Origin of the sequence: Micromonospora sp. WMMD712 (assembly GCF_029581295.1) — a bacterium.
GTDB classification, from domain to species: Bacteria; Actinomycetota; Actinomycetes; order Mycobacteriales; family Micromonosporaceae; genus Micromonospora; species Micromonospora carbonacea.
The window spans coordinates 2,895,001-2,951,769 of the sequence record NZ_CP120743.1 but is presented as its reverse complement, the minus strand read 5'-3'; the positions used below and the strand labels follow the sequence as shown (position 1 = coordinate 2,951,769).

General features: G+C 72.1%; 53 protein-coding genes and 2 tRNA genes (1 of these 55 only partly in view). 41 read left to right on the top strand and 14 right to left on the bottom strand.

Going from position 1 to position 56,769, the window contains the following annotated elements; genetic code table 11:
- The 12 genes from O7633_RS12410 to O7633_RS12355 form a co-directional block, all read left to right on the top strand.
- A protein-coding gene (locus O7633_RS12410; protein ID WP_282327934.1) for a tryptophan 2,3-dioxygenase family protein crosses the window boundary here: on the top strand, positions 1-953 show its 3' portion. The gene continues 13 nt to the left of window position 1, outside the view; 953 of the gene's 966 nt are visible here — the last part of the coding sequence; its start codon lies off the left edge, out of view; the stop codon is at positions 951-953.
- 14 nt (positions 954-967) lie between these two features.
- Positions 968-2,248: a kynureninase gene (gene kynU / locus O7633_RS12405; protein WP_178066150.1), complete on the top strand. Its 1,281-nt coding sequence runs from the start codon at positions 968-970 to the stop codon at positions 2,246-2,248.
- Positions 2,245-3,582, top strand: a complete 1,338-nt coding sequence (locus O7633_RS12400; RefSeq protein ID WP_282327933.1) for an NAD(P)/FAD-dependent oxidoreductase — start codon at positions 2,245-2,247, stop codon at positions 3,580-3,582. The genes kynU and O7633_RS12400 overlap by 4 nt, the downstream gene beginning before the upstream one ends.
- A gap of 23 nt (positions 3,583-3,605) precedes the next feature.
- Entirely contained in the window at positions 3,606-5,087 is a 1,482-nt protein-coding gene (locus O7633_RS12395; protein WP_282328539.1) for a 2-hydroxymuconic semialdehyde dehydrogenase, read from the top strand.
- Entirely contained in the window at positions 5,084-5,878 is a 795-nt protein-coding gene (locus O7633_RS12390; protein WP_282327932.1) for a fumarylacetoacetate hydrolase family protein, read from the top strand. The genes O7633_RS12395 and O7633_RS12390 overlap by 4 nt, the downstream gene beginning before the upstream one ends.
- Positions 5,875-6,648 carry a fumarylacetoacetate hydrolase family protein gene (locus O7633_RS12385; RefSeq protein ID WP_282327931.1) on the top strand — a complete coding sequence of 258 codons (774 nt, stop codon included), beginning with the start codon at positions 5,875-5,877 and terminating at the stop codon, positions 6,646-6,648. The genes O7633_RS12390 and O7633_RS12385 overlap by 4 nt, the downstream gene beginning before the upstream one ends.
- 145 nt (positions 6,649-6,793) lie before the next feature.
- Positions 6,794-7,222: a RidA family protein gene (locus tag O7633_RS12380; RefSeq protein WP_282327930.1), complete on the top strand. Its 429-nt coding sequence runs from the start codon at positions 6,794-6,796 to the stop codon at positions 7,220-7,222.
- A 56-nt stretch (positions 7,223-7,278) separates the two neighbouring features.
- Positions 7,279-7,803 carry a 3-hydroxyanthranilate 3,4-dioxygenase gene (locus O7633_RS12375; RefSeq protein WP_282327929.1) on the top strand — a complete coding sequence of 175 codons (525 nt, stop codon included), beginning with the start codon at positions 7,279-7,281 and terminating at the stop codon, positions 7,801-7,803.
- Positions 7,803-8,921, top strand: coding sequence for an amidohydrolase family protein (locus O7633_RS12370; RefSeq protein ID WP_282327928.1), 1,119 nt, complete (start codon positions 7,803-7,805; stop codon positions 8,919-8,921). The genes O7633_RS12375 and O7633_RS12370 overlap by 1 nt, the downstream gene beginning before the upstream one ends.
- Positions 8,922-8,975: 54 nt before the next feature.
- Entirely contained in the window at positions 8,976-10,439 is a 1,464-nt protein-coding gene (locus tag O7633_RS12365) for an amidase (RefSeq protein WP_282327927.1), read from the top strand.
- Between the two features lie 73 nt (positions 10,440-10,512).
- Positions 10,513-10,797 carry a hypothetical protein gene (locus O7633_RS12360; protein ID WP_278136229.1) on the top strand — a complete coding sequence of 95 codons (285 nt, stop codon included), beginning with the start codon at positions 10,513-10,515 and terminating at the stop codon, positions 10,795-10,797.
- Positions 10,784-11,191 (top strand): DUF5130 family protein, encoded by a 408-nt coding sequence (locus tag O7633_RS12355; protein ID WP_043966300.1) that lies wholly within the window; start codon positions 10,784-10,786, stop codon positions 11,189-11,191. Before O7633_RS12360 ends, O7633_RS12355 begins: the two co-directional genes overlap by 14 nt.
- A 195-nt stretch (positions 11,192-11,386) precedes the next feature.
- Here O7633_RS12355 and O7633_RS12350 read toward each other — a convergent pair whose 3' ends face one another.
- Both O7633_RS12350 and pepN read right to left on the bottom strand, forming a co-directional pair.
- A complete protein-coding gene (locus tag O7633_RS12350; protein WP_178066144.1) occupies positions 11,387-11,950 on the bottom strand; it encodes a Uma2 family endonuclease in 564 nt (187 codons plus the stop codon).
- A 90-nt stretch (positions 11,951-12,040) separates the two neighbouring features.
- On the bottom strand, positions 12,041-14,596 hold the full coding sequence (gene pepN, locus O7633_RS12345) for an aminopeptidase N (protein ID WP_282327926.1): 2,556 nt from the start codon (positions 14,594-14,596) through the stop codon (positions 12,041-12,043).
- Between the two features lie 222 nt (positions 14,597-14,818).
- Here pepN and O7633_RS12340 point away from each other — a divergent pair, with 222 nt between their 5' ends.
- From O7633_RS12340 to O7633_RS12330, 3 genes are all read left to right on the top strand, one after another.
- Positions 14,819-15,442: a disulfide bond formation protein DsbA gene (locus tag O7633_RS12340; protein WP_282327925.1), complete on the top strand. Its 624-nt coding sequence runs from the start codon at positions 14,819-14,821 to the stop codon at positions 15,440-15,442.
- Positions 15,443-15,606: 164 nt separating this feature from the next.
- Positions 15,607-16,806: a DUF1015 family protein gene (locus O7633_RS12335; RefSeq protein ID WP_074477617.1), complete on the top strand. Its 1,200-nt coding sequence runs from the start codon at positions 15,607-15,609 to the stop codon at positions 16,804-16,806.
- 79 nt (positions 16,807-16,885) lie between these two features.
- Complete coding sequence (locus O7633_RS12330) at positions 16,886-17,353, top strand: ribose-5-phosphate isomerase (RefSeq protein WP_282327924.1); 468 nt, start codon at positions 16,886-16,888, stop codon at positions 17,351-17,353.
- A 33-nt stretch (positions 17,354-17,386) separates the two neighbouring features.
- Here the strand turns inward: O7633_RS12330 and O7633_RS12325 are convergent, their stop codons facing one another.
- Positions 17,387-17,710 (bottom strand): hypothetical protein, encoded by a 324-nt coding sequence (locus tag O7633_RS12325; RefSeq protein WP_278128836.1) that lies wholly within the window; start codon positions 17,708-17,710, stop codon positions 17,387-17,389.
- A gap of 169 nt (positions 17,711-17,879) precedes the next feature.
- A complete protein-coding gene (locus O7633_RS12320) occupies positions 17,880-19,112 on the bottom strand; it encodes a GNAT family N-acetyltransferase (RefSeq protein WP_282327923.1) in 1,233 nt (410 codons plus the stop codon).
- Positions 19,113-19,221: 109 nt separating this feature from the next.
- Here O7633_RS12320 and O7633_RS12315 point away from each other — a divergent pair, with 109 nt between their 5' ends.
- Both O7633_RS12315 and O7633_RS12310 read left to right on the top strand, forming a co-directional pair.
- A complete protein-coding gene (locus tag O7633_RS12315) occupies positions 19,222-19,776 on the top strand; it encodes a hypothetical protein (RefSeq protein ID WP_074477624.1) in 555 nt (184 codons plus the stop codon).
- 277 nt (positions 19,777-20,053) lie between these two features.
- Entirely contained in the window at positions 20,054-21,934 is a 1,881-nt protein-coding gene (locus tag O7633_RS12310; protein WP_282327922.1) for a propionyl-CoA synthetase, read from the top strand.
- A gap of 94 nt (positions 21,935-22,028) precedes the next feature.
- Here O7633_RS12310 and O7633_RS12305 read toward each other — a convergent pair whose 3' ends face one another.
- From O7633_RS12305 to O7633_RS12295, 3 genes are all read right to left on the bottom strand, one after another.
- The gene (locus O7633_RS12305; RefSeq protein ID WP_282327921.1) at positions 22,029-24,758 is read right to left on the bottom strand and encodes an Hsp70 family protein; all 2,730 of its coding nucleotides are present in this window, start codon (positions 24,756-24,758) and stop codon (positions 22,029-22,031) included.
- 89 nt (positions 24,759-24,847) lie between these two features.
- Positions 24,848-25,612, bottom strand: coding sequence for a pirin-like bicupin family protein (locus O7633_RS12300; protein ID WP_282327920.1), 765 nt, complete (start codon positions 25,610-25,612; stop codon positions 24,848-24,850).
- A 43-nt stretch (positions 25,613-25,655) separates the two neighbouring features.
- Complete coding sequence (locus O7633_RS12295; RefSeq protein ID WP_074477631.1) at positions 25,656-26,219, bottom strand: YceI family protein; 564 nt, start codon at positions 26,217-26,219, stop codon at positions 25,656-25,658.
- 110 nt (positions 26,220-26,329) lie between these two features.
- On the opposite strand from O7633_RS12295, the gene O7633_RS12290 reads away from it, so the two are divergent.
- The 5 genes from O7633_RS12290 (at position 26,330) to O7633_RS12270 (ending at position 31,121) form a co-directional block, all read left to right on the top strand.
- The gene (locus O7633_RS12290) at positions 26,330-26,800 is read left to right on the top strand and encodes a MarR family winged helix-turn-helix transcriptional regulator (RefSeq protein ID WP_282327919.1); all 471 of its coding nucleotides are present in this window, start codon (positions 26,330-26,332) and stop codon (positions 26,798-26,800) included.
- Positions 26,801-27,046: 246 nt separating this feature from the next.
- The gene (locus tag O7633_RS12285; RefSeq protein ID WP_278128826.1) at positions 27,047-27,796 is read left to right on the top strand and encodes a cellulose binding domain-containing protein; all 750 of its coding nucleotides are present in this window, start codon (positions 27,047-27,049) and stop codon (positions 27,794-27,796) included.
- 272 nt (positions 27,797-28,068) lie between these two features.
- A complete protein-coding gene (locus O7633_RS12280) occupies positions 28,069-29,508 on the top strand; it encodes an RICIN domain-containing protein (RefSeq protein ID WP_282327918.1) in 1,440 nt (479 codons plus the stop codon).
- 46 nt (positions 29,509-29,554) lie between these two features.
- On the top strand, positions 29,555-30,196 hold the full coding sequence (locus O7633_RS12275; protein WP_282327917.1) for a hypothetical protein: 642 nt from the start codon (positions 29,555-29,557) through the stop codon (positions 30,194-30,196).
- A 103-nt stretch (positions 30,197-30,299) separates the two neighbouring features.
- Positions 30,300-31,121 carry a helix-turn-helix transcriptional regulator gene (locus tag O7633_RS12270; protein WP_282327916.1) on the top strand — a complete coding sequence of 274 codons (822 nt, stop codon included), beginning with the start codon at positions 30,300-30,302 and terminating at the stop codon, positions 31,119-31,121.
- A 44-nt stretch (positions 31,122-31,165) separates the two neighbouring features.
- Here the strand turns inward: O7633_RS12270 and O7633_RS12265 are convergent, their stop codons facing one another.
- Positions 31,166-32,806, bottom strand: a complete 1,641-nt coding sequence (locus tag O7633_RS12265; protein ID WP_282327915.1) for a glycosyltransferase family 4 protein — start codon at positions 32,804-32,806, stop codon at positions 31,166-31,168.
- A 49-nt stretch (positions 32,807-32,855) separates the two neighbouring features.
- Between O7633_RS12265 and O7633_RS12260 the strand changes: the two genes are divergently transcribed.
- Both O7633_RS12260 and O7633_RS12255 read left to right on the top strand, forming a co-directional pair.
- Positions 32,856-35,372, top strand: a complete 2,517-nt coding sequence (locus tag O7633_RS12260; RefSeq protein WP_282327913.1) for a CHAT domain-containing protein — start codon at positions 32,856-32,858, stop codon at positions 35,370-35,372.
- Positions 35,373-35,502: 130 nt separating this feature from the next.
- Positions 35,503-36,132 carry a hypothetical protein gene (locus O7633_RS12255; RefSeq protein WP_282327912.1) on the top strand — a complete coding sequence of 210 codons (630 nt, stop codon included), beginning with the start codon at positions 35,503-35,505 and terminating at the stop codon, positions 36,130-36,132.
- 340 nt (positions 36,133-36,472) lie between these two features.
- On the opposite strand, the gene O7633_RS12250 is transcribed toward O7633_RS12255, so the two are convergent.
- Positions 36,473-36,757, bottom strand: coding sequence for a hypothetical protein (locus tag O7633_RS12250; protein WP_282327911.1), 285 nt, complete (start codon positions 36,755-36,757; stop codon positions 36,473-36,475).
- A 543-nt stretch (positions 36,758-37,300) separates the two neighbouring features.
- On the opposite strand from O7633_RS12250, the gene O7633_RS12245 reads away from it, so the two are divergent.
- A complete protein-coding gene (locus tag O7633_RS12245; protein ID WP_282327910.1) occupies positions 37,301-39,577 on the top strand; it encodes a hypothetical protein in 2,277 nt (758 codons plus the stop codon).
- Between the two features lie 56 nt (positions 39,578-39,633).
- Here the strand turns inward: O7633_RS12245 and O7633_RS12240 are convergent, their stop codons facing one another.
- Both O7633_RS12240 and O7633_RS12235 read right to left on the bottom strand, forming a co-directional pair.
- The gene (locus tag O7633_RS12240) at positions 39,634-40,104 is read right to left on the bottom strand and encodes an NUDIX hydrolase (protein WP_282327909.1); all 471 of its coding nucleotides are present in this window, start codon (positions 40,102-40,104) and stop codon (positions 39,634-39,636) included.
- A gap of 24 nt (positions 40,105-40,128) precedes the next feature.
- Positions 40,129-41,352 carry a helix-turn-helix domain-containing protein gene (locus O7633_RS12235; protein WP_282327908.1) on the bottom strand — a complete coding sequence of 408 codons (1,224 nt, stop codon included), beginning with the start codon at positions 41,350-41,352 and terminating at the stop codon, positions 40,129-40,131.
- A 389-nt stretch (positions 41,353-41,741) separates the two neighbouring features.
- Between O7633_RS12235 and O7633_RS12230 the strand changes: the two genes are divergently transcribed.
- From O7633_RS12230 to O7633_RS12215, 4 genes are all read left to right on the top strand, one after another.
- Positions 41,742-42,002, top strand: a complete 261-nt coding sequence (locus tag O7633_RS12230; protein WP_282327907.1) for a hypothetical protein — start codon at positions 41,742-41,744, stop codon at positions 42,000-42,002.
- Positions 41,995-42,237: a hypothetical protein gene (locus O7633_RS12225; protein WP_282327906.1), complete on the top strand. Its 243-nt coding sequence runs from the start codon at positions 41,995-41,997 to the stop codon at positions 42,235-42,237. The genes O7633_RS12230 and O7633_RS12225 overlap by 8 nt, the downstream gene beginning before the upstream one ends.
- Positions 42,234-42,509 (top strand): hypothetical protein, encoded by a 276-nt coding sequence (locus O7633_RS12220; RefSeq protein WP_282327905.1) that lies wholly within the window; start codon positions 42,234-42,236, stop codon positions 42,507-42,509. The genes O7633_RS12225 and O7633_RS12220 overlap by 4 nt, the downstream gene beginning before the upstream one ends.
- A gap of 76 nt (positions 42,510-42,585) precedes the next feature.
- Positions 42,586-43,311 (top strand): GntR family transcriptional regulator, encoded by a 726-nt coding sequence (locus O7633_RS12215; protein WP_282327904.1) that lies wholly within the window; start codon positions 42,586-42,588, stop codon positions 43,309-43,311.
- On the opposite strand, the gene O7633_RS12210 is transcribed toward O7633_RS12215, so the two are convergent.
- Positions 43,296-44,066: an XRE family transcriptional regulator gene (locus O7633_RS12210; protein ID WP_282327903.1), complete on the bottom strand. Its 771-nt coding sequence runs from the start codon at positions 44,064-44,066 to the stop codon at positions 43,296-43,298. The genes O7633_RS12215 and O7633_RS12210 overlap by 16 nt on opposite strands.
- 181 nt (positions 44,067-44,247) lie before the next feature.
- Between O7633_RS12210 and O7633_RS12205 the strand changes: the two genes are divergently transcribed.
- From O7633_RS12205 to O7633_RS12180, 6 genes are all read left to right on the top strand, one after another.
- On the top strand, positions 44,248-44,676 hold the full coding sequence (locus O7633_RS12205; RefSeq protein ID WP_282327902.1) for a hypothetical protein: 429 nt from the start codon (positions 44,248-44,250) through the stop codon (positions 44,674-44,676).
- 430 nt (positions 44,677-45,106) lie between these two features.
- Complete coding sequence (locus O7633_RS12200; RefSeq protein ID WP_282327901.1) at positions 45,107-46,489, top strand: FtsK/SpoIIIE domain-containing protein; 1,383 nt, start codon at positions 45,107-45,109, stop codon at positions 46,487-46,489.
- Positions 46,486-47,109, top strand: a complete 624-nt coding sequence (locus O7633_RS12195) for a DUF2637 domain-containing protein (RefSeq protein ID WP_282327900.1) — start codon at positions 46,486-46,488, stop codon at positions 47,107-47,109. Before O7633_RS12200 ends, O7633_RS12195 begins: the two co-directional genes overlap by 4 nt.
- Positions 47,106-48,896 (top strand): replication initiator, encoded by a 1,791-nt coding sequence (locus O7633_RS12190; RefSeq protein ID WP_282327899.1) that lies wholly within the window; start codon positions 47,106-47,108, stop codon positions 48,894-48,896. The genes O7633_RS12195 and O7633_RS12190 overlap by 4 nt, the downstream gene beginning before the upstream one ends.
- A 21-nt stretch (positions 48,897-48,917) precedes the next feature.
- A complete protein-coding gene (locus O7633_RS12185; RefSeq protein WP_018831717.1) occupies positions 48,918-49,136 on the top strand; it encodes a helix-turn-helix domain-containing protein in 219 nt (72 codons plus the stop codon).
- 35 nt (positions 49,137-49,171) lie between these two features.
- Positions 49,172-50,431, top strand: coding sequence for a site-specific integrase (locus O7633_RS12180; RefSeq protein ID WP_282327898.1), 1,260 nt, complete (start codon positions 49,172-49,174; stop codon positions 50,429-50,431).
- 53 nt (positions 50,432-50,484) lie between these two features.
- On the opposite strand, the gene O7633_RS12175 is transcribed toward O7633_RS12180, so the two are convergent.
- Positions 50,485-50,558, bottom strand: a tRNA-Gly gene (locus tag O7633_RS12175).
- A 211-nt stretch (positions 50,559-50,769) separates the two neighbouring features.
- Here O7633_RS12175 and O7633_RS12170 point away from each other — a divergent pair.
- The 6 genes from O7633_RS12170 to O7633_RS12145 all read left to right on the top strand — a co-directional run bounded on the left by O7633_RS12170 (position 50,770) and on the right by O7633_RS12145 (position 56,221).
- Positions 50,770-50,843: transfer RNA gene (locus O7633_RS12170), tRNA-Pro, on the top strand.
- Between the two features lie 144 nt (positions 50,844-50,987).
- Entirely contained in the window at positions 50,988-52,340 is a 1,353-nt protein-coding gene (gene tig, locus O7633_RS12165) for a trigger factor (RefSeq protein WP_282327897.1), read from the top strand.
- 171 nt (positions 52,341-52,511) lie between these two features.
- The gene (locus O7633_RS12160; protein WP_074477688.1) at positions 52,512-53,153 is read left to right on the top strand and encodes an ATP-dependent Clp protease proteolytic subunit; all 642 of its coding nucleotides are present in this window, start codon (positions 52,512-52,514) and stop codon (positions 53,151-53,153) included.
- Positions 53,154-53,167: 14 nt separating this feature from the next.
- Positions 53,168-53,830, top strand: coding sequence for an ATP-dependent Clp protease proteolytic subunit (locus tag O7633_RS12155; protein ID WP_074477690.1), 663 nt, complete (start codon positions 53,168-53,170; stop codon positions 53,828-53,830).
- Between the two features lie 209 nt (positions 53,831-54,039).
- Positions 54,040-55,335: an ATP-dependent Clp protease ATP-binding subunit ClpX gene (gene clpX / locus O7633_RS12150; protein ID WP_043966350.1), complete on the top strand. Its 1,296-nt coding sequence runs from the start codon at positions 54,040-54,042 to the stop codon at positions 55,333-55,335.
- 88 nt (positions 55,336-55,423) lie between these two features.
- On the top strand, positions 55,424-56,221 hold the full coding sequence (locus O7633_RS12145) for a carbon-nitrogen hydrolase family protein (RefSeq protein ID WP_282327895.1): 798 nt from the start codon (positions 55,424-55,426) through the stop codon (positions 56,219-56,221).
- A 17-nt stretch (positions 56,222-56,238) separates the two neighbouring features.
- Here O7633_RS12145 and O7633_RS12140 read toward each other — a convergent pair whose 3' ends face one another.
- The gene (locus tag O7633_RS12140; protein ID WP_074477694.1) at positions 56,239-56,466 is read right to left on the bottom strand and encodes a hypothetical protein; all 228 of its coding nucleotides are present in this window, start codon (positions 56,464-56,466) and stop codon (positions 56,239-56,241) included.
- Positions 56,467-56,769: the final 303 nt, after the last annotated feature.

The window sequence follows — 56,769 nt, the reverse complement described above, 5'->3', positions numbered from 1 at the left end:
ACCTGCGGGTGCCCGCACCGGCCACGGTGGTCCGTCCGGCGACCCCGCGGCAGCGGGCGGCCCGGGCGGCCCGTAACGGCGGCGAACCGACCCTGGACTTCGCCGACCGGGTGCCCTACGACGCGTACGTGCACGCCAGCACCCTGCACCGGTTGCAGCAGCCGCTGAGCGACGACCCGGGCGAGATGTCCTTCCTGATGGTCAGTCAGATCATGGAGCTCTACTTCGGGCTGACCCGTCACGAGCTGCGCGAGGCCCAGCGCTGCCTGCGCGCCGACCGGGTGCGCGCCGCCCTGGCCCCGCTGCGTCGCGCGGCGCTGCACCTGGAGGGCCTCAACGCGGCCTGGAAGGGGCTGCGCTGGATGACCCCGGCCGACTTCAACCGGTTTCGCAACCTGCTCGGCGAGGGCTCCGGCTTCCAGTCGGCGATGTACCGGCACCTGGAGTTCACGCTGGGCCTGCGCGACGCGGCCCTGATCCGGCCGTTCCGTCGGCAGGCCGAGGTGCACGCCGAGCTGCGCGCCACGCTCGCCGCCCCGAGCCTGTGGGACGACGTGGTCGCCCTGCTGGCCCGCCGCGGCTTCGCCGTGCCGGCGGAGGTGCTGGGGCGCGACGTCGCCGAGGAGCACCGGCCGCACCCGGCGGTGGAGGCCGCGTGGGTGGCGATCTACGACGACGAGGAAGCAGCCGACGAGGTGGCGACCGGCGGCGGGGAGGCGGCCGGCGAGGGGAGCGGCGCGGGCGGGCCGGGCGACGAGCTGCGGCTGCTCGGCGAGGCGCTGGCCGAGGTGGCCGAGCAGTTCGGCGACTGGCGGTGGAACCACGTCAAGGCGGTGCAGCGCACCATGGGCGCGAAGGTCGGCAGCGGCGGCTCCGCCGGGCTGGCCTGGTTGCAGCGCAGCATGGCCCGGGTGGTCTTCCCCGAGCTGTGGTCGGCCCGGACGGCGATGTGAGCGGGAAGGACACGATGACCGTCGCGGAGAGCGGGGCGCACCGCCTCGACAAGGCCGACCCCGGGCACCGGCACCTGTTCCACGTGCCGCCGGCCGACGGCGGGCGCTACCCGGAGGCCGCGTACCTGGCCGGCAACTCGCTGGGCCTGCAACCCCGGGCCACCCGCGCCGAGCTGCTGGCCGACCTGGACGCGTGGGGCCGGCTCGGCGTCGAGGGGCACCTGGAGGCCGACCGGCCCTGGCTGCCGTACCACGAGCTGTTGACCGGGCCCGTCGCGCGACTGGTCGGCGCGCGGCCCACGGAGGCCGTGGTGATGAACTCCCTCACCGTCAACCTGCACCTGCTGATGGTCAGCTTCTACCGGCCGGCGGGGCGGCGCACCCGGATCGTGATCGAGGACTCCGCCTTCCCGTCGGACAGCTACGCGGTGCGCAGCCAGGCCCGCTTCCACGGCCTCGACCCCGACGCCGCCGTGCTGCGGCTGCGCCCGCGCCCCGGCGAGGACGCCCTGCGCACCGCCGACGTGACCGACCTGCTCGCCGCCGAGGGCGACACGATCGCGCTGGTGCTGCTCGGCGGGGTCAACTACCTCACCGGCGAGCTGCTGGACATCCCGGCGATCACCGCCGCCGGGCGGGCCGCCGGCGCGGTCGTCGGCTGGGACCTCGCGCACGCGGCGGGCAACGTGCCGCTCGCGCTGCACGACTGGGGCGTCGACTTCGCCGCCTGGTGCTCCTACAAGTACCTCAACTCCGGCCCGGGCGCGCTGGCCGGCGTCTTCGTCCACGAGCGGCACCTCGGTCGGGCCGACCTGCCCCGCTTCGAGGGCTGGTGGAGCACCGAGGCGGCCACCCGGTTCGAGATGGCCCCCACCTCCCGGCCCCCGGCGACCGTGGAGGCGTGGCAGGTGTCCAACCCGCCGATCCTCGCCATGGGCCCGGTGCGCACCTCGCTGGAGCTGTTCGACTCGGTCGGCATGCCGGCGCTGCGGGAGCGCAGCGTGCGGCTCACCGGCTACCTGGAGCGGCTGCTCGACGACGTCACCGCGACCCGCCCGCTGACCGTGGTGACGCCGCGCGACCCGGCCCGCCGGGGCTGTCAGCTCTCGGTGCGCGTCGGCGCGGGCAGCGCGGGCGAGCTGACCAAGCGGCTGCGCCACGAGCACGGGGTGATCGCCGACGCCCGGGAGCCGGACGTCGTCCGGTTCGCCCCGGTGCCGCTCTACTCGACGTACCACGACTGCTGGCGGGTCGCCGACGCGCTGGCCGCGACGGTCGCGGAGGTGACCCCATGAACCCCGAACGGGACGAGATCGCCGTCGTCGGGGCCGGGCTGGCCGGCTGCCTGCTGGCCTGCTTCCTGGCCCGGCGCGGCTACCGGGTGGCGCTCTACGAGCGGCGGCCGGACCCGCGCGCCGGCCGCGTCGAGCGGGGCCGCTCGATCAACCTGGCGCTGTCCGAGCGCGGGCTCGACGCGCTGCGCCGGATCGGGCTGGCCGAGCAGGTGCTGGCCGACGCGCTGCCGATGCGCGGGCGCATGATCCACCCCGTGACGTGGGAGCCGGCGTTCCAGTCCTACAGCGCCGCCGGGGACCGGGCGATCAACTCGATCAGCCGGGGCGCGCTCAACAACGCCCTGCTCACCGCCGCCACCGCGCTGCCCGGGGTGCGGGCCGCCTTCGACCACCGGCTCGTCGGCCTCGACCCGGCCACCGGCGAGATGACCTTCGAGACCCCGCAGGGCAAGACCACGGCCGCCGCGCCGGTCGTCCTCGGCGCCGACGGGGCCGGCTCCGCCGTGCGCGGGCAACTCCTCGCGTACGGGGTGCTCCAGGAGAGCCTCGACTTCCTCGACTACGGCTACAAGGAGCTGACCCTCCCCCCGCTGGGCGGGGAGTTCGCCCTCGACCCGGCGGCCCTGCACATCTGGCCGCGCGGCACGTCGATGATGATCGCCCTGCCCAACCCCGACCGCTCGTTCACCTGCACGCTGTTCTGGCCCACCCACGGCACGGCGAGCTTCGCCTCGCTGACCAGCCCGGCGGCGATCGAACGGCACTTCGCCACCCACTACCCGGACCTGCTGCCGCTGGCCCCCAACCTGGTCGACGACTACCAGCACAACCCGGTCGGGGTGCTCGGCACCGTCCGCTGCACCCCGTGGCAGGCGGGCGGGCGGGTCGGGCTGCTCGGCGACGCCGCGCACGCCATCGTCCCGTTCTACGGCCAGGGCGCGAACTGCGCGTTCGAGGACGTGGTGGCGCTGGACCGCTGCCTCGACGAGTGCGCCGACGACTGGGCGGCGGCGCTGCCGCTGTTCCAGGCGCGGCGGCAGGACGACGCCGAGGCGATCGCCCGGATGGCCCTGGCCAACTTCGTGGAGATGCGCGACAAGGTCGCCTCCCCGGTCTTCCGGGCCCGCCGCCGCCTCGACCACGCGCTGGAACGGGCCCTGCCCGGGAGGTACGTCTCCCAGTACGAGCTGGTGTCCTTCTCCACCACCCCGTACGCGCGGGTGCGGCGGCGGGTGCGCCGCCAGCAGACGGCGCTCGGGGCGGTGGCCGCCGGCACGGCGGCGCTGCTGGCCGGCGCGGTCGGCGCGGCGTGGAGCAGGGGGCGGCAGCGGTGAGCGTGACCTGGGATCCGGGCCTGATGGCCGGGCGGGCGGCCGGCGGGCCGCCGCTGCTGCGGCACTTCGTCGGCGGGGAGTTCGTCGCCGCGGGCCGGCGGTTCACCAAGCACAGCCCCGTCACCGGGGAGCCGGTCTTCGAGGTGGTCGAGGCCGACCGGTCGACGGTCGACGACGCGGTGGCCGCCGCCCGGGCGGCGCTGCGCGGGCCGTGGGGCCGGACGGGGGAGCGGGACCGCGCCGAGGTGCTGCGCCGCGTCGCCGACGAGCTGGAACGCCGCTTCGCCGACCTGGTCACCGCCGAGGTCGCCGACACCGGCAAGTCCATCAGCCAGGCCCGCACGCTGGACGTGCCCCGGGCCGCGGCCAACTTCCGGGCGTTCGCCGAGATCGTGGCGACCGCACCGACGGAGTCGTTCACCACCGTCACCCCCACCGGCGGGCGGGCGTTGAACTACGCCGTGCGCAAGCCCGTCGGCGTCGTCGCCGTGATCGTGCCGTGGAACCTGCCGCTGCTGCTGCTCACCTGGAAGGTCGCCCCGGCGCTGGCCTGCGGCAACGCCGTGGTGGTCAAGCCCAGCGAGGAGACCCCCGCCTCGGCGACCCTGCTCGCCGAGGCGCTGGCCGCCGCCGGGGTGCCCGACGGGGTGTTCAACCTGGTGCACGGCTTCGGCCCCGACTCGGCCGGCGAGTTCCTCACCCGCCACCCCGGCGTCGACGCGATCACGTTCACCGGCGAGTCCGCCACCGGCGGGGCGATCATGCGGGCCGCCGCCGACGGGGTGAAGGCCGTCTCGTTCGAGCTGGGCGGCAAGAACGCCGGCCTGGTCTTCGCCGACGCCGACCTCGACGCCGCCGTCGCCGGGTCGGTGCGGTCCAGCTTCACCAACGGCGGCCAGGTGTGCCTGTGCACCGAGCGGATCTACGTGCAGCGGCCCGTCTTCGACGAGTTCGTCGGGCGGCTGGCGAAGGCGGCCGACGCGCTCGCGTACGGGTGGCCCGCCGACGAGGCCACCGTCAACATGCCGCTGATCTCCCACCAGCACCGGGACAAGGTGCTCGGCTACCACGACCTCGCCCGCGCCGAGGGGGCCGAGTTCCGGGCCGGCGGCGGCACGCCCGCCTTCGGCGACGCCCGCGACGGTGGCGCGTACGTGCGGCCCACCGTGCTCACCGGCCTCGGCCCCGACGCCCGCACCAACCGCGAGGAGATCTTCGGCCCGGTGGTGCACGTCGCCCCGTTCGACGCCGAGGAGGAGGCGTACGCGCTGGCCAACGGCACCGAGTACGGCCTCGCGGCGACCGTGTGGACCCGGGACGTGGGCCGGGCGCACCGGGCCGGGGCCCGGCTCGACGCCGGCATCGTCTGGGTCAACACCTGGTTCCTGCGGGACCTGCGCACCCCGTTCGGCGGGGTGAAGGCGTCCGGCATCGGCCGCGAGGGCGGCGTGCACTCCCTCGACTTCTACTCCGAACTCACCAACGTCTGCGTGGACCTCACATGACCGTCGACATCGAAGCCGCCGCCCGGGAGCTGACCGAGGCCCGGTCCAGCGGCGAACCCTGCCCGCCGCTGCGCGGCCGGCTGCTGCCCGAGGGGGACGTCGCGTCGGCGTACCTCGTGCAGCAGCGCCAGGCGCGGGCCTGGCACGGCCGGGGCGAACGCCGGGTCGGTGCGAAGATCGGCCTGACCTCCCGGGCCGTGCAGGACAGCCTCGGCGTGTACGAGCCCGACTTCGGGGTGCTGACCGACGCGATGGCCGTCGCCGACGGCGACGAGGTGCCGATCGGGCGGCTGCTCCAGCCCCGGGTGGAGGCGGAGATCGCCTTCGTGCTCGGCGCGGACCTCACCGTCGGGCGGCCCACCACCGTCGACCTGCTGCGGGCCGTCGACCACGTGCTGCCGGCCATCGAGATCGTCGACTCGCGGGTCGCCGGCTGGGACATCTCCATCGTCGACACCGTCGCCGACAACGCCTCCAGCGGGCTGTTCGTGCTCGGCACCGCGCCGCGCCGGCTCGCCGACGTGGACCTGCGGCTGTGCGGGATGGTGCTGGAGCACGCGGGGGAGCCCGTCTCGGTCGGCGCGGGCGCGGCGTGCCTCGGCAACCCGCTGCACGCCCTCGGCTGGCTCGCCGGCACCCTCGCCCGCGCCGGCGACCCGCTGCGCGCCGGCGACGTGGTGCTCTCCGGGGCACTCGGGCCGATGGTGCCGGTGACGCCCGGCGCGGCGTACGAGGCGCGGATCTCCGGGCTCGGCTCGGTGCGGACCTGCTTCAGCGAGGAGAAGTCATGATCGGGGTGGACACCGCCGGCATCGCCGCGAGGCTGGGCGAGGCGGCCGACACGGCCACCGCCATCGGCCAGCTCGCCGCCGAGACCGGCCTCGACGTCGACGGCGCGTACGCGGTGCAGACCGCCCTCGTGCAGCGCCGGCTCGACCGGGGCGAACGCCTCGTCGGGCTGAAGATGGGGCTGACCAGCCGCGCGAAGATGGCCCAGGTCGGCGTCGACGAGGTGATCTGGGGGCGGCTCACCGACGTGATGCGGGTGCCCGACGGCGGCACGGTCGACGTGGCCGACTTCATCCACCCCCGGGTCGAGCCGGAGGTGGCGTTCCTGCTGGACCGGGTGCCCGAGCCGGGCGAGCCCGTCGGGTCGTTCGCCGACGCGGTGCGCGCCGTGGCCCCGGCGATCGAGCTGATCGACTCCCGGTACGCGAACTTCGCCTTCTCCCTGCCGGACGTGATCGCCGACAACACCTCGGCGGGGGCGTTCGTGATCGGGCCGTGGTCGCCGGTGCCCGAGGGGCTGGACAACCTCGGCGTGCTGCTGGAGGTCGACGGGCGCATCGCGCAGGTCGGCTCGACCGCGGCGATCCTCGGCGACCCGCGCCGGGCCCTGGACGAGGGGCTGCGCCTCGCCGGCCGGCACGGGGTGCGGCTGCGCTCCGGCTGGGTGTTCCTCGCCGGGGCCGCCACGGCCGCCGTGCCGCTGCGGCCGGGCGCGCACGTGCGGGCCGTCGTGGAGAAGCTCGGCGTCGCGTCGCTGCGGGCCGCGTCGTGATCGCGGTGGTGGTGGAGGTGGGGGGTGCCGGGCAGCCCGACCCGCTCCGGGCGGTCAGGCTTGATCCCTCCGCGGGTCGGGCTGCCCGGCACCCCTTCGTGGTCAGGGTCGTCGCGGGCGTCGCGGTGCGGGGAGGTGGTTCCTGGTGAGTGGGTCAGGGCGGGTCGTCGCGGGGAAGGCCGTGCCGCGGGGGGCGTTTCCGCACGTCAAGGTGGCGGGTGGGTTCGTCTTCGTCTCCGGTACGTCGTCGCGGCGGCCCGACAACACGTTCGCCGGGGTCGCCGTGGACGAGTTCGGCACCACCGACCTGGACATCCGGGAGCAGACCCGGGCGGTCGTCGGCAACCTGCGGGACCTGCTGCGCTCGGTCGGCGCGGACCTGGCCGACCTGGTGCAGGTCACCTCCTACCTGGTCAACATGAACGACTTCGGGGGCTACAACGAGGTGTGGGCCGAGTTCTTCGACGCGGACGGGCCGACCCGGACCACGGTGGCCGTGCACCAGCTTCCGCACCCGCACCTGCTGATCGAGATGCAGGCCGTGGCACTTCTTCCGCCGGACGGTCGGTCGTGAGTCCGGAAGGTCGGCCGTGAGTTCGGAAGGTCAGTCGTGACTTCGGGAGGTCAGTCGTGAGTGAGATCGTCGAGCCGTTCAGCTTCCCCTGCTGGATCGCCGAGAACCAGCACCTGCTGAAGCCGCCCGTGGGCAACAAGGAGATGTTCCCCGGCGGCGACGACTTCATCGTGATGGTCGTGGGCGGGCCCAACCAGCGCACCGACTTCCACGTCGACCCGTACGAGGAGTTCTTCTACCAGGTCAAGGGCAACATGCACGTCAACCTGATGACGCCCGAGGGGCCGCGTACGGTGCACGTGCGTGAGGGGCAGATGTGGATGCTGCCGCGCGACACCCCGCACTCGCCGCAGCGCCCCGAGCCCGGCTCGATCGGCGTGGTCGTCGAGCGGGTCCGCGAGGAGGGCACGCTGGAGAAGTTCCAGTGGTACTGCCCGCAGTGCGGGGCGAAGGTGCACGAGGTCGAGTTGCAGGTCCGCGACATCGCCGCCGACCTGCCCCCGGTGTTCGGCGCGTTCTACGCCGACGAGGCCGCCCGCACCTGCGGCGAGTGCGGCGCGCTGCACCCGGGCAAGGGCTGATGACAGCCGGCCCCGTGGCGCGGCAGCCTGCGGCGGAGCGGCCCGTCGTGGACGTGCACACGCACGTCGTACCGAAGGGGTGGCCGGACCTCGGCGCGGCGTGCGGCGGGTCCGGCTGGCCCTGGCTGCGGGTCGACTCCGAGCGGGCCGCCATGATCATGGTGGGGGAGACGGAGTTCCGGCCGGTCGGGGCGGAGTGCTGGGACGCGCCGACCCGGCTGGCCGACATGGCCGCCGACGGGGTCGACGTGCAGGTGGTGTCGCCGACGCCGGTCTTCTTCGGCTACGACCGGCCCGCCGGCCAGGCGGCGAAGGTCGCCCGGATCTTCAACGACCTGACCCTGGAGGTCACGGCCGGCGGCGGCGACCGGCTCGTGCCGTTCTGCCAGGTGCCGTTGCAGGACCCGGACGCGGCCTGCGCCGAGCTGGACCGCTGCCTCGCGGCCGGGCACGTCGGGGTGGAGATCGGCAACCACGTCGGCGACCGCGACCTCGACGACGCGGGCGTGGTCACCTTCCTCCAGCACTGCGCGCACGTCGGCGCGCCCGTCTTCGTGCACCCGTGGGACATGCCGGACGGTCCCCGGCTCGACCGGTGGATGGCCCGCTGGTTGACCGGGATGCCCGCCGAGACGCACCTGTCGGTGCTGGCGATGATCCTCGGCGGGGTGTTCGACCGGGTGCCGGAGACGCTGCGGATCTGCTTCGCCCACGGCGGCGGCAGCTTCCCGTTCTGGCTGGGCCGCGCCGACAACGCCTGGCACCGCCGGGGCGACCTGGTCCGGGGCGCGTCGGCCGCCCCGCCCAGCGCGTACGTCGACCGGTTCTGCGTCGACTCGGTGGTGTTCGCCCCGGCGGCGCTGCGGCTGCTCGTCGACACGATGGGGGAGGACCGGGTGCTGGTCGGCAGCGACTACCCGTACCCGCTGGGGGAGCGGCCGGCGGGGCGGGTGGTCCGCGAGGCCGACTTCCTCACCGTCGGGCAGCGCGCCAAGCTCCTCTCCACCAACGCCCTGCGCTTCCTCGGCCTCGAACGGCGGTTCGCCATCCAGGAGCTGCTGTCGATCGACCGCGACTGGACGGGCCTGCTGGAGGACGACAAGACGCCGCGGTCCTGACCTGCTCGGTCGTGTCGGGCGGCGGGGCGGGGCGGGGTCGGGCAGGATGACGGGGTGGCCGAGCTGCACGACCTGACCGCCCTGGAGCAGGGCGCCGCGATCGCGCGCGGCGAGTGCTCCAGCGCGGACCTGGTCGAGCACCACCTGGCCCGGGTCGACGCGCTCGGCGACACCGTCGGCGCGTTCGTCACCGTCACCGGCGAGGCGGCCCGCCAGGCGGCGCGGGCGGCCGACGCCGCCCCGGCGCAGGGGCGCGGCCCGCTGCACGGCGTGCCCACCGCGATCAAGGACCTGACGCTCACCGCCGGGGTGCGCACCACGTTCGGCTCGGCGGCCTTCGCCGACCTGGTGCCCCCGGTCGACGCCGACGTCGTCCGGCTGATCCGCGCCGCCGGGCTGGTCAGCCTCGGCAAGACCACCACCAGCGAGCTGGGCTGCTCGCTCTACTCCGAGGGCCTGGTCGCGCCGCCGGCCCGCAACCCGTGGGACCTGGCCTACACGGCCGGCGGGTCCTCCGGCGGCGCGGCGGCGGCCGTCGCGGCCGGGCTGGTCCCCGTCGCCCAGGGCTCCGACGGCGGCGGCTCGCTGCGCATCCCCGCCTCGCTGTGCGGCCTCGTCGGCCACAAGCCGAGCCGGGGCACGGTCCCCGGCGGGCCGGTGGGCTTCGGCGCGTTCGGGCTGCCGATCAACGGGCCGCTGGGGCGCACCGTCGCCGACGTCGCCGCGCTGCTCGACGTCATGGCGGTGCCGGTGCCCGGCGAGCCCTACCTGCCGCCGCCCGCGCCCGACGGCGGCTACCTCGGCGCGGCCCGCGGCGCCGCGCCCGGCCGGCTGCGGGTCGGCCGGTTCACCGCCCCGATGCTCGCCGACGAGCCCGTCCACCCCGACTGCGTGGCCGCCGTCGACACCGCCGCCGCGCTGCTCGCCGAGGCCGGGCACGAGGTGGTGGACGTCCCCGCGCCGTTCGGCCCCGAGGTGTGGCCGCTGTTCGAGATCGTGTGGTATGTCCTGGCGCTCGCCCCCGTCCCGCCCGAGCGGGAGAGCCGCCTGCTGCCGCTGACCCGGCTCCTGCGTTCCCGTGGCGCGGAGATCTCCGCCGGCACCCTGACGAGCACCCTCGGTGAGCTCCAGGCGCAGGCGCGGCGGGCCGCCCACCGCACCGCCGGCTGCGACCTGCTGCTCTGCCCGACCCTCGCAGCGCCGCAGGCCGAGGTGGGCTGGTTCACCGCCGACGGCGACCCCGAGCGCGACTTCGACAGGCAACGGCGGTTCTCGCCGTACTGCGCCGTGTTCAACGTCACGGGGCAACCGTCCGTGTCGCTGCCGCTGGGGCGCACGGCCGGGGGGCTGCCCGTCGGGGTTCTGCTCACCGGCCGCTACGGCGCCGACGCGACCCTGATCGGCGTCGCCGCGCAGCTTGAGCACGCCAGTGGCGGGTGGGATCGCCACCCCGCAGTCTGGCGGGCCGTGGGCTCCGCTAACGTGAATACGAGCGGAGTCGGCGAGCCGATGTCATGATCGTCCAACCGACCCGGAAGTTCCTGGTCTCTCTTTCCGCCTGGGGGCGTTGGGATTGTCTGTTACCGAGACGTTGCTGGTCTTCGTCGGCATCCCGGCGGCCGTGGTGCTGGTGATCACCGCGCTGGCGTTCGCCGGCGGCCGTTCCTCCGGTGGCGGTGCCAAGCGCTACCGGCCGGGTCGACCCTTCGACTTCACTCCGGTCTGGTTCCTGGGCCGTCCGGAGCAGCTGGCCGACTCGGCCGGCACCGCGCTGGCGGCGGGCGCGCAGGCGCCGGCGCTGACCAGCCACAAGCTTGACCGGGCCGGCGTCGAGGCGCCGGCCGGTGGAACCGGAGGCGCAAGTGACCGTTGGTGAGAAGCAGGCCGAGGCGGGCACCCCGCCCGAGGTGCTGGACGGGCCGTTCTCGACCCGCCAGCTGCTGCGCATCGACGAGGCGCTCCGCCTGGCCGACCAGGGGACCGGGCTGGTCTTCTCGGTCTACGTCGGCGGGCTCGACGAGCCGATCCGCGCGCACGCCCAGCGGCTGCACCGCCAGCTCGCCGACCCCGACCGGTCGGTGCTGATCGCGGTGTCGCCCAACCAGCGCCAGCTGGAGATCGTCACCGGGCGGCAGGCCCGCAAGCGCATCCCCGACACCTACGCGAAGCTCGCCGCGCTCTCCATGGTGGCGGCCTTCGGCGGCGGCGACCTGGCCGGCGGCATCATCAGCGGCCTCGACCAGCTCGCCAGCCACGCCGGCCGGGCGTAAGGAAGGGCCCCTTCCTAACGCATACGGTCGAGAAGGGCACCCTTCTCACCAGCCGCACGGCGAGCACCACCGCACGGCGAGCAGCAGCCCACGACGGGCAGCACCGCACACGACGGCGACGCCCGGTCCGCGACAGCGGTCCGGGCGTCCGTGCGTTCCGCGGGGCGTGCTGGTTCGGCGGGCCGGGCGGTGCCGTCAGCGGGGCCAGCGCCCCGGGTCGAGCGTCATCGGCCAGGGCTCGGCGACCTGCACGGGGTCGTCGGGGCCCACGGTGCCGAGCAGGCGGTAGTGGTCGTCCTTGGCCAGCTCGTAGCGGTACACGACCGGCCCGAAGTCGCCCCGCTCCACCCGCCAGTAGGCCGGGATGCCGGCCTCGGCGTAGAGGGCCGGCTTCGTGAACCGGTCGTGCCGGCGGCTGCTGGGTGACTCGACCTCGACGACGAGCGCCACATCCACGGGCTCGGCCCACATCCGTTCCCGCGGAGCGGTCGGCCGCAGCACCGTGACGTCGGGGATCAGGTTACCGCCCGGCACCCGCACACCGATCTCGCGGATGACCCGCCAGCCCGGCGCCGCGGCCTGGCGCAGCGCCATCCGGATGTCGTCGGCCAGCTCGTGGTGGTCCGGTCCGGCCGGTGGGGTCACGTGCAGGCTCCCGTCGATGATCTCGTAGCGGTTTCCGTTCTCGGGCAGGTCGCGCAGGTCCTCCTCGCGCCAGCCGCGCCCCGGCGGCTGCCATCCGTACGTCGGCTGTGCCATCGCGTCCACCTCCTCACGCCACACTAAACGCCCCGGGGCCGGCGGTGGACTCGCGTCCACCGCCGGCCCCGGGCCGCGTACCACGTGGGGTCAGGCGCTGCGGGCGTCGCGCTCCCGGGCCTTCAGGGCGCGCACGACGGCGTCGCGGCCCTCGGCCACCAGCCGCCGCAGCGACGCCGGCTTGTCGCCGGCGGCGGCCAGCCACGCGTCCGTGGCGGCCACCGTGTCCTCGGAGACCTGCTGCGTCGGGTACGCGAGCTGCACGAACTCCTGCGCCGGCTCGCTGTCGCGCTGCGCCCAGACCTGGTCCACCACCTCGAAGTACCGCTCCCGGTACGGCGCGACCAGCTCCGCCTGCACGGCCGGGGCGAAGCCCTGCAACAGCGCCCGGTTGCGCCAGTTCGGCAGCGCGTCGGGGCCGGTGAGCTGCGCCCAGACCGCCGCCTTGTTCTCCGGCGTCGGCACCAGCGCGTGCGCGTACGCGGCCTCCCGCTCGCCGCTGGCGGTGCGGTCGCCGGCCAGCTCCGCCTCGATCTCGGCCGGCCCGCCGACGCCCTTGCTGATCAGCGACTGGAGGATCACCCAGCGCAGCTCGGTGTCGATGGCCAGGCCGGGGGGCACGTCCACCCCGCCCAGCCAGCCCCGGACGGTGGCCAGGTCCTCCGCCGAGCGGGACGCCTGCACGTAGGTGCGCGCCCAGGCGAGCTGGAGCCCGCTGCCCGGCTCGGCGGTGGCCAGCGTCGCCTTGGCGGCCCGGGCCAGCTCCGCCCAGCCGGTCGGGGCCCACGCCGGGTCGGCGTACAGGTTGAGGGTGGTGACCACGGACTGCCGCAGGGTGGCGGTGACCAGGTTGATGTCGGTCTCGGCGGGCAACCCGGCCAGCACCAGCGCCAGGTAGTCGCGGGCCGACAGCTCCGCGTCGCGGACCATGTCCCACGCCGCCATCCAGCACAGGGCCCGCGACAGCGACGACTCGAACCCGGCGATGTGCTGCACCACCGTGGCCATCGACCGCTCGTCCAGGCGCAGCTTCGCGTACGTCAGGTCGTCGTCGTTGAGCAGCAGCACGTCGGCGGCCCGCACCCCGGCCAGGTCGGTCAGCTCGGTCGACTCGCCGGTCACGTCGACCTCGATCCGGTCGCGGCGCACCAGCCGGCCGTCGGTCAGGTCGTACAGGCCCACGCCGATGCGGTGCGTGCGCAGCGTCGGGTGCCCCGACGGGGCCTCCTGCCGCACCACGACCCGCTCGTAGCTGCCGTCCGCGCCGATCGTCACCTCGGGACGCAGCGTGTTGACCTGCGCGGTCTCCAGCCACTGGGCGGCGAACTTGCGCAGCTCCCGGCCGGAGGCCGCCTCCAGCTCCGACAGCAGGTCGTCGAAGGTGGCGTTGCCCCAGGCGTGCTTGCCGAAGTAGGCGCGCAGCCCGGCCAGGAACGGCTCCTCGCCGACGTACGCGACGAGCTGCTTGAGCACGCTCGCGCCCTTGGCGTACGTGATGCCGTCGAAGTTGACCTCGACGGCCTCCAGGTCCGGCATCTCGCAGTAGACCGGGTGGGTGGAGGAGAGCTGGTCCTGCCGGTAGCCCCAGTTCTTGCGGATCGACAGGAACGTCGTCCACGCGTCGGTGAAGCGGGTGGCGTGGGCGTTGCACCAGTGGCTGGCCCACTCGGCGAACGACTCGTTGAGCCACAGGTCGTTCCACCAGCGCATGGTGACCAGGTCACCGAACCACATGTGCGCCAGCTCGTGCAGGATCGTGTTGGCCCGCTGCTCGTACTCGAAGTCGGTGACCTGCGAGCGGAAGATGTAGTGCGACTCGGCGTGCGTGACGCAGCCGAAGTTCTCCATCGCCCCGGCGTTGAAGTCGGGCACCCAGAGCTGGTCGTACTTGGGCAGCGGGTAGCGCACCCCGAACTGCTCGTGGAAGAAGTCGAAGCCCTGCTTGGTGATCAGGAAAAGGTCGTCGGCGTCGAGGTGCTGCGCCATCGACGCCCGGCAGTAGACCCCCAGGTCGATGCCGTCGTGGCTGTCGCGCACCTCGTGGTACGGGCCGGCGCAGAGCGCGGTGATGTAGGTGCTCATCCGGGCCGACTCCGCGAAGTGGACCGCCTTGAGCCCCTCGCCGGCCGGCTCCTCGCGGGCCACCGGCATGTTGGACACCACCCGCCAGTGCTCCGGGACGGTGGCGTGCCAGGTGTAGACGCTCTTGAGGTCGGGCTGGTCGAAGCAGGCGAACACCTTCTGCGCGTCGGCCGTCTCGAACTGGCTGTAGAGGTAGGTCTCCCCGTCGACCGGGTCGACCGTGCGGTGCAGCCCCTGCCCGCTGTTGGAGTACGCGAAGTCGGCGTCCACCACGAGGGTGTTCTCGGCGGCCAGGCCGGGCAGCGCCAGCCCCTTCTCCGCCGACCAGCCCGACAGGTCGAGCGGGGCGCCGTTGAGGGTGGCCGACCGGAGCGACTCGGCGGCGGCCTCGATGAAGGTGGCCGCACCCGGCTCGGCGCAACGGAACCGGACCTCGGTCACCGACCGGAAGGTGCGTCCGTCGGCCGCCTGCACGGCGGTCGACAGGTCCAGACTGATGTCGTACCCGGTCACCTCAAGCAGGCGGGCCCGCTCGGTGGCCTCCACCTGGGTCAGGTTGCGCACTCCCGGCACTGTTCGTCTCCATCCCACTCTCGCCGTGCGCCGCCGCGGCGCCAGCCCACCGCTCGCTCGTGGCGACCGGTTCCGATCCGAGTCTTCCATGCGAGGGCACCTCGCGGTGGTCGAGCTCACGCTCTCATTCCGCTACCGGTCGATGCGCCGTGGGGTGAGGATCGAGGGACGAGGCGCCGGCTTTCGGCCCTCCCGTCGCGAAGGGAACCTCACGTGACCGAGCGTGTCGCCGTCGACATGTGGTTCGACCCCATCTGCCCCTGGGCGTGGGTGACCTCCCGCTGGCTGCTGGAGGTGGAACAGGTCCGCGACGTGGACATCCGTTTCCACGTGATGAGCCTGTCGGTGCTCAACGAGGGCCGGGAGGTGCCCGAGCAGTACCAGGAGCTCATGAAGGCCGGTTGGGGCCCGGTGCGGGTGTGCGTCGCGGTGCAGCAGCAGCACGGCCCCGACGCCGTCCGCGCCCTCTACACGGCGCTGGGCACCCGCATCCACCTCGGCAAGGAGGAGCTGGGCCGCGACCTGTACGTGGCCGCGCTCGCCGACGCCGGGCTGGGCCCGGAGCTGGCCGCCGCCGCCGACTCCACCGACCACGACGAGGCGCTGCGGGCCAGCCACGAGGCGGGCATGCGGCCGGTCGGCCAGGACGTCGGCACCCCGGTGATCCACGCGCCGGGTCCCGACGGCTCCCCGGTGGCGTTCTTCGGCCCGGTGGTCACCCCGCGCCCGAAGGGGGAGGCCGCCGGCCGGCTCTGGGACGGCGTCCTGCTGGTCGCCGGCACGCCCGGCTTCTACGAGCTGAAGCGCTCCCGCGAGGTCGGCCCGAGCTTCGAGTAAGGAAGGGCCCCTTCTTAACGCCTGCGGTAGAGAAGGGTTCCCCTCTCACCCCCGCCCGGGGCGCGCGCCGGCCGGCGCGCGCCCCGGGCGGGGCCCCGCTCAGTTGGTGGACTCGGGTGGGGTGCGGCCGGTGGCGTAACCCCACGGCGGTAGCGTCAGCGGACATGACGGTCGTGCATCCGATCGCCCGGGCCTGGATCACCACTGGCGGCACCGGCGCGCAGAACTACGACGAGTTCGCCGACGACGCGGAGATCACCGCGATCATCGAGGCGAACCCGCACAGTGCCCTCGGCATCGAGATGCCCCACCGGGCCCCGGAGAGCCTGGGCAGGTCGTTCCTCGACGCGCTGCCCGACGCGGTGACCCGGCTCGCCGAGGCGAAGGCCGACGGCAGCTACACCCCGGCCGAGCAGGTCGTCGTCCTCTACCGGATCAGCGCGCCGGGCGAGGAGACCGCGTACGGGCTGTTCGCCATGGTCGACACCGACCAGATCTCCACCAGCGCCGACGAGCCCGGCCTGGTCATCCGCAACGAGGACGTCTTCATCGCCAAGGTCCGGGAGCGGGTCGCGCTCGCCGAGGCGCTCGGGCACCTGCTCTCGCCCGTGCTCCTGCTCCAGACCGGCCGGGGCGACGAGCTGCACGCCGCGCTCGCGGCGGCGACCGAGACGGCCGGCGCGCCCGCCGCGACCGACACCGACCAGGCCGGCCGCACGCACGCCGTGTGGCTGCTCGGCCCCGGCCCGGAGCAGGACGCGCTGACCGCGCTCGCCGGCGGCGGCGAGCTGGTGGTCGCCGACGGCAACCACCGCAGCCTCGCCGCCCAGACCGGCGGCCTGCCCCGCTTCCTGGCCGTGGTGACCACCCCCGCGTCGGTCGCCATCCAGCCCTACAACCGGCTCGTCAGCGAGCTGACCGTCACCCCGGCCGAGCTGCTCGACCGGCTCCGCGCCGCCGGGGCCGAGGTCGAGCCGCTCGACGGCCCGGTCGAGGTCCCGACGGCCGGCGGCACCGTCGCGCTCCGGCTCCCCGACCAGGGGTACGCGGTGCGCCTGCCGCACGTCGACGGCGGCCGGCTGGAGAACCTCGACCACGCCCTGGTCGAGCGGGTGCTGCTGCGCGACGCGCTCGGCCTCGACCCCGGCGACAAGCGGATCACGTACGTCGGCGGCGACTACCCGGCGAGCTGGCTGACCGGCGAGGTCGAGGCGGGCCGGGCCGAGCTGGCCGTGCTGATCGCCCCGGTGACCGTCGACGACTTCGTCGCGGTGAACCTGGCCCGGGAGAAGATGCCGCGCAAGAGCACCTGGTTCACCCCGAAGGCCCGCGGCGGCCTCGTGGTGGCCGAGCTGCCCCGCTGACCTGGGATTCTGTGACGCAACCGGCTCCGCGCCGCCGCCCGCTCGTCGGCGCGTGAGCCGGCCTGACAGACTGCGCGGTATGCGCGTCTATCTGGGATCCGACCATGCCGGTTTCGAGCTGAAGGTGCACCTGGCCAGCCACCTCGCCAAGCAGGGGTACGAGGTGGTCGACGTCGGGCCGCACGTCTTCGACCCGGACGACGACTACCCGGCGTTCTGCCTGCACACGGGCACCCGGGTGGTCGCCGACCCGGGCAGTCTCGGGGTCGTCATCGGCGGTTCGGGCAACGGCGAGCAGATCGCCGCCAACAAGGTCGCCGGCGTCCGGGCGGCGCTGGCCTGGAACATCGACACGGCCCAGCTCGGCCGGGAGCACAACGACGCGAACCTCGTGGCCGTCGGCGCCCGCCAGCACACCCTGGACGAGGCGACCGCCATCGTCGAGGCGTTCCTCACCACGTCGTTCTCCGGCAACCCCCGGCACGCCCGGCGGATCGAGCAGGTCGCCGCGTACGAGCAGAGCCGCGAGCTGCCCGAGCTGCCCTGACCCGGCGCGAGGACCCGCCCCGCCCCGCGCAGCTCAGCGGCCGGAGCGGGGCAGGTCCTCGCGGGGCACCCAGTTGCGCCGGACGACGACCACCCGTTGCTCCGCCTCGGCCAGGTCCGCCTCGGTCGGTCGGGCGGCGTCCCGGGCCCGCATCGCCGCCCGGGGCCCCACCTGCGAGGAGCCGGGGCCGACCAGGCCGCGCAGGCCCCGGTCGCCGCCGTCCCGGTCGTCGCCGCCGGGGGCGGGCCGCCGGCGCGGCGGGTCGGCCGCCACGTCCTGCGTCCCCGCCGTGGCCGCGAGGGCCTCGCCGTCGGTGTGGTGCCTCGACCGGCGTCGCCGTCGCTCCGCGTCACCCATCCGTCGACCGTACCGCCCGGGACCGCCCCCGCGCCCCCGGCGAGGCCGGTCGATCGGCCCGCCGCCCCGGCCGGACCAACCGGATCGGCCCGCCGCCCCCGGCCGGATCAACCGGATCGGCCCGCCGCCCCGGCCGGGCCGGCCGGGCCGGCCCGACGCGACCCGGGTGTCAGAAGACGCCCATCCCCGACGGTGCCCGGTGCCAGGAGAAGGCCGGGCCGGCGGCGGCGAGGGCGCCGGGGCGCAGCTCGGCGACCCGTCCGGCGTCGGCGAGCGTGGTGATCCCCACCCCGCCCAGGTACAGCTCGCCGAGCGCCCGCACGTCGCAGGCCAGGTCGGCCGGCGCGTCGGCGGGCGCGCAGCGGGCCCCGTCCGGGCCCCCGGTCAGCCGCCAGCGCCCCGAGTTCTCCGGCAGCAGCTCGTCGGTCACCTCGACCACCACGTCGACGGCGGCGGCGTACCGGCGGGCGGTGAGGGCGGCGGGCACGTCCACCACCCGCACCCACAGCGCGTCGGACACCCGGGGCTCCAGCCGCCGCGGCTCGTTGACCAGGCGCAGCAGCGGATCGTCCACCGGCCCCCGGTAGGACAGCCGGCGGGTCAGGTCGAGCGAGAGCAGCAGCCGCCACAGCGCCAGGCGGGCCGTCGCGTTCTCGGCCACCACCTCGTCGACGACGGTCACCCCGCACGCGCCGGCGGCGTCCTGGCTGAGCCGGGAGCGCCACAGCGCGTACCCGTCGACCTCGCCGTCCGGGGCCTCGTGCAGCAGCACCCGCCGCTCCGTCGCTCCGTCGCGCTGGTCGGCCGGGTCGCCGAGCACGTACCGCCACCACCGGTCGTCCCGGTCGGACCAGCCGGGGCGGTCGGCGCGCTGCCGGTCGTACACCCGGGCCAGCTCGGCCTGCCGCGCGGCCGGGCGGTCCAGGCACAGCCGGCCCTCGGCGGCGGTCGGGGCGGGCAGCCGCAGCTCGGTGGTGGCGCACTCGACGGCGAGCTGCTGGGCGGCGAGGCCGTAGCCGAAGCGGGGGTAGATCCGGCCCTCGCTGGCCCACAGCACGGCCACCGGCTCCCGGCCGGCGTCGCGGACCTCGCGCAGCTGCCGGCGCATGAGCCGGGTGAGCAGACCGCGGCGGCGGTGGGTGGGCAGCACCGCGACCATGGTCACGTGGGCGGCGGGGACGACCGCCCCCGGCACGGTCAGTTCCCGGGTGTACGCCCCGGCGGACGCGACGAGGTCCGCGCCGTCGAAGACCAGCAGGCTGCGCTGCGGCTCCCAGATGCTTCGCTCGGCCTCGCGCGTCTCGGCGGGGAGGGTGGTGTGGAACGCGATCTCGAACAGGCGGGCCAAGTCGTCGAAGCCGCCGGCCCGGCCGACGGTGATCGGTAGCGCAGTATCGGTCATCGCCCGTGTCTATCCCACGGCGCACGCCCGGGCGAGCGGGTTTGCCGGCTGGTTACCCTCGGAGATGACGGACCGGCGACGCCGGCATCGGTCAGGGGGAGGACACGAGATGGCAGACCAGACACAGCCGTGGGCGGAGCGCACGGTCGAGGTGCCGCCGCAGCCGGGTGTCGGGGTGCCGCCGCAGCCCGACGCCTTCCGCCGGGGCGTGGCGTCCGTCGGCCAGCGCCGCCCGCCGCGCACGGAGCAGTTCCCGACCGTCGAGCACGGGGGCCACGGCGGTCACGACGGGCAGTGGTCCGACGTGTCGGCGCCCCGCCGGCCGCTGAGCTGGCACCTCAACCAGCTCCGGGTCGGCGGCGAGTGGAGCGCCGCGGGCGCCCTGTTCGCCTTCGTCTGCTGGGGCATCTGGGCCATCTCCGGGCGGGGCAACCTGGGCGCGCCGGTGCTCACCTTCCTGCTGAGCCTGCTGGTCGCCGCGGGCCTGTTCGGGCTGTCCCGGCTGCTCGGCCGGGTGGTCCTGGAACGCCAGCTCGGCCGGGTCCGGCGCAGCGCGCGCGGCGCCCACCTGGTGACGGCCGTCTTCCTGGTCGGCCTGGGGGTCGCCTACCTCCAGCAGACCGAGTGGGTGGTCTCCGCCTGGAACTGGGTCACCGGCAACTGAGCCCGCCGCGCCCGGGCGGTCGGCGGGAGGCCGGACCGCCCGGGCGTCGCCGTCGCGGCCCGCGCGACGCGGGCCGTTCCTCACCAGGCCGACGCCGCTTACCCGCCCGGCGGGCCTTCATCCGCCCCGGCGGGACCGGGCTGCGCGGACCGGCCGGCCGTCCGGCCCGGGCCCGGCGACCGGGCGCAGCGCCGTTCGGCGACCCGGGGGGTACGTCCGGCGCAGCGGAGCCGGCCGGCCGTCGTCCCCACCCGCCGCCCCCGGCGATCATGGCCGGATGGGCGCGTATCGAGCAGCGTACGAGCGGAGCATCGCCGACCCGACCGGATTCTGGCGGGACGCGGCGGCGGAGATCGACTGGCACCGGCCCCCGCAGCGGATCCTCGACGACACCCGGGCCCCGTTGTACCGCTGGTTTCCCGACGGCGAGCTGAACACCTGCCACAACGCCCTCGACCGGCACGTGGCGGCGGGGCGGGGCGACCAGCCGGCGCTGATCCACGACAGCCCGGTCACCGGCGTCACCCGCACCTACACGTACGCCGAGCTGCGCGACGCGACCGCGCGGTTCGCCGGGGCGCTGCGTCGGCTCGGGGTCGGCCGGGGCGACCGGGTGCTGCTCTACCTGGCGATGGTCCCGGAGGCGGTGGTCGCGATGCTGGCCTGCGCCCGGATCGGCGCGGTGCACTCGGTGGTGTTCGGCGGCTTCGCCGCGCACGAGCTGGCCGTCCGTATCGACGACGCCCGGCCGAAGGTGGTCGTGGCCACCTCGTGCGGCATCGAGGTGGACCGGATCGTGCCCTACCACCCGATCCTCGACGCGGCCCTCGCCGAGGCGGAGCACGCCCCGCAGCGGTGCGTGATCGTGCAGCGCCCGCAGCATCCCGCGCCGCTGACCCCCGGCCGCGACGTCACCTGGGACGACGCCCTCGACGGCGCGGAGCCCGCCGACTGCGTCCCCGTCGCCGCCACCGACCCGCTCTACGTGCTCTACACCTCCGGCACGACGGGCCGGCCCAAGGGCGTCGTGCGCGACAACGGCGGGCACGCGGTGGCGCTGCGCTGGTCGATGGCCAACGTCTTCGACATCGGGCCGGACGACGTCTTCTGGGCCGCCTCCGACGTCGGCTGGGTGGTCGGCCACTCCTACATCGTGTACGGCCCGCTGCTCACCGGGGCGACCACGGTGCTCTACGAGGGCAAGCCCGTCGGCACGCCCGACGCGGGGGCGTTCTGGCGGGTCGTCTCGCAGCACCGGGTGGCCGCCCTGTTCACCGCGCCGACGGCGATCCGGGCGATCCGCCGCCAGGACCCGGACGGCACCCGCATCGGCCGCTACGACCTGACCAGCCTGCGGACGCTGTTCCTGGCCGGCGAGCGGCTCGACCCGGACACGTTCGCCTGGGCCGGGGCGCGGCTGGGCGTGCCGGTGGTGGACAACTGGTGGCAGACGGAGACGGGCTGGCCGGTGGCGGCGAACCCGCGCGGGCTCGAACCGCTGCCGATCAAGGCCGGCTCGCCCTCGGTGCCGGTCCCCGGCTACGACGTGCGGGTGGTCGACTCGCGGGGTGAACAGGTGCCGGCGGGCGTCGACGGCTCGATCGTGCTCAGGCTGCCGCTGCCGCCGGGCTGCCTGCCGACCCTCTGGGGCGACGACGAGCGGTACGTCCGGTCCTACCTGAGCACCTTCGACGGCTACTACCTGACCGGCGACGGCGGCCGGTTCGACGCCGACGGCTACCTGTACGTGATGGGCCGCACCGACGACGTGATCAACGTGGCCGGGCACCGGCTCTCCACCGGGGCGATGGAGGAGGTGCTGGCCGGGCACCCGGCGGTCGCCGAGTGCGCCGTGATCGGCGTCGCCGACGCCCTGAAGGGCCAGGTGCCCAGCGGGTACGTCGTGCTGAAGGCCGGCGTCGACGTCGACCCGGAGGCCCTCGCCGCCGAGCTGGTGGCCCTGGTGCGGCAGCGGATCGGCCCGGTCGCCGCGTTCCGCCGGGTGACCGTCGTGCCGGCGCTGCCGAAGACCCGCTCCGGCAAGATCCTGCGCCGCACCATGCGTGGGCTGGTGGAGGGGCGCGACGAGCCGGTCCCGGCCACCATCGACGACCCGGCCACGCTCACCGTCTTCCGGGACCTGGCCAGCGCCGACTGACGGCCGACCCGACTGACGGCCGACCGACGGCCGCCCGGCTCCGCCCGCTCCGCACCGGCGGGCGGGGCCGGGCGGCGATCCACCGCTGCCGCCGTCAGGGCGTCGGGGCGAAGCGGTACAGCACGAAGTCCTTCGCCGCGCCGCACAGCAGCACGCTGGTGTTCCACGAGCAGGACTCGCTGCGCACGTCCTCGGCCAGGCCCAGTTCGACGGGGCCGGTGCCGTCGACGGCCAGCCCGGCGAGGCTGCGGTCGGCCTCGCCGCCGCTGAGCGGGTCGGCGAAGATCAGCACGTTGCCCGCGTCCAGCCGCACGGCCACCCCGCCCCGGTCGCGCAGCACCGCGCGGCCCGCCGGGTCGAACAGCGTGGACGTCGCCTCGGGGAACTGCCGCCGCACGATCAGGTGCGCGCCCACCGGCACCAGCTCCCGGGCCCCCGGCGTCGCCCAGCGCTTCGCCCTCTCGCCCTCCGCGACGGCGACCACCTCGGCGCGGTCCGCGTCGCCGGCCGGGGCCTCCAACAGGCACGCCCGGTGCTTGCCGCAGGCCACCAGCGCCGCCACCCGACGCCCGTCGTCGGCGGCGCTGTGCAGCACCGTCGGCTCGGCCACCCGGGTCAGGTCGTACCCGAGCAGCCGGTACCCGCCGACCCCGGCGTCGTCGACCACGTACAACCGGTCGTCCCGCGCGACCATCTGGTCGTCGAGGTCGGCGACGGCGGGCCAGCTGCGCAGCACCGTGCCCTCGGCCAGGTCGATCAGCCGGGCCGAGCGGTCCGCGCCGACCTGCACGAGCCGGTCGGCCCGGCCCCGCCACGGGTCGCGGGGCGTCCCGTCGGCGTACGCCGGCCCGCCGGCCGCCTCGGCGGTCTCGACGGGCAGCACGGCGCTGCGGGCGTTGCCCGACGAGTCGCGCGGGTTGTCCTCGGCCCAGACCTGGTTCCCGTCGCGCATCCGCAGCCCGACGAGCCGGTTCCCGGCGCTGTCGACCAGCACCGCCACGTCCCGCCCGAAGATCACCCGGTCGTCGTCGCCGATGCTGCGGCTCCACCGCTGCTCGCCGGAGGCGGCGTCGCGCACCACCAGCTCGCGGGGCGCGTCGACGCCGAGCGGGTCGGAGAGGGCCGCCACCGCCCCGGGCACGGCGACGAGCGCCTCCCACCGCTGCGCCGCCTGCGTGGTCTGCTTGCGCCACCGGGTCCGGCCGGTCCCCGCGTCGACCGCCACGATCTCCAGCCGGTCGTCCGGCAGCGGGTACGCCGCGTAGCCGGCGTCGCCGAGCAGCGCGGTGAGGGTCTCGGTCGGCCGGTCCTCGCCGGCCGGGACGCGCTCGACCTCGGCCAGGTTCTGGAACTCCAGCCCCGGATAGCGGTCCCGGGTGAACCACAGCGCGGCGCCGACGCCCACCCCGGCGAGGGCGAGCACCGCCGCCGCCGTGATCCACAGCGCGCGCCGCCGCCGGGCGGCCGACGGCGACCCGGGGGCGGCGGGTGACCCGGGCGCGGTCGGCGACCCGGGCCCGGGCGGTGGCGTGCCGGGCGGGCCCCACACGGTGACCGGCGCGCCGGCGGGCACGGTCGGCTGCGGAGTGGGGGTGCCTGGCGGCGGAGCGGGGGCGGGCACGGTCGGCGGTGGAACGGAGGCGGCCGGTGGCGGTGCGGGGGCGCCCGGCGGAGCGGGGGCCAAGCGGGGGGCCGGCAGGTCCGTCAGCGCCCCCTCGGCCACCGGCAGTTCCGGCTGCTCCAGCACGGTCGGCGCGACGCCCAGCTCGGCGTGCAGCATGCGGGCCACCAGCGGCATCCGGGTCGGGCCGCCCACCAGGAACAGGCCGGCGAGCCGGTCGGGGGTGAGGCCGGCGGCGGCGATCACCCGCCGGGTCTCGGCGACCGCGCGGGCCAGCAGCGGGGCGGCGACGCCTTCGACGTCCTCGCGGGTCAGCTCGACCACCGCCGGCAGGCCCGGCACGACCACCGGCGCGACCGTGGCCCGGGACAGCATCTCCCGCGCCTCGCGGACGCCCTCCCACAACTGGTGCCGGTCGCGCCACTGCGGCGCGTCGGCCGGCGCGGTGAGCCGCTGCCACACCTGCGGGTCGGTCGCGGACACCCGCTCGCCCAGCCGGGCCACCAGGGCCGCGTCCAGGTCCAGCCCGCCCAGGTCGGGCACGCCCCCGGTGGCGGTCACGGTGAAGCCCGAGTCGCCCCACGGGTCGGCGCCCTCGTTGCGCAGCACCGCCACGTCGAGGGTGCCGCCGCCGAGGTCGAACACGGCGATCGAGCCGCCGACGGGCACCGGCCGGCGCAGCACCTGGGCGTAGTAGCGGGCGGCGGCGACGGGCTCGCGCAGCAGCCGGGTGCCGGGCGGGGTGGGGCCGGACAGGGTGTGCTCGGCGGCCTGCGGCCAGCCGGCCCGCAGCAACGCGTCGGCGAGGACCTGGCGGCGGGCGTCGTCCCAGGACGCCGGGCAGGTGAGCACCGCCGGGGGCAGGAAGCCGACCGCGGCGACGGCCGCCTGCCCCACCGCGTGCAGGACCGCGGCGAGCAGGTCGGCGGGGGCGTACCCGCGGTCGCCCAGCGGCACGGTCGGGGCGTCGATGCGGCGCTTCGGGTTCGGCTCGTAGCGCCCCGGGTCGGCCTGAGCCAGCCGCCGGGCGTCCCGGCCGACGTGCAGCCGGCCGTCGGCGTCGGCGTACACCCCGGAGGGGACGACCGGCTGCCCGTCGACCAGCAGCGGCCGGGTCCGCCCGTCCGGCCAGCGCAGCACGGCCACGGTGTTGGACGTGCCGAGGTCGACGCCGAGGGCGAACCCCTCGTGCTGGCCTGCCATCTGCCGTCACCTCCGCCGGGACGAGCCGCTGTCCGGCCCCGCATCGTACGCAGGGCCGGACAGCGGTCCCTCGCCACCGCCGGACGGGCTCAGCCGGCGACGGTGGCGTGCATCTCCCAGACCAGGATCTCGGCCGGCGCGGTGGCGGTGACCCGCTGCCCGCCGGTGGCGGTGAAGCGGACCGCGTCGGCGGTGCCGAGCGCGCCGGACCCTTCGAGGGTCACCGCGCCCCGGGGCACGAACAGGTGCAGGTACGGCGCCTCGGGAAGCTGCACGCTCTGGCCGGGCTGGAGCCGGGCCGCGTACAGGGCGGCGTACCGGTTGCGGATCCGGATGGCCGCGGCGTCGGCGTGCCGATCCATCCCCGACGCGACCGGGACGAGTCCACCGGTGAGCAGCTCGTCGTCGATCTCCAGCTGCTCGTAGCCGGGGGTGACGCCGGGCTCGTCGGGCACCACCCACATCTGCACGAAGTGCACCGGCTCGGTGTGCCGCTCGCCGCCGAGCCGCCACGAGTCGTTCTTCTCCGAGTGCAGGATGCCGGTGCCGGCGCTCATCCGCTGCGCCAGCCCGGGGTAGATCACCCCGGAGTGGCCGGTGGAGTCCTGGTGCACCAGCGAGCCCGCAAGGACCCAGGTGACGATCTCCATGTCCCGGTGCGGGTGCGTCTCGAAGCCGGTGCCCGCCCGGACCACGTCGTCGTTGTTCACCAGCAGCAGCCCGTGGTGGGTGTTGTCGGCCGACCAGTGGTTGCCGAACGAGAACGAGTGCTTGGAGTCGAGCCAGGCGATGTCGGTCCGGTACCGGTCGTCGGCCCGGCGGACGTCCACCCGGGGGGTCGGCGTGGCGCTCATGGGAGCTCCTCTCGAAGGCCGCTGGTGGGGAGGGGGAGCGGGGTCAGGCGTTCTTGATCGCGGAGACCTCGAACTCCAGGGTGATCTTCTCGCTGACGAGGACGCCGCCGGTCTCCAGCGCCGCGTTCCAGGTCACGCCGTAGTCCTTGCGGTTGATCGTCACCGCGCCCTCGAAGCCGAGGCGCAGGTTGCCGAACGGGTCGCTGGCCGCGCCCTCGTAGGTGAAGGGGATCGTCACGGAGTTGGTGACGCCCTTGACGGTCAGGTCGCCGGTGAGGTCGAAGGTGTCCTCGCCGGTCTGCCGGAACGCCGTGGAGACGAAGGTGATCTCCGGGTAGGTCTCCATCGCCAGGAAGTCGTTGCTGCGCAGGTGCGCGTCGCGCTGGGCGTTGCGGGTGTCGATGCTCGTGGCCTGGATGGTCACCCGCACGTCGGTGCGGGCGGGGTCGGCCGCGTCGAAGGCGACGGAGCCCTCGAACTCGTTGAACGCGCCGCGCACCTTGGTCACCATCGCGTGCCGGGCGACGAAGCCGATGCGGGTGTGGCTCGGGTCGATGGTGTAGGTGCCGGTCAGCTGGGCCAGGTCGGTGCGGGTGGCGGTGCTCATCTCGATCTCCTCCGGAGTCTCATGATGTGTCATGTACGTTCCCCTCAACCTGCATGACGTGTCATTCATTCCATCCATGACGTGTCATGCATCACTGGTACGCTGGGCCCATGGCCGGCACCCGATGGCTCGACGACGACCAGCAGCGCGCCTGGCGGGCGTACCTGCGCATGCAGGCCGAGGTGGCCGCGCGGCTGGGGCGGCAGTTGCAGGCCGACGCCGGCCTCTCCCTCGCCGACTACGGCGTGCTGGCCCAGCTCGCCGAGGCCCCCGACGGGCGGCTGCGCCCGTTCGCGCTGCAACGCGACCTCCAGTGGGAGCAGAGCCGCCTGTCGCATCACCTGGGCCGCATGCAGCGGCGAGGGTTGGTCGACCGCGAGGAGTGCCCCCAGGACGCCCGGGGCGCGTTCGTGGTGCTCACCGCCGCCGGCCGCGCGGCCATCGAGGCCGCCGCGCCCGCCCACGTCGACACCGTCCGGCGGCTCGTCTTCGACCGGCTGGACCCCGACGAGGTACGCGCCCTGGAGCGGATCGCCACCCGCGTCGTCGACGGCCTCGACGCCGGGCCCCGGCTGCCCTGACGGCCGCGCCGGAGGCTGCCCTGACGGCTGTCCGTGGCCGACCGGAACGGCTTATTGCATCGACATTCATCGAATGGAAGGCTGTCGCTGGGTCGCGCGCCCGGGAGCCGGCGCGAAGCCCCGAACCAGCCTGGGAAGGTGCGCGGGGTGGCAGGGCCATCCGGCGCCGGGCCGCCCTCCCGGCGACCGCTGCCGACCGCTGCCCGCCTGCCGGTCGGCGCGTCCCCGCGATCCAAGGAGGTACGGATGTTCCGGATGCCCGGCGTGGTGCTCGCCGCCGCGACCCTGACCCTGGCCACCTGGGCCGGCGCGGCCGGTGCCGCCGCCGCGCCCCCCGCCGCGATGCAGACCCCGGCGCCGCCGATCCCCACCCCGACCGTGGCGTGCCCGCCGGCGCTGCCGATCTGGGGCCAGGTGACGGCGACCACCGCGACGAGCCTGACCATCACCTACGGGATGCTGCTCACCCCGCCCTGCGGCTACGACCCGCCGATGCAGGTGCACCTCTTCACCAGCCGCTCCGACGCGGAGCAGTGGCGCAACCCCGCCGCCCAGGCCCTCACCGGGCCCGAGCGCAACGGGACGGTGACCGTCGGCGGGCTGACCCCGAACACCGACTACTGGTTCCGGTTCAGCGAGCCCGACGGCAAGAGGGACCCGTACGTCATCGGCGGGCCGGCCCGCACCACCGACCAGTCGGTGTGCACCGCGACCGCCACCGTCGACAACCGGTGGACCGGCGGCTTCGTCGCCACGGTCACCGTGCGCGCCACCGGCAGCGCGCCGGTCCAGGGCTGGCGGGTGTCCTGGCGGTGGCCCGGCGACGAGCGCATCTCGGCGGCCTGGAACGGCGTGGTGGAGACCACCGGCAGCGACGTCGTCGTCGGCAACGCGTCGTACAACGGGACGCTGGCGCCCGGTGGCTGGACGACGTTCGGGATGATGGTGTGGTCCAGCGGAGCGGCCGGCGTCCCCGCACTGACCTGTAGCCGGTAGTCGCCGGCCGGTCGGCTGCGCCGGCCTCGCCGGGGCGCGAGGTCGCCGGGGGCGGGGGCCGGGGGCGGGGGTCGTGCTCGATCCGGGAAACAGTGGCATCGTCCCGAGCGGGAGCCCACTCTTTCCCGGATCGGGCACGACCTCGCCCGCGCCGCCCCGGCCGCCGGGCGGTCCGTCCGGCGACCCGCGTCCCACAGTCCGGTTACCAGGCTGTTGCGCATGGGTGACCATCGATGGGTTAATGGTCGTCCCGGCCCAGAAGGGACGATCGGATGAGAAGCAACGGACGGCGCCTCCTGTCTCTCGGGGTGGCGCTCATCGTGACTCTGGCGACGACGCTCGGGCCGGGCACGGGTGCCCAGGCGGCACCGGTGACCGTCACCAACGGCACGCAGTTCACCGACACCAGCGGCGCGGTGGTGCACGCCCACGGCGGCGGTGTCCTCAAGGTCGGCGACTATTACTACTGGTTCGGCGAGAACCGCAACCCCGACAACACCTTCCGGGCGGTCTCCGTCTACCGCTCCACCGACCTGCGCACCTGGGAGTTCCGCAACAACGTGCTGACCCAGTCGTCGGCCGGCGAGTTGCAGCGCGCCAACATCGAGCGACCGAAGGTCATCTACAACGCCGGCACCGGCCGGTACGTGATGTGGATGCACAAGGAGAACGGGTCCGACTACAACGAGGCGCGGGCCGCCGTGGCCTCGTCGGCGACCGTGGACGGCAACTACACCTACCACGGCAGCTTCCGGCCGCTCGGCCAGCACATGTCCCGGGACATCACGCTCTACAACGACAACGGCACCGCGTACATGATCTCGGCCGCCAACGAGAACCGCGACCTGCACATATACCGGCTCACCTCGGACTACCTCAACGTCGCCAGCCTGGTGGGCAACTTCTGGGCCGGCGCGACCCGCGAGGCGCCCGCCATGTTCAAGCGGGGCGGCACGTACTTCCTGCTGACCTCCGGAGCGACGGGCTGGAGCCCGAACCAGGCGAAGTACGCCACCGCGCCGAGCATCTCCGGGCCGTGGAGCGGCTGGACCGACGTGGGCAACAGCAACACCTTCAGCTCCCAGCCGGCCTACGTGCTGCCCATCCAGGGCACCTCCACCACCAGCTACCTGTACCTGGGCGACCGCTGGGCGGGAGCGTGGGGCGGCCCCGTCGGCGACTCGCAGTACGTCTGGCTGCCGATCGCCTTCCCGTCCAGCACCAGCATGAGCCTGACCTGGTACCCGTCCGTCACCATCGACACGGCCACCGGGACGGTCACCGGCAACTCGCCCGCCTACTACCGCGTCACCGCCCGGCACAGCGGCAAGGTGATGGACGTGGTGGGCTACTCCACGGCCAACAACGCCGAGATCAGGCAGTACACCTGGAACGGCGGCGGCAACCAGAAGTGGGAGTTCCAGGACGCCGGCGGCGGCTACGTCCGCGTCGTCAACGTCAACAGCGGCAAGTGCCTCGACGTCGCCAACGCCTCCACCGCCGACGGGGCCAACATCATCCAGTACACCTGCGGCAGCGGCGCCAACCAGCAGTGGCAGTGGGTCGCGACCGGCGACTACTTCCAACTCCGGGCCCGGCACAGCGGCAAGTGCCTCGACGTGGTCAACGCCGGCACCGGCGACAGCGCCGACATCCAGCAGTACGCCTGCAACGGCGGCACCAACCAGCAGTGGTCGCGTACCGCGTCCTGACGACGACCCGGTGGCCGGGAACGCCCTGGTCTGTCAGCATCGGCGGATGCCAGTGCGGGAACGGCCGGCCCGGCTGCTCGCCGCCTCCGGGGTGAGCCTCGTCGTCGAGTCCTCGGTGCTGTCCCCCGACCTGCTGCGCGCGCTGCTCGCGGGTGGCAGCCGCGTACTGGCCGTGCACGGGTCATGCCGCCGGGGCTGGATCCCGGCGTGTTGCACCGTCTCCTCCTGGCCTGATGCGACAGGAAACCCGTTCCGGAACGGGCGCCGATCGATCGATTCTGATGGCAGCGAGCTGGCCTCCCTGCCAGCCCTGGAACACCGAGGAGAATCCAGGATGTCGAAGAGCAACCTGGCGGTTCGCCGCCGTCTCGCACGGGTCGCCGCGATCGTCGGTGCCGCCGGCGCCCTCGTGGCGGTGACGAGCATGCCCGCGGCGGCGGCGGGACCGTACATCAGCTCCAACTCCGGCGGCGCCAACATCCGCAGCTGCGCCAACACCGGTTGCTCGTCCAACGGCTACTACGGCAACGGTACGGGCGTCACGATGGTCTGCTGGGTCGATTCCCAGTGGGTCTACCCGCCGAACTCCAACTACGCGTCCAACCGCTGGTTCCGGGTCAACAGCCCGACGAGCGGCTACGTCCACTCGTCGCTGATCGCGAACCAGGTATCGACCCCCGCTTGCTGACCCTGGCGGTGGTCCGGCGGCTCCCGCCAGTCGCTGGACCACCGTCGAACAGAGGCTCACATTGATACAGTTACGACGTGTCCTGCGAAGGCGACGCTGCGCGATGACCGCGGTGCGTGACGACGGATGCGAGTCACTGACCAGCCGTCCGGAGCGGCTGGGGGAGTGCCTCCGCCGGTTCCGGGAGCACGCCGGGCTGTCCCTGTCCGGGCTGGCCCGGAAGGTCAACTACAGCCGGGGCTATCTGAGCAAGGTGGAGACGGGTCGAGCGCCGGGCAATGTCCAGCTGGCGCAGCGCTGCGACGAGGCGCTGGGGACAGGCGGTGTGCTGGCCAGACTGGCGCAGGCGCGCGATGCGCGGCCGTCCCGGGGGGCCGCATCCGCTGACCGGACGTGGGACACGTCGACGGGATGGCAGCGGCAGCCCCGCCCCGACGAGCCCACCACCGACCACCGGCCCGACGCACCGCTGACCCGGGGCGAGCTGCCGATCCCCTCGGCGACCGCCGTGGCGTTCATGCTCGCGCTCGACGAGGCCCACAACGCCCTGCGCGCGGTGGCCCGCGCCGACCTGCCACCGTCGGCACGCCACGACGCGGCCAACGAGACGCTCCACAACGCCCGGGTGTACGCGATCCGCGAACGCCTGCTGGTGCTGGGTGCGGCACCCCTGGTGGCCGCGGCCGAAGTCGCGTTCCTGCGGCTCATCGCGATCCGCGACGCGATCCGGGCCGGCGCGCGCCTCGACGGTGTCGACTACCACCGGGTCTACCACCCCTTCGCCGAGGGGCTCTGGGCCTTCCGGATGGCCTTGCGGGCCGACCTGGGACAGTCGCCGTTGACCCCGGAAGAGCTCGGCCGGGCGGACTGGTCCGATCGTGAACGGTGCCGCGACTGTGGCGAGCGCTACCGACCCTCCGCGTGACCGGGCTCGATGCTCTCGACGGCTCGCTCGGCCGGCGGTGGCGGTCAGGCGAGCGTACCCAGGACGGAGGCCGCGGCCTTCGCGCTGGTGACCCGCGCCGCCATGGTCCGCCGGATCCGCTCGGCGAGGGCGAAGGCACCTGCCGGGTCCCGCAGGATGCGAGCCGTCTCGAAGGCCCAGCGGCGGGTGTCGGTCGACTCGTCGTCCTCGACCGGCAGCACCGTCAACGCCGCGTCCTGCGGTGTCAGCGTTTCGTGGAGCAGCCTGCCCAGCCCGCTCCTCGCACTGACCAGCAACGGGGTGCCGGCGACGATGGCCTCGCGTCCGACGAGACCGAATGCCTCGGCGCGGGAGGGCATGAGCGCGAGGCACGCCCGGCGCAGGTCGGCCCGGAGATCGTCCGCACTGGTGGAGTAGGCCCGGGGGGTGACCTGCAGGCTGCGTCGGCCCGCCCACTGCAGGACCAACTCCCGCACCCGACCATGCTCGTTCGGCGGCACGCCCCGCAGCACCAGTTCCGGCTCGGTGCCGCCGAGACTGAGCAGCTCCACGGCCGCTCCCACCGCCCGTGCCGCCAGATCCAGCCCCTTCACCGACCAGTCGTCAAGCCGGCCCGACAGCATCACCTGACGTTGCTGCCACAGCGGCGGGACGCGGGGGGTCTCGTCGTCGAGATCGAAGCCCGGATCGATCCGCCCCGGAGCGGGGGCGTCGGGGTAGCCGGAAAGGTCGCGGCTGAGGAGATCGTGCAGCAGGGGACCCACGCCGAACGCACGGGTCGCGGTGCGGGCCAGCTCGATGTCCTCCTTCCAGCGTCGCTCGGCGATGGCGCCGCTGTCCGGCCGGTCACCGCGTTGCCATTCGATGTGATCCGACCAGGTGTGCACGATGTGTGCCCTGGCCGCCGCCGGGAAGTGGTCCTCGACCTGGACCCGGGCGTGCCCGCCGGTGATCCGGCCGTGTCCGATCACCAGGTCCGGTGCCCAGCCGCCGGCCAGCCGCGGACGCCGGGCCAGCGCGTCCCGCAGCCCGCCGGTGGTCGCCGCGGGCGCCGCCACCAGGGTGACCCCGACCTCGCGGGCGTGTGCGACCTCCTCCGGGGACGGTTCGAGGACGACGCAGACGACGTCCGCGCCTGCTCGGGCGAGCGCCGCGCAGAGCGACCGGTTGAACGTGCTCAGACCGCCCTTCGCGGAGAACCAGTCGGTATCCAGGGCCAGCACCCGGGGCGGTGGGCCGGCGAGCCGGCCGGTCGCCGGCGTCGGCGCGACGTCCCACCGGTCGCCGTGCCAGGTCAGCGGCCCGGCGGCGAGGCCGCCGGACAGGAACTTCCCCACGGTCTCGGTCGCCCGGTCCGGATCGCTGGCCCAGACCCGTACCGTCTGACCGGTGACGTCGATCTCCACCTCGACGAAACCCGGCGCGGCGGCAGCCGCCAGCCAGTCCCGCGCCGTCTGCGTGACCCGGGCGAGTTGGTGGGCGCCCACCGCGGCCAGGTCGTCGAAGAGGGTGATCACCGCGGCCGGCAGCAGCCGTTCCGGAACGAGACCGAGCTCGCCCAGGTCGAAGCCTACCCGTGGCGCGAGCCCGGCCTCCGCCAGCCGGGTGGTGAGATCCCCGCGGGCGGCCGCGTCGATCTCCTCGACGAACTTGACGACCGCCCGCCCGGAAACTGAGTGTGTCACGGCCCCCATGGTCTCATTCCACAGTCGACCTCGAATGGACGGTGGCGCGATGCTCGACTCCGCACAACGATCGGCGCTTCTCGACCGCCTTGTCGATCCCGCGGTCGCGCTGCCAGCCGACCACGACCACCAGCCCGCCGCCGGACGACTGCACGCAGCAGGGCAGTGGCGGCAACTGGCCGAGCTGTACCAGGAACAGGCGACGGCGGCCTGGCGGCAACGGCGTCCAGGGCTGGCGATCCGCCTGCTGCTCGCGGAGAGCCGGACGGCCCTACGCGCGGACGACCGCTCGCGCTGCCACGAGGCGATCGCGTTCGCCGCCCAGTGGCACCGACTCAGCGGGGCATTCACCGCAGCGGAGCTGTGGAACCACGTCCTGTTGCGGGAGTCGTTGCCCGCCGGCACGGCGTGGCTCCACGCGTACGCCTGGCGGGAGATGGCGGCGCTGCGGGAGGTGGCGAGCCGGTACGACATGGGGCTGTCCTACTGCGACGAGGGCATCGCGGTGTGCCGCCGGCACGCCGACGAGCCCCGCATCCCCCGGCAGCACGTCCGGGTCCTGATGCAGAAGGCGACGCTGCACCGGCATCGGGGCGAGCTGGAGGTCGCGCGGAACGTCCTGCACGAGGTTCGCGAGTTCGCCGATACCCGCGACCTCGACCCGTTCACCCGAGGACTGATCGCGCACCGGGAAGGGGGGTTGGAGATCGCGCTCGGGCGACCCGAAGCAGCGCTGGACGCATACCGGCGAGCCGCTGCGGCGTTCGCCGGCGTGAGCGAGGAAAACCTCCTCACCGCCCGGCTGCGCGAGGTGGCGGCGCTGCGTGAACTGCGCCGGCTCGGCGAGGCGCTGCGGCTCACCGACGACCTGGCAACCCGGTTCCGCGCCCACGGTGACACCTACCGGCTCGGTCAGATCCTGCTGGAACGGGCCGAGGTCCTGCAGAGCCTCGGCGACCCGGCCGCCGTCGCGGCCACCCTGCGCGAGGCGCAGCCCTACTACGAGGGGGCCGAGACGCTGGAGGCGCTGCGTTGGCACCGGCACATGGCCCGCAACCTCATCACCTCCCACGGCGACCCGGCGACCATCGCCGGACACCTGGCGGCCGTCCTGGGCCTGGCCGCCCGACCGCAACGGCGGGACCTCAACCGGACCATGCTCGCGCTGTACGACCTGCACCGGGCTCCACCCACGCAGCTACTGCCGCCGGCGCTGCGGCACGCCGCCGGTCGGGCCGCTCTCCTCGCCGCCGACCTGCAACGCGACTCGCTGCCCGACCCGGACGAGCGGTGGTCGACGCACGCCGCGCGGGAGGAGGTGTACGCGGCTGCGCTGCTGACACACACCGAACTCGGCGAGCCGGAGGCCACCGCGCGGATCGCCGAGACCGGACGCGCCGACCTGTTGAACCACCTGCTGACGGCCGGGTCGGCGGAGGCCGTCGCGCGTTCCCCGATCGCCGCGCCGCCCACCGACCGTGCGGCGGTCGACGAGGTCTTCGCGGTGGCCCGGCTCGCCGTCGCGTCGATTCGCTCGGGGCGACCGCCCGGCCCGGTACCGCTGCCGCCACTGCCCGGCCACCTGCCCACCCCGGCCGCCCTCGACGCGATGGCCGACGTCGTGGTGGTCATCACCCTCGGGCCGAGGTCGGACGGCTGGTGGTCGTCGGTGCTGACCCGGCCCCGCCACGGCGCGTGGCGGGCGACGCTACGTACCGCCTCCGCCCGTCTGGCCGCGCAGCTCGACAGCATGACCACCGGGGTCCCACCGGGGCGAGGCGTGGCCCGCGACATCTGGGACGAACTCGGCGCGTTCCTCCTGCCCGATGCGGCCGTCTGGGCAGGCTCCCCGGAACGTCCCCGGTCGGTGATGATCGTTCCGGATCCGCGGCTGTGGCACCTGCCGCACGCGGCCCTGACGCGCGACCGAACGTTCCTCTGCGACGTGGCCGAGGTCGTCCTCGCACCGAGCCTGCGCACCATGGAACTCCTCCTGGCCCGGTCCGCGACGACCGGCGGACCTCCCGTGCTGGCGACCGACCCGGCAGCGAGCCTGCTCGACCCCGGCCTGCCGAGCCACCGGGTGGAGCGGTCCGCCCTGGACGCCTGGCCGGGCGGCCACCGGGAGCTCGCCGCGCTGCCGGCAATCGACGACGGGCTCCGCCCCGCCCTGCTCTACCTGTCGGGCCACGGCGACCAGCCCGGCGCCACGGCGCTGTTCGGCCCCGACAGCGTCACGATGGACGCCCTCGCCCTGCGCCGGCTGCCCCGACTGGTGGTGCTGAACGGCTGCTGGAGCGGCACGGCGTCGAGCCGGTACGGGCACGACCCGCTGAGCCTGGCCGTCGGCGCGCTGATCGGCGGTGCCGACACCGTGGTGGCCGGTACCGGCTGGATCGGCGGCGTCGCGTCGGCGCACGTCGGCGCACGCTTCGTCCAGCAGGTCGGGCGGGGGACGCCGGTGGTGGCGGCGCTGCGCGCCGCGCAGCGGGAGATCCGCGAGGAGAATCCCGATCTCGGTCCGTTCGACTGGGCCGGTCTCTGCGTCGTCGGCACCGGGTCGTGACCCGTGCGCATCCCTCGGCCGGGCGTGGCGGTTTCCCGTCCCCTGTTTCCTCCTGTCGTCTCCTTGCTGTGGACGGGACTGGAGACAGGAACGCGTAGCAGGTTCGTCACCGTCGGTGGAAACTGAAGACGTGGAATGGATCTCCGTCGTCGGTGCGATCTGTGGAGCTGTCATCGCCCTCGCCAGCGCGGTGACCGTGGAGGCGCAGCACAGCCGCCAGGAGCGTCGGCGCAACCGGGAGGCAGAGCGCCTCGGCTACTGTCTCGACTTCGCTGTCGCGCTCGACTCGGCCCACAGCGGGCTACGGGAGGTCGCCCAGGACGACGACGACCCATCCCGCCGCATCCGGCGGGCCAACCGCGTCGTCCACGAGGCAGACGTCTTCGCCGCCCGGGAACGGCTACTCGTGGCCGGCACGGTGGAACTCGTCAAGGCCGGAGAGCTCGCCTACCAGAGGCTGATCGCCGTACGCAACGCCGTCCGGTCCGGCGCGGCCCTCTCCTCCCGGGAGTACCACCAGACCTACCACGGGTACGCCGAGGCGATCTGGCAGCTCAGGATGGCGGCGCGTGCGGATCTTGACCAGGCCCGGTTGGAGCCCGTCGACCTGGAACGACGGAGCTGGTCCGAGCGGGAGAACTGTCACGGGTGCCTCGGGTCGGCGGATGGTCGCCTGGCCGGGGCCGTGGGTGAGCCGGCTGTCGAAGCGGCGGCAGCTGTGGTTCCCCGGGACGGGTCGGGGCGCGGAACAACCCTGTGACCCGGAGGGTGTGGAGCGGGCGACGGGAATCGAACCCGCACCGTCAGTTTGGAAGATCGTTCTCGGCTGTCATGATCTGCCCGGATCGCCTGGTCAGCCGCCGGGTCGTCGTGCCCGATCATGACCGCTGGGAACCGTCCGGGACACCGACTACTGGCACGTGGCTGGCACGGCTGCGCGGTGAGCGCGCAGCCGTCCGGCGGCGTGCGGCTTACCGCCCCCGGCCTCTCGGGCCGGGGGCGGCTTGCCGTGTCGCCGGCTTTCCGCGCGCCTGGACCCCGGTACCCGGTGGCAAGCCGCGAAGCGGCGCGGCAGCCGATCGCCCCAAGTTGACCGTCGCTCAGCCAATCCCGCGATCGTCTCGGCCGGTGGTGTGCGGCTCGTCCTTGTCGGCTTCAACGAGGTCACCGGACGACTCGATCGAATCGATGAAACGTCGAAAGATCGACCAGGGAATCTGCCTGTCGCCGACCTGCACCAGCACGCGATGTGTTGGCCGTGGCGTGAACGGGCCGTCGCCCGGAGTTGCGTCAGAGATGACGACGGCGAGATGTTCGCCTGCCTCCGACCTGCTGGTCAGCTCGTACTGCCAGGCGTCGTCGGGCAGGCTGTAGTACGAGTTCACCTCGTACAGCTCAGTGCCGTGGGACCAAGATCTCCACCACCGGATGATGGCAGATGCCGCAGTGAGTCACCCAGGCGGATCACAGCCGGCCCGGCCGGTCGATGCCGGCCGGAGGCCGCCAGCAGGCCGGGCCGGGCCGCTGTGATCCGCAAGCGGGCCGCCTTGATCCTGATGAGAGCAATTCGGCAACTGACAGCCGAACGCTGGTGTCCCGTCACGGGACATGCTTGACAGTCGCGTCCCACCAGATGCTTGACATGATCATGAGTTGGCTTCTTCATCGCGTGGTGTTTGCGGGCATCGCGTGGTGGGAGGCCGGGTGGAAAGCCGCCGGTTGCGTCTGTGGGAGCCGCTGGCGGGTTGGGCCGCGAGTCGCGTCAGCCAGGTCTGGGATGTTTCGACCAAGAGCGCGGCCATAAACTAGGCTCGCTGGCATACGGTATAACTTGACAGAGAATTGGAGATTAGAGAAGTTGTATGGTTCTAAACCAAATGGGAGCATTTGGCTCTGCGGGTTACCGTAGCGGCAGCGAGGGAGGAATAATGGCATCCTTCCTTGGCTGGCGGAGGGGTACTCGCTTGATTTCATACGACCGGTTCAAGTACGCCCTGATCAACCTTGATGGGCGGCAGTGGCGCATGTTTGAGATCTTGGCTAACGCTTTCCTTGCTGCAGAGTTTCCAAGCGTTAGGCCGCTAGCCGCTCCGGGTGGGGATGATGGTATGGACGCGGCCCTCTTTCAGGCAACTGACGACCCTCAGACGGTTATCCAGTATTCCGTAAGGAAGGACTGGGAGCGTAAGATAAAAGAGACTGTTGTGCGGCTGCGTGAGACCCAGCCGGATACTTCTGTCTTGATCTATGCAACTAACCAAGAAATTGGCGCAGCCGCCAATGCTCTCAAGAAAGAGATGCGAACGGTCAATAAGGTTTACCTGGACATACGGGATAGCGAGTGGTTTCTAACTCAGCGGAATGTTAATGCCCAGACTGTTGCCGAAGCGGAAGAATTCTGCGAAAAGATAGCCGATCCAAAGCTTGTCGGCCCACAGGGCATGGGGCGCCAGGCTCAAGCGCTGACCGACCTGGAAACCAAAGCAGCGTTCGTTTACCTTAAGCTTCAGTGGGCGGATGATATAAGAGATAAGGGCTTGACGAAGCTGTGCTTCGATGCCCTCGTTAGATCTGTCCTGCGGGATACGACATCTGAATCTCGGCTGACTCGACAAGAGATTAGAGAACATGTCGCCAGCCTTCTGCCAGCGCATCCCCGGTCGGTGCTGGACATTCAGGTTGACGGCGCGCTTCGACGGCTTTCAAAAGTGTTTATCCGCCATTGGAAGAAGGTGGATGAGTTCTGTCTTACCTGGGACGAGCGGGTGAGACTCGCTGACCGTCTGGCTGAAATGTCGATATTGGACGAGGCATTGAGTGCCGAACTGCGGCAAACAATGATTGTAACGTCAAAGGAAATGGGGGTTGAACCTCCTAAGGATTTGGATGGGGCGGTTGACTTTGCTCGGAGGGCGATCGAGAAAACGTTACTAAATAGAGGGGAGGTGTTTGCTTCTGCTGTCATCAGCGAACGAACCGAGAAGTTCGTTACCTTCTCGGACGTTGAGGCGATCGTATATCATGAGATCGCCATTTCGCGCGTGCCTGCGGGGCTCGACCCGAATGCTCTGATTGCCGTCGTTCAGTCAGCTCTGCTGAATGCAACGGATGAAATCCGTCGTTACCTACGCAGCCTTGCTGATACTTATACGCTTTTCGCCTTCATGCGTGAGACTCCTGATGTTCAGTCTGCTGTGGTTAAAATCTTCTCTGATGGAGACCTGTGGCTCGATACCTCCGTCGTTCTACCGATCCTCGCAGAGACGTTGGTAGAGGAGCAGGCTCGTTCGCACACGAATCTTCTAAAAGCGGCGGTCGAGTCAGGTCTGCGTCTACACATTACCGACGGCGTATTGGAGGAAGTGGTAACACATATCACTCGGTCGCGCAGCTATGCAAGAGCGGTAGCCCAAGGATCGGCAGAGGGTGAACCCCCATTCTTGCTCAATCTATACGCTGCTGCTGGTCGCGACCTCAACGAATTCTCAGGGTGGCTGGAAAACTTTGCTGGCCAACGCCGCATCGAGGATGATGTCGCTGACTATCTTGAAGATATGCACTCAGTTTTACTTACGGATTTGACGATTGAGGCGGACACGGCTGACCCGGAACTGCGTGCTGCGACCGCCGAGATCTGGCATGAGTCTCGTGAAGCTCGGGAGCGTAAACGGCTTCGGCTTGGGCAACCGCCAACAGATCCGACTACCCTACAGAAGCTTGTTTCGCATGACGTCACCAACTATCTTGGTGTCGCAATGCGGCGTCAGCAGCGAGGTGAACGGCGTGGGGCTTTTGGCTACCGCAGCTGGTGGCTAACGTTCGATCGAACCGCCTTTCGGATTGAGGATTCACTTAAGGGAAGGTATAGTGGCCGCCCTCCGGCCTCCCCTGCGATTAGTCCGGACTTTATGGTTCACTACCTGGCCGTCGGGCCGGTCCGCGCTCGTATCTCAAGAAGGACGGAGGAGACGCTTCCTCTGATGATGAACATGTCGCTTCTTGATGCAGTGCCGGGTGACCTCCTTAATCTGGCCCAGACGTTGCGGCGTGAACTTGCAGGTCTCCCGGCTCATGTTGTGAACCGCAAGATTCGTGACACGATGGATGAGGCGCGAATTCTGCTTGGGCCTTCGGCACTTGGCGGTGAGGCGAAATTGACTGCCGAGATAAAGGAGCGCCTTATTTCTCAGGCTAAAGCACGGTAGGGGCTAGTTCGAGATTTAGGCGGTTTGTGATGACCATCTGACAGTTGCATTATGGGCTAGGTGGCATCGATGCCATGCTCCGCATAGGCGGCGGACCGATGTTTCCATGCCGTGATTGCTGTATGGACTCGGCGCACAAGCCTAGCGGGCGCGTATTCTTTTAGATTGCCTGGGGATACATAGCGCCATTCCGACAGTTCCCCATCATTGAACCGAATCATCTTCTCTTGATTGGGGGTTAAAGTGCCGGCATCGAAGATGAAGAGAACTTTGTCGCCTTCGGTCTCTGCTGGAGCCCAGTCAACAACTAACATTCGACCGACCCTTAATGCAAGTCCCAGTTCTTCCTGGATCTCGCGCATGCAGGCTGCGCGGGGTGACTCGCCGGGTTCGACGTAGCCGCCGGGGATGTCCCAGTGGTTCTTGTAGCTGGGGCGAACGAGGAGCACGCGGCCTTCGTCGTCGAAGAAGAGGGCACCGGCGGCTACGCGTGGGGTTGCCATGGGTGGCGTCTGGTTGGCCGTCACCAGGGCAGCCTAGATGGGCTGGGTTCAGTCGAGCACCTTGAGCCGCTGGGCCAGGCCGACCAGTTCAGCGGACGGCTTGCCGCGCTGGCGGCGGATCCAGGTGAGGGCGAGTTGTCGGCTGAGGAAGTGGTGGCGGACCTGTTCGGGTGCCATCTGCTCGGCGTCCAGGAGGGCGGCTTGGGCGTCGTCGATGCGGTTCCAGGAGCTGTAGGCGCGGGCGACTTCGAGGGCGTGCCGTACCCGACGTTCCATCGGTAGGCCGGCCGTGTCGACGCGGGGGCCGAGGTCGATGGCGACTTGCAGGTCTCCCAGCTCGGCGGCGGTGGCGACGCGGTGGATGGCCACGTTGGTCGGCCCGAACGCGGTCCAGAGGTGGTTGGCGTCGGCTCCGAGTTGACCGGCGGCCTGGTCGGCTGCGGCGAGGAAGGTGCGGGTGGTGCCGGCGTCGTTGGCGCGGGCGGCGGCCATCGAGCCGGACAGGAACAAGGTGCCGTAGACGGACAGCAGCGCTGGGGTGGCGTGCTTGAGGTGGGGCTCAAGGTAGCCGGCGGCGTCTTCGGTGAGGCGTACGGCTTCGGTGTAGCGGCCGGTGGCGTGCAGGGCGTGGGCGACGGAGCGGAACAGACTGCCGGTGATGAGCGGGTCGCCGGTCGGGCGGACGGCGGCCAAGCCGCGGTCGGCGGCGATCCAGGCGAGGTCGCTCTCTCCGAGCTTGGTGAGCTGGGTCGCGGCGAGCTGGTATACCAGGCCGAGGAGTCGGCGGGCGTGGTCCTGGTCGTCGCCGTCGTGGTGGTCGGCGGCAGCTTGGGCGCGGCCGAGTAGATCGGGTAGGCGGCCGGTGACGTACCCGAATCGGGAGTCCTGGTAGGCGTCCCAGAGTGCGCTTACCTCGTTCTTCAGCGCGGCGATGCTCGGTGGTTCCGCACCCGTGCCGCCGCCGAACGGGCTGAGGGCTCGGTAGTTCATCAGGGCGGTGCGTAGGGCGGGGACGGTGGCGGTGCCGCTGTCGCTGGTCCAGTCGAGCAGGGAGGGTTCGCCGAGCAGGTCGCCGAGCGTCACGTCCAGGACTTCGGCGAGGGACTTGATGACGGAGAGTCGGTCCAGTTCGATCCGGTTGTTCTCGATCTTGCCCAACCAGTCGGCGGTACGGCCGATGAGTCCGGCTAGGACTTCCTGGGACAGTCCGCGTCGGTAGCGGTACCAGGCGACTCGTTCGCCGATGGTCAGGTTGTGGGTTCTCCCGCGCACCGGTTCACCATCTCCCCTCGGTCGGCTGCGACCCCGGAAGGATTTTCCGGGTCGTTGGGCGGTTCGTGCCACAACCTGTCTTCATGACGGGGCTGAACGTATCGACCAACTGCCAATCCTGCTCGGGTGCGGGCTGGAAGTACACCGTTGCCCGCACCGCCATCCGGGGGATGGGGCAGGGGGCGGAGCGTACTCGTTCCCTGGCCCGGCGGTCCTGCCTGGACTGTGCGGGTTCCGGTCGTTCGGCGGCGTGCTGAGGCTGGCCCGGGGTGGGTGCTGGCGTGGGGCCGCGACCCGAACGACGGCCCGTGAATGGCCCGCCCGCCCCGGCGCCTCGCACGCCTGCTCCTGCGCCGAGTCGACCGGGTGTGCCGATACCGGGTGACCTGGTGCTGATCGACGGTCGGGCGTCGGTGCAGTTCGGCGGCGACCGGGCGCTGTGGCTGCGGGTCACGTCGGTGGACGAGCGGCCCACGTACTACGGCTGGGTGTGGCTCACCGGCTACGTCATCGATCCGGCCACCCGCAACGCGCTGGCAAAGCGCGAGGTCTTCGCGCAGACCGCCGGCCTCCACATCCAACGACGCAAACTCGACAGCACGCCGCCCCGCACCAACGCGGGCCCGGCGGTGAGGAGACGTGGTGTTTGACATCCGGGTACAGCTCGGCGCGGTCCTGGACATCGATGCGGACGATCGCTTGCTCCCGTCGGACGGGCCGGTGCGGTTGTGGGTGACCGGGGTCCGGCTGGTGGTCAACCGCCCGCCTCACGACGAGTGGATCTGGGTGGAAGGGGTCAAGCTGTCGCCGTCGGGCCGTCGGGGTCCGCAGACGCAGATCCTGGTACGCGCCAGCAAGCTTCCGCCAGAGGGGCTGGCTCGGTGAGCGTCTACCTGTCGGGTGCGGCGCGTGATCAGCTTCAGGCGGCGCAGGCGCAGCTTGACCGGCACACATCGTCGAGCGGGGACGGGCGTTGCGCCGGCTGTGGCGAGGATGGTCCGTGCGGGGTGCGTCGGGATGCGTTGCGGGTGTTCGGCCGGTACGGCTGCCTGCCTCGCCGCTGGCCCGGCGCGACCCAACCTGAGCGGGTGGCGGTGGTGTCGTCGTGGTCGGGGTGGCTGGCTGCTGCGGTGGAGCGGGTGACACCGAACGGCTGACGTGACTTGTCCTGTCAAGCAAACAACTCATATGCTGCTGAGATTCATGCAGCGTTCATAGGTGGGGTGGCCCGCGATGGCGTACGAGATTCCGACGCCGAAGTACCTGCGCGTGTTGAACACGTTGCGGAAGCGCATCGAGGATGGCGACTACGCGCCCGGTGCGGCACTGCCGTCGGAGAACCAGCTCTGTACGGAGTTCCGGGTGTCCCGCCCGACGGTGCTCAAGGCATTGGGCATCCTCAAGCAGGACGGCTGGATCGAGTCCCAACAGGGCAAGGGCAGCTTCGTACGTGGCCGGCCCGTCTCCGGTCGTACCTCGCCGGACTACGCCCGTGACGCGGTGGAACTGGACGAGACGGGGGAGACGGAGATGCTGCACGTCGGTCCGGTGCTGGCCTCGCCGCGTATCGCTGCGGAGTTGAAGATCCCGGAGGGCACGCCGGTATACGAGCGGCGGCGTCGGACGGTGTCCGGGGCGGGGCCGGTGGACCTGGTGGCCACGTTCGTGCCGGTGGACATCGCGGTCGGTACCGAGATCACCAAGGCGGATCCAATCCCGGGTGGCCTGCTCGACCTCATCGCCCGCCACAAGGGCCTACGCGCCGACTACGCCACCGAGCGCATGACCGCCCGCCGGGTGAGCGGGGTCGAGGCCGAAGCCCTGGAGGTGCCGGCCGATGAGTCGGTGATGAGCGTCGTCATCACCGTCCACCAGGCATCTGGCGATCCGATCATGACGTCGGTGCTGGTGATGCCCGGCAGCCGCCACGAGATCGAAGACACCTACGCGCTGCGCTGAGGGGTCTCCTGCGCGGCCAGCATGGATTCCGCCTCGTCGAGGATCTGTTGGGTCTGGCTGGCGGTCAGCCGGCGGATGTCCCAGATCAATTGGGCGGCATCCGAGGCCGCCGGATTGATCGAGGGTGCCTCGCGCGGCATGACGATGTTGGTCAGAGCGGCCAAGTCCTCGGCGCGTACCGCCAGCAAGGCCGCGAAGCTGACCAGCAGATCGGGTGACACTTCCTTGCGTCCGTGGCCGATCATCCCGAGCGTGGATGCGGCCAGGTAGTGGGGCGTCAGTTGGGCCAGGCACTTGGCCGAGCCGATCCAGTCCAGGTTCCGATTACGGAGCATGCGGAGGATCATTCCGCCTGGCCCTGGTGGGTACTGCTCGCGCAGCGGCAGGGGCGGGACCGGCTGGGTCCGCGTCTTCTGGGGCATTGAGCGGACCGCCTGGCAAAGCTGGTGCCGACGCGACGCCGGTAGCTGAATCGCGTGTCCAGCGAGGGTGGCGGCGAGTCTGCCGGCTGCCGCGTCCAGCGGAGCCAAATCGTCTGGTACCGGAAGGCCGGCGATCACGAACAGGTCTGCGGCGTGCAGGTCGACTGTCGACGCCAACTGCCGAAGCAGCAGAGGGTTCGGCGTTGCGCCGTCGAGGAACGCTCGGACCTCGTGCGCGCCGACACCGGCTCGTTGGGACAAGTCGAGCGGGCTCAGCTCCCGGCGCTCCAACAGCCGCGCCATCGGCGTGGAAGAGTCCGCCTCGCTGGTCACCCCGCCAGGCTAGAGCGCATCCCTCCCTGCGGCCACGTCGATGCCGGCTCGACAGCTCTCCACATTGTGCGAACGGCTCACATTCGACCTTGCTTGTGCTTACAAGCTGACGTAGCTTGTTAGATCAACCGGTTGTCAGGAAGACGACTGGTAAGGCTAGGAGGCTGTCCACGTGGTTCCGATGACGTTGAAGGTGCCGGTCCCGTCCGAGTACGTCTTTCCCGCCGGGGCGCTCTGCCTGGGTGTGTCGCCGCAGATCGACTTCGAGCGGCGGGGTGAGGCGGACAACCAGGCGCGGGACAAGGACACCGGGGAACGGGTCTGGGTGGTCCGCGTGATGGACCTGGACCCGGAGGCGGGGAAGTTCGGCCGGTCGACCGAGGTGAAGGTCAAGGTGGTCGCGTCACAGCAGCCGGTGCCGCCGCCGTCGATGGTGCCGGGGTATCCGCCGGCGGTGGAGTTCGAGGGTCTGACCCTCACCCCCTACGTCGACTCGCAGCGGTGCAAGCCGGGCCGCTCGTCGGGTGACTGCCGTTCCCGCATGGCGTACTCGCTGCGGGCGACGGCGATCCGTCCGGCGTCGACGCTTCCCGGCTCGGTGGCGGCCTGACCGCACCTGATCGTGCGCGCGGGGCGGGTCGTTTCCCCGCCAAGAGTCCCGACCCGTCCCGCGCTCTCCCCATCCCTCATCTGGTGAAGGAGGGCGTGATGCCCACCGTAGTTCCCCCTGCCCTGACAGTTGTTGTGCCCCTGCTCGTCGGCGCGGCCCTCATCCTCACCCGTCTCCGGTTGGCGGGTCTGCGGCACGCCTACCGGGAGACCGAAGCGGTCCTGCGGTCGGTGTTGCGGTTGCCGCCGGCCTCGGGGCGGGTGTGCGCGATCCGCTGCCCCTGGTGCTGCCGGTGGGTGAAGCCGCGTCGGTTCGACCTGCGCCGCATGTCGTGCCGTTCGTGTGTGTCGACGTTGGCGCGTCCGGGTCGGGGTGGTGACCTGTGCCTCTGATCAACGTCATCCCGGGGGACAAGATCCCTATGGCGCCGATGAACGTGCGTCTTCCGGCGTGGCGGGTTCCGGGTTGGCTGCTGGTGTTCTGGTGGCTCGCCCGGGGCCTGTTCCGCCTCACCGTCCTCGCCGTCCGCTACTGGTGGCTCACCGCCCCGGCCGCGCTCGCGCTGTGGATCCGGGCGGAGTTCGGGGGCCTGGTCCTGGCCGGCGTCGCCCTGGCCGTCGCGGTCGGCTGTGTGGGCTGGTGGCGGTGGCATCCGTCGTCGTGGCTGCGCTTCGGCTGGTACCCGCTCCTCGCCCGCATCCGCACCCTGGTGATCTATCGGCGGCGGTGGGCGTCGGTGATGGCCACCTGTGACCTGGCAACGGCGTTCGCCGGTGACCGGTACGTGCCGCAACTGCTCAAGGTCCGCTGTGACCGTTACGGCGATGAGTTGACCGTCCGGTTGTTGCCGGGGCAGATCCCGGATGACTGGGGGCAGGCCGCGGAACGCCTCGCCTACGCCTTCCGCCTCCGTCAGGGCCAGGCACGCTCCACTAACCGCCCGGATCGGGTGGTGCTGCGCCTCGTGCGCCGTGACCCCCTCGCCGAGGTCGTCGGGCCGCTGCCGGTGGCTGAGGTGCCGGACTTCGGCGGGCTGGCCCTCGGCGTCGACGAGGACGGCCGCACCTATCGGCTGCGGCTGTCGGGGTCGCATGTGTTGATCGCGGGGGCGACGGGCTCGGGCAAGGGGTCGGTGTTGTGGTCGCTGATCCGCTCCTTGGCCGCCGGTATCCGGTCGGGCCTGGTGGAGGTGTGGGCGTTCGATCCGAAGGGCGGGATGGAGTTGGCGGCGGGGGTGCCGCTGTTCGCCCGGTTCGCCTACGACGACCCCGACAGCATGGCCGGCGTCCTGGAAGAAGCCGTGAAGCGGATGCGGGTGCGGGCGGCCCGGCTGCGCGGGGTGACCCGTCAGCACGTGCCGACCCCGGAGGATCCGTTGCTTGTTCTGGTCGTCGATGAGCTGGCGGCGTTGACGGCGTACATCACCGATCGGAAGGTCCGCGACCGGATCAAGGAAGCCCTCGGCCTCCTGCTGTCCCAGGGCCGGGCGGTCGGCGTGCACGTGGTCGCCGCGTTGCAGGATCCACGTAAGGACGTGCTGCCGTTCCGCGACCTGTTCCCCACCCGCATCGGCCTGCGCCTGACCGAACCCGAGCAGGTGGACATGGTCCTCGGCGACGCCGCCCGCGACCGGGGCGCCCTCTGCGACCGCATCCCCGAATCCGCACCGGGGGTGGGGTTCGTGGTCCTCGACGGCGTCCGCGAACCGGTCCGGGTCCGCTTCGCCTACCTCACCGACGACGACATCCGGCAACTCGGCCACGACTACCGCCACCCCACCGACACCGACACCGATCAGGGGGTGAACCCGTGAAGACCAACGCAGACCGGGTGGAGGGCCTGGTCCTGGTGCTCATCGTCCTCACCGTGGGCGGACTGGCCGGCGCGGCGTCGTTCACCCACGTCCACGACTGGACCATGGCCAACTCCCCCACCGGTACCGGCGACTGGTTCGGCTGGGCCAACGCCGCCATCTCCGAACTCCTACCCCTGGCAGCGCTGTTGACCATCCGGCGGCGTCGTCGCACGGGCGGCCCGGTCGGGTACCCGCTGTTCCTGCTCGTCTGCGCCGTCGCCCTGTCCCTCGCCGCGCAACTGGCGGTGGCGGAGCCGAGTCTCTCGGGCTGGTTGCTGTCGGCCGTTCCCGCGCTGGCGTTCCTCGGCCTGTCCAAGCTCGTCTTCTCGGTAGCCCCGACAGCGGTGCCGCGCGTTGACCAGCCGACCGACGCCGCTGACTGGAGCCAGTGGTCACCCGCCGAAACCGGCACTGAGGACCGGCCGTCCCTACGCCTCGTCGACGACGACCAGGCGGCGACCGCCGAACCGGTCCCACCGCCGGCAGTACCGGTGCAGCGGCCGGGGCTGGTGCCCGTCCCTGCGGCGGCGTTCGCACCCCGCAACGGCATGCCGTACGGCGCGGAGCGTGACCAGTGAGCCAACAGCAACTCCTACCCGCCGCGACGCCGGCCGAGGTGCAGCAGCCGCGGCCGGGGTCGCGGGCCGACCGGATGCGTAAGCCCCTCGCGAAGGACGCGCTCAAGCAGCTCGCCGAGCAACACGGCGTCTGCGTCCGGCCCCTCGCCCTACGCCGCACCGACACCACCACCGGACTCACCGAGGTCGTCGAAGTCCCCTGCGGAGCCACCCTGGCGGCGAAGTGCAAGCCGTGCGCCGAACGGGGTCGGCGGCTGCGCATCCAGCAGATCCGGGAAGGCTGGCACCTCGCCGACGAACCCGCCATCCGCCCCGACAAGCCCGGTGAAGACGTGCTCGCCCTCGTGCGGGTCCGGGCGCATCTGGAGTTCGAACGCGAAGCCGCCCAGTACCAGCCGATGACCCCGGACGAGCGGGCCGCCCAGGTGGCCGAGATCGACGCCGCCATCGCCGAGATGGACGAAGCGCTCGGCGAAACCAGCCTGCGCGGGCACCTCACCCCGAAGGACCGCGACGAGCGGCCCCGCCGCAAGCGGTCCACCCGGCGGCGGCAGGACACCCCCGACCTGCCCCGGCTGCCCGTCGACCCGCGCACCGTCGGCCGCGCCTACCCCGGCAGGGCAGGCAAGACCTACCGGCCGTCGATGCTGATCACGCTGACCCTCGGCTCACACGGCCCCGTCCACTCCCACCTACGCCGGGGCGCCTACGTCGCCCCGTGCGAATGCGGCCAGCGGCACAGCCCCCATGACGACGTCCTCGGCACCCCCGTCGACCCCGCCGGATACGACTACCGGCGTGCCGCCCTGGACGCGATCCACTTCGCCCGCGTCCTCGACCGGTGGTGGCAGAACGTCCGCCGCGCCGCCGGCTGGAACGTCCAATACGCGGGCGCGGTAGAGCTACAACGACGGCTCGCCCCACACGCGCACTTCGCCATCCGGGGCACCCTCCCGCGCCGACTGCTCAAGCAGATCGCCGCCGCCACCTACCACCAAGTGTGGTGGCCACCCTTCGACGAGCTGGCCTACCCGGTAGAGAAGCCGCCGGTGTGGGACGTCGACCGACAGGCGTACGTCGACCCCAAGACGCGCGAACCGCTACCCACCTGGGGCGAAGCCCTCGACGCCCTGGAAGAACCCGACAGCCGACCCGCGTACGTCGCGCGACTGGGGCGCATCGACGCCCGCGGCATCGAGCAGGGCACCAAGGATGCCGAACGCTCCATCCGCTACGTGACGAAGTACGTCACGAAAGACCTCACCGACCAGGCCAAGCCCCGATCCGACGCGCAAAAGGCACACTTCGACCGGCTACACGCGGAACTGTCGACCCTGCCGTGCTCCCCAACCTGCGCCAACTGGCTGCTCTACGGCGTCCAACCCGACGGCGTCAAGGCAGGCTTGACCCCCGGCCGCTGCACCGGGAAGGTCCACCAACGCTCCACCCTCGGCTTCACCGGCCGCCGCGTCCTCGTCTCCCGCCAATGGTCCGGCAAGACCCTCGCCGACCACCGCGCAGACAACCGCGCCTGGGTACGCGCCATCCTCGCCGGAGGCATGGCCGACACCGAAGAACACGACCAGGCCGCCGACGACGCGGACGGGTCAAAGCGATACCGGTTCGAACTCGCCCGACCCGAAGACCCCGACGTACCGCCCCTGGAACACCGCCTCCTGCGCGCGATATCCGCACGCATCCGCTGGCGCGCAGACCTCGACACCGCGCGCCTGCGAACAGGCGCTGCTGTTCCGGCAACCGATCAACCCGCCGCGCTCGCGGCCTGAACCCCTGGGAGGAGCAACCGCATGAATGACGAGCTGTTGACCGCTGACGAGGTCGCCGCTCGCCTCAAGGCAACGCCGCGATTCGTCCGCCGGCTGGTCGCCGAACGACGGATCGCCTTCGTCAAGGTCGGCCGCCTGGTGCGCTTCGAGGCGTCGGCCGTCGCTGCCTACATCGACAGCAACCGGGTCGTGCCGATGACTCGGGCGCACCTGCGTGACTACCTGGGGGAGGTGGCCTGATGGCGGCGAGCAAGGGCCGGCGGCGTTTTGGCAATGTGCGTCGTCTCCCCTCGGGGCGGTACCAGGCGCGGTACGTCGGCCCGGACGGGCTGGAGCGGAAGGCACCGCACACCTTCGAGACCGAGCGCCAGGCGGCCATGTGGCTGACCGTCGTGGAGTCGGAGATCATCAAGGGGGAGTGGTCGGCCCCAGAGGCGGGGGAGATCAAGCTCGACGGGTACGGCCGGAAGTGGATCGCCGAGCGGAAGCTCCAGCCGCGCACCCGCGAGAACTACGAGGACTTGTTCCGGCTGTACATCGGCCCCCACCTCGGCGCGCTCGCCCTGGGCGCGATCAAGCCGCAGACCATCCGCACCTGGCGTAGGAACCTGCTCGACGGGGGCACGACGGAACCGCAGGCGGTGAAGGCGTACTCACTGCTGCGGGCGATCCTCAACACCGCCGTGAAGGAAGACGAGCTGATTCGGCAGAACCCGTGCCGCATCCCGGGCTATGACCGCTACCACACGCCGGAGCGGCCGGTGGCGACCGTCGCCCAGGTGCTCGCGCTCGCCGAGCGGATGCCGCCCCGGTTCGCGGCGTTGGTGATCGTCGCCGCGTTCTCCGGGCTGCGCTGGGGTGAGCTGGCGGCGCTGCGGTGCTCGGACATCGATCTCACGGCCGGCACGGTCCGCGTCCCGCGCAAGCTGGCGGCGCTGCGTAACCGGATGGAGTTCGGGCCGCCGAAGTCGGAGGCGGGCAACCGTACGGTGACCCTGCCGGCGGCGGCCCGGTCGGCGCTCGCCGCGCACCTGGCCGCGTACGTGGGGGAGGGGCCGGAGGCGCTGGTCTTCACGGGGGACAAGGGCGCGGTGCTGCGTTCCGGCAACTTCCGTCGGGCGGTCGGCTGGGCGGCGGCGCTGCGGGCGGCCGGCATGCCGGAGGGGTTCCACTTCCACGACCTGCGGCACACGGGCAACAACCTGGCGGCGGCGACCGGGGCCAGCACGCGGGACCTGATGCACCGGATGGGCCACGCGAGCATGCGGGCGGCGCTGGTCTACCAGCACGCGAACAGCGAGCGGGATCGGGAGATCGCGGCCGGCATGGACCGACGTATCGCCAAGCAGGCGAAGCGGGCGGCGGCACCGGGCAAGGCCAAGTCGACGAAGGGCAAGGCGAAGGGCGGCGACAAGCCGGCGAAGCAAAAGCCGGCCAAGGGCGGGAAGGCCGAGCGACCGGCACGCGGACGGGCCTCGGACGGCACGGCCGGCGCTACTGGCACGCCAATGGCACGCAAGATCAGTAAGGGCTAGAACGAGAACGGCCCAGGCTCGGCGAGGGTGCCGCTGACCTGGGCCGGAGGGTGTGGAGCGGGCGACGGGAATCGAACCCGCACCGTCAGTTTGGAAGACTGAAGCTCTGCCATTGAGCTACGCCCGCGTGCGCCCCGGTGCACGGGGTGCGCCGACAGCCTACCCGGTGCCCGGGTGCGGCGCGCATCCTGTCCGCGCGTGCCCATGATCCACGTCATGCCGGGGAGGTGGCGGTGTCCGCACCCCTGGAAACCGCCATGTCGCCGACATGGCGGGCCGGCCCAACGGCGGCCCCGGCACCCCTGCCGCGCCTCGACGGCATACACTTCTCGTCGCCACGGGGTGTGGCGCAGCTTGGTAGCGCACTCGCTTTGGGAGCGAGGGGCCGTGGGTTCAAATCCCGCCACCCCGACTGTCGTCCGCGGCCGGGGCGCCCCGGGAGCCGCCGGTTCCCGCCTGGTGTCCCGGGCGCTGCCGAGGGGCCGTTCAGGCTCGCCTACACTCGATGGGCTGAATCACGCCCAGACTCAACTGAGATCCGTCAAGGAGTACGCCTGTGAAGAGCACCGTCGAGACTCTGAGCCCGACGCGCGTGCGGCTCGCCATCGAGGTGCCGTTCGTCGAGCTCGAGCCGAGCCTCAAGAAGGCGTACCGGGAGATCGGTTCGCAGGTGCAGGTGCCCGGCTTCCGGCGGGGCAAGGTGCCGGCCGCCGTGATCGACCAGCGGGTGGGCCGGGGCACCGTCCTCAACGAGGCGGTGCAGGAGGCCATCCCGCAGAACATCCTCGCCGCGGTCCGCGAGCACGACCTGAAGACCCTCGGTCGCCCCGAGGTCGAGATCACCGAGTTCAACGACGGCGACTCCCTCAACTTCACCGCCGAGGTGGACGTCCGGCCCGAGATCACCCTGCCGGAGCTCGACTCGATCGAGGTCACCGTCGACGAGCTCCAGATCGACGACAGCGAGATCGAGGAGCAGGTGAAGAACCTGCGCGAGCGGTTCGCCACCCTGAAGACCGTCGAGCGGGCCGCCGCCGAGGGCGACTACGTGCAGATCGACCTGAACGCCACGGTCGACGGCGAGGACGTGCCGGGCGGCTCGGCGACCAACATCTCCCACGAGGTCGGCAGCAAGCAGCTCCTGCCGGGGCTGGACGAGGCCCTCGTCGGCCTCGCCGCCGGCGAGAGCACCACCTTCACCACCCAGCTCGTCGGCGGCGACTTCGCCGGCCGGGACGCCGAGGTGGCGGTGACCGTGCGCACGGTCAAGGAGAAGGAGCTGCCGGAGCTGGACGACGACTTCGCCCAGATGGCGAGCGAGTTCGACACCATCGACGAGCTGCGCGCCGACGTGCGCGAGCGGGTCACCCGGGGCAAGCGGGTCGAGCAGATCTACGCCGCCCGGGACAAGGCCCTGGAGCAGCTCGTCGAGGCCGCCGGGGTGCCGGCGCCGGAGGGCGTCGTCCGCGAGGAGGTCGAGGGCCGCAAGCAGGCCATGATCGACCAGCTGGAGCGGATCGGCGCATCCCTGGAGGAATACCTCGCGGCCGAGGAGAAGACCGAGGAGCAGATCGACGCCGAGCTCAACGAGGCGGCGACCGACGGCGTCAAGATCCAGCTGCTGCTGGACACCCTGGCGGACGCCGAGGAGATCCAGGTCTCCGACGACGAGTTCGGCCACGAGATCGTCCACCGCGCGCAGCGCGCCGGGATGCCCCCGCAGCAGTACTACGACCAGCTGGTCCGCTCGGGCAGCGCGGCGGCCGTCTTCGGCGACGTGCGGCGCGGCAAGGCGCTGGCCTCGGTGATGGAGCGCATCAAGATCAAGGACACGGCGGGCAACGAGGTGAGCCTCGACGCCATCCGCGCCGAGAGCGAAGAGGCCCACGACCACGACCACGACCACTGACATCTCGGGTGCGGCCGCCGTCCACCGGTTGCGGTGGGCGGCGGCCCGAGCCCTTTTCCGGGTACGTCCCGGAGGGGCTGCGCTGAGAGCGAAAAGCGCCCCGACCGGGACTCTGCCGCCCGGGCGAGCGGTTAGTGTCGGGTAGGACGGTACGGAGAGCGAAGGGCTGCCATGACCGACATGCACATCCCAGCGAAGCCGCTCCGGGCGATCGATGCCCGCGGTGGCGAGAACATTGGCAACCTCGACGACTCGGTCTACAACCGGTTGCTCAGGGAACGCATCATCTTCCTCGGCAGCGAGGTGAACGACCAGGTGGCCAACCGCATCTGCGCGCAGCTGCTGCTGCTCGCGGCGGAGGACCCGGACCGGGACATCTTCCTCTGGATCAACTCGCCCGGGGGCTCGGTCTACTCGGGCATGGCGATCTACGACACGATGCAGTACATCGACAACGACGTCTCCACGGTGGCGATGGGCATGGCCGCCTCCATGGGGCAGCTGCTGCTCTGCGCGGGCACCAAGGGCAAGCGCTACGCCCTGCCCCACGCGCGGATCATGATGCACCAGCCGTCCGGCGGCATGGGCGGCACCGCGTCGGACATCGCCATCCAGGCGGAGCAGATGCTCTACACGAAGCGGATGTTCCAGGAGCGGGTGGCCTTCCACACCGGCCAGACCCAGGCCCAGATCGAGGCGGACTCGGACCGCGACCGCTGGTTCACCGCCCAGGAGGCCATGGACTACGGCTTCATCGACAAGGTGATCACCGGAGCCGCGCAGGTTCCGGAAGGCGCCGGGACCCTGAGCTGACCGAGGAGCTGACGATGACCGACCTGAGCCTGCCGCCCCAGTTCGCGGCCGTGCACAACCGCTACGTCCTGCCGTCCTTCGTCGAGCGCACGTCGTACGGGGTGAAGGAGTCCAACCCGTACAACAAGCTCTTCGAAGACCGGATCATCTTCCTCGGCGTCCAGGTGGACGACGCGTCCGCCAACGACGTGATGGCGCAGTTGCTGACGCTCGAGGGCACCGACCCCGACCGCGACATCATCATGTACATCAACTCGCCGGGTGGCTCGTTCACCGCGATGACGGCGATCTACGACACGATGCAGTACGTCCGGCCGGACATCTCCACCGTCTGCCTGGGGCAGGCCGCCAGCGCGGCCGCGGTGCTGCTCGCCGCCGGCACGCCGGGCAAGCGGATGGCGCTGCCGAACTCGCGGATCATCATCCACCAGCCGGCCACCGAGGGCGGCTACGGGCAGGGCTCGGACATCGAGATCCAGGCCCGGGAGATCATGCGGATGCGGACGCAGCTGGAGGAGATGCTCTCCCGGCACTGCAACCAGCCGGTGGAGAAGGTCCGCAAGGACATCGACCGGGACAAGATCATGACGGCCGAGGAGTCCCGCGAGTACGGGCTGGTCGACACGATCCTCACCAGCCGCAAGAAGGGGCTGCTCGCCGCCAACGCGGCCAGCTGAGACGAGCATGGGGTCGGAGGTCGGCCGGGCGTGTCGCCGGCCGACCTCTGACACGCCCGATTTGGGGGTCGGAGAAACCCCCGCCAGCGGGTAACGTCGGGCCCGTACCGCTGCGTCGGGACGGTCCGGCGAGCGAACGGAGACGGACGGAGCGCAGCGTCCGCAGGTCATGGCCGGTGCACCGGCCGATGAGTGCAGGGAGAACGTAGGTGGCACGGATCGGTGACGGCGGCGACCTACTCAAATGCTCCTTCTGCGGCAAGTCGCAGAAGCAGGTTAAAAAGCTCATCGCGGGGCCCGGGGTCTACATCTGCGACGAGTGCATCGATCTCTGCAACGAGATCATCGAGGAGGAGCTGGCCGAGTCCGGCGAGGTGAAGTGGGAAGAGCTTCCCAAGCCGATGGAGATCTGCCAGTTCCTCGACAACTACGTGGTCGGCCAGGACCAGGCCAAGAAGGCCCTCGCGGTCGCCGTCTACAACCACTACAAGCGGATCCAGGCAGAGGCGGCCGGCGCGCCGGGTTCCGGCAGCGACGCCGTCGAGCTGGCCAAGTCCAACATCCTGCTGCTCGGGCCGACCGGGTGCGGCAAGACCCACCTCGCGCAGACCCTCGCCCGGATGCTGAACGTCCCCTTCGCGATCGCGGACGCCACCGCCCTCACCGAGGCGGGCTACGTGGGCGAGGACGTGGAGAACATCCTCCTCAAGCTGATCCAGGCCGCGGACTACGACATCAAGCGGGCCGAGACCGGCATCATCTACATCGACGAGGTCGACAAGATCGCCCGCAAGTCGGAGAATCCGTCGATCACCCGGGACGTCTCCGGCGAGGGCGTCCAGCAGGCGCTGCTGAAGATGCTCGAAGGCACGGTGGCCAACGTGCCGCCGCAGGGCGGGCGCAAGCACCCGCACCAGGAGTTCATCCAGATCGACACCACCAACGTGCTGTTCATCTGCGGTGGCGCCTTCGCCGGCCTCGACCAGATCATCGAGGCCCGTACGGGCCACGGCGGGACGGGCTTCGGCGCGCGGCTCCGCTCGGTCTCCGAGCGGTCGACCGACGACATCTTCAGCCAGGTCATGCCAGAGGACATGCTGAAGTTCGGCCTGATCCCCGAGTTCATCGGCCGGCTTCCGGTGATCACCAACGTCCGCAGCCTCGACCGGTCCGCCCTCGTGCGGATCCTCACCGAGCCGCGCAACGCCCTCGTGAAGCAATACCAGCGCCTCTTCGAGCTCGACGGCGTGGAGTTGGAGTTCGAGCCCCCGGCCCTGGAGGCCATCGCCGACCAGGCGATGCTGCGCGGCACGGGTGCCCGGGGCCTGCGCGCCATCATGGAGGAGGTCCTGCTCTCCGTGATGTACGAGGTGCCGAGCAACCCCGACGCCGCCCGGGTCCTGATCACCCGCGAGGTGGTCCTGGAGAACGTCAACCCGACGATCGTGCCGCGCGAGTTCACCGGCCGCCGGGCCCGCCGGGACCGCGAGGAGAAGTCCGCCTGACCCCTCCGCCCGGTGGGGAGGGGTCCACGACCCCTCCGCCGGCGGTGGAGGCTGTCGCGGGGGCCCCACCAGCCGTACGCTGAGGGTCATGCGCGTCGCCGTCTGCCAGCTGAACTCCCGCGACGACCGGGCCGCCAACCTCGCGGCCGCGGAGGCGTTGTTGGTCCGCGCCGCAGCGGCCGGCGCGGACCTGGCGGTCCTCCCGGAGTATGTCGACTATCTCGGCACGGCAGCCGGGATGCCGGCGCCCGAGCCCGTCGACGGCACCGTGGGTCGGTTCTTCGCCGACGTCGCCCGCCGGCTCGGCATCTGGGTGCACGCCGGGTCGTTCCACGAGGCGGGCCCGGACCGGGACCACACCTGGAACACGTCGTTGCTCTTCGACCGCAGAGGCGCGCTCGCCGGGACATACCGCAAGATCCACCTGTACGACGTGGAGATTCCCGGCCGGGTGTCATACCTGGAGTCGGCGACGGTGGCCCCGGGGGAGAAGCCGGTGGTGGTCGACGTCGAGGGGGTCCGGGTCGGCCTGTCGATCTGCTATGACCTCCGGTTCCCGGAGCTGTACCGGCACCTGGCCGCGGACGAGGGCGCCACGCTGTTGGTGGTGCCGGCCGCGTTCATGGTGCACACCGGGCGTGACCACTGGGAGGTCCTGCTGCGGGCGCGGGCCATCGAGAACCAGTGTTTCGTGGCCGCCGCCGGGCAGACCGGCGACCACGAGCCGGGGCGCACCTGCTTCGGCCGGAGCATGGTCGTCGACCCGTGGGGGACGGTCCTCGGCCAGGTGCCCGACGGCACCGGTCTCACCGTGGTGGACCTGGACCTGGATCGGCTGCGGACCATCCGCACGGAGCTGCCCAGCCTGGCGAACCGTCGGCTCTGACGCCTCCGGGCCGCGGCTCAGCTCTGGAGGAGGACCCCGAGCACGGTGAGGCCCGCGATGGCGGTGGCCGTGATGAGCAGCGCGGCGGACATCCGGGAGCGCCCGCGCCTCGCCAGCCGGCCCACGGAGAGCAGGATGACGGCCACCACCACGGCGCCGATGACCAGTTGCCAGAACGGCAGCAGCAGTCCGAGCAGGGCTTCCTCGGCGAGCGGTTGCACCGGGCGGGCGGGGGTGTCATCCATGCCAGACACTCTGACACGCCCAGGCGCACATTCGGCCCGGGTGGACGGGGCAGTCTTCCTACAGGCAGTGACAGACGTTGATTTGCCTTCCCGGGGGCGTACGCGTAACTTTCTCTCTGCACGCGGGAGGCCGGACAAACCGGCTGAGAGCGGGCACAGGCTCGCGGCGGAGACGCCAGGCGGGGCTGGTCCGGGCGGTGCGGGGCAACTCCGGTGAGACGGAGTTGCGATCGCGAAGCCGACCGGGTAGAGTGCTGAAGCCGGCAGGAGCCGGGCGGATGGCCGCGAAGCGGCGATCGGCCG

Excerpts from the sequence above, each read along its gene's own strand:
- O7633_RS12285 (WP_278128826.1), top strand. The coding sequence starts at position 27,047 with ATGTTCCGGATGCCCGGCGTGGTGCTCGCCGCCGCGACCCTGACCCTG.
- O7633_RS12320 (WP_282327923.1), bottom strand. The coding sequence starts at position 19,112 with ATGACCGATACTGCGCTACCGATCACCGTCGGCCGGGCCGGCGGCTTC.
- O7633_RS12185 (WP_018831717.1), top strand. The coding sequence starts at position 48,918 with ATGAATGACGAGCTGTTGACCGCTGACGAGGTCGCCGCTCGCCTCAAG.
- O7633_RS12140 (WP_074477694.1), bottom strand. The coding sequence starts at position 56,466 with ATGGATGACACCCCCGCCCGCCCGGTGCAACCGCTCGCCGAGGAAGCC.
- O7633_RS12325 (WP_278128836.1), bottom strand. The coding sequence starts at position 17,710 with ATGGGTGACGCGGAGCGACGGCGACGCCGGTCGAGGCACCACACCGAC.
- O7633_RS12330 (WP_282327924.1), top strand. The coding sequence starts at position 16,886 with ATGCGCGTCTATCTGGGATCCGACCATGCCGGTTTCGAGCTGAAGGTG.
- O7633_RS12300 (WP_282327920.1), bottom strand. The coding sequence starts at position 25,612 with ATGAGCGCCACGCCGACCCCCCGGGTGGACGTCCGCCGGGCCGACGAC.
- O7633_RS12385 (WP_282327931.1), top strand. The coding sequence starts at position 5,875 with ATGATCGGGGTGGACACCGCCGGCATCGCCGCGAGGCTGGGCGAGGCG.
- O7633_RS12310 (WP_282327922.1), top strand. The coding sequence starts at position 20,054 with ATGGGCGCGTATCGAGCAGCGTACGAGCGGAGCATCGCCGACCCGACC.
- O7633_RS12305 (WP_282327921.1), bottom strand. The coding sequence starts at position 24,758 with ATGGCAGGCCAGCACGAGGGGTTCGCCCTCGGCGTCGACCTCGGCACG.
- O7633_RS12400 (WP_282327933.1), top strand. The coding sequence starts at position 2,245 with ATGAACCCCGAACGGGACGAGATCGCCGTCGTCGGGGCCGGGCTGGCC.
- O7633_RS12160 (WP_074477688.1), top strand. The coding sequence starts at position 52,512 with ATGACCGACATGCACATCCCAGCGAAGCCGCTCCGGGCGATCGATGCC.
- O7633_RS12245 (WP_282327910.1), top strand. The coding sequence starts at position 37,301 with ATGGCATCCTTCCTTGGCTGGCGGAGGGGTACTCGCTTGATTTCATAC.
- O7633_RS12280 (WP_282327918.1), top strand. The coding sequence starts at position 28,069 with ATGAGAAGCAACGGACGGCGCCTCCTGTCTCTCGGGGTGGCGCTCATC.
- O7633_RS12395 (WP_282328539.1), top strand. The coding sequence starts at position 3,606 with ATGGCCGGGCGGGCGGCCGGCGGGCCGCCGCTGCTGCGGCACTTCGTC.
- O7633_RS12205 (WP_282327902.1), top strand. The coding sequence starts at position 44,248 with ATGACGTTGAAGGTGCCGGTCCCGTCCGAGTACGTCTTTCCCGCCGGG.
- O7633_RS12390 (WP_282327932.1), top strand. The coding sequence starts at position 5,084 with ATGACCGTCGACATCGAAGCCGCCGCCCGGGAGCTGACCGAGGCCCGG.
- O7633_RS12335 (WP_074477617.1), top strand. The coding sequence starts at position 15,607 with ATGACGGTCGTGCATCCGATCGCCCGGGCCTGGATCACCACTGGCGGC.
- O7633_RS12260 (WP_282327913.1), top strand. The coding sequence starts at position 32,856 with ATGCTCGACTCCGCACAACGATCGGCGCTTCTCGACCGCCTTGTCGAT.
- O7633_RS12275 (WP_282327917.1), top strand. The coding sequence starts at position 29,555 with ATGCCAGTGCGGGAACGGCCGGCCCGGCTGCTCGCCGCCTCCGGGGTG.
- kynU (WP_178066150.1), top strand. The coding sequence starts at position 968 with ATGACCGTCGCGGAGAGCGGGGCGCACCGCCTCGACAAGGCCGACCCC.
- O7633_RS12350 (WP_178066144.1), bottom strand. The coding sequence starts at position 11,950 with ATGGCACAGCCGACGTACGGATGGCAGCCGCCGGGGCGCGGCTGGCGC.
- O7633_RS12370 (WP_282327928.1), top strand. The coding sequence starts at position 7,803 with ATGACAGCCGGCCCCGTGGCGCGGCAGCCTGCGGCGGAGCGGCCCGTC.
- O7633_RS12315 (WP_074477624.1), top strand. The coding sequence starts at position 19,222 with ATGGCAGACCAGACACAGCCGTGGGCGGAGCGCACGGTCGAGGTGCCG.
- O7633_RS12295 (WP_074477631.1), bottom strand. The coding sequence starts at position 26,219 with ATGAGCACCGCCACCCGCACCGACCTGGCCCAGCTGACCGGCACCTAC.
- O7633_RS12290 (WP_282327919.1), top strand. The coding sequence starts at position 26,330 with ATGGCCGGCACCCGATGGCTCGACGACGACCAGCAGCGCGCCTGGCGG.
- O7633_RS12215 (WP_282327904.1), top strand. The coding sequence starts at position 42,586 with ATGGCGTACGAGATTCCGACGCCGAAGTACCTGCGCGTGTTGAACACG.
- O7633_RS12145 (WP_282327895.1), top strand. The coding sequence starts at position 55,424 with ATGCGCGTCGCCGTCTGCCAGCTGAACTCCCGCGACGACCGGGCCGCC.
- O7633_RS12155 (WP_074477690.1), top strand. The coding sequence starts at position 53,168 with ATGACCGACCTGAGCCTGCCGCCCCAGTTCGCGGCCGTGCACAACCGC.
- O7633_RS12270 (WP_282327916.1), top strand. The coding sequence starts at position 30,300 with ATGACCGCGGTGCGTGACGACGGATGCGAGTCACTGACCAGCCGTCCG.
- O7633_RS12200 (WP_282327901.1), top strand. The coding sequence starts at position 45,107 with ATGAACGTGCGTCTTCCGGCGTGGCGGGTTCCGGGTTGGCTGCTGGTG.